At 37.0% G+C, this 57671-nt stretch carries 51 protein-coding genes and 1 tRNA gene (2 of these 52 cut by a window edge); 16 read left to right on the forward strand and 36 right to left on the reverse strand.

The annotated features are described in order from the left end of the window. From B0169_RS19560 to wecB, 4 genes are all read right to left on the reverse strand, one after another. Nucleotides 1-782, reverse strand: the 5' portion of a protein-coding gene (locus tag B0169_RS19560) for a PEP-CTERM sorting domain-containing protein (protein WP_077287389.1). The gene continues 79 nt to the left of window position 1, outside the view; only the first 782 of its 861 coding nucleotides appear in the window; its start codon is at nucleotides 780-782; the stop codon falls past the left edge of the window. Nucleotides 783-943: 161 nt separating this feature from the next. After that, nucleotides 944-3658: an XrtA/PEP-CTERM system TPR-repeat protein PrsT gene (prsT, locus tag B0169_RS15345; protein ID WP_077287391.1), complete on the reverse strand. Its 2715-nt coding sequence runs from the start codon at nucleotides 3656-3658 to the stop codon at nucleotides 944-946. A 135-nt stretch (nucleotides 3659-3793) separates the two neighbouring features. Then, nucleotides 3794-6559, reverse strand: a complete 2766-nt coding sequence (prsT, locus tag B0169_RS15350) for an XrtA/PEP-CTERM system TPR-repeat protein PrsT (protein WP_077287393.1) — start codon at nucleotides 6557-6559, stop codon at nucleotides 3794-3796. Nucleotides 6560-6635: 76 nt separating this feature from the next. Beyond that, entirely contained in the window at nucleotides 6636-8900 is a 2265-nt protein-coding gene (wecB, locus tag B0169_RS15355; protein WP_077287394.1) for a non-hydrolyzing UDP-N-acetylglucosamine 2-epimerase, read from the reverse strand. Nucleotides 8901-9235: 335 nt separating this feature from the next. On the opposite strand from wecB, the gene xrt reads away from it, so the two are divergent. The 9 genes from xrt to B0169_RS15400 all read left to right on the forward strand — a co-directional run bounded on the left by xrt (nucleotide 9236) and on the right by B0169_RS15400 (nucleotide 20787). Beyond that, a complete protein-coding gene (xrt, locus tag B0169_RS15360; RefSeq protein ID WP_158077106.1) occupies nucleotides 9236-10561 on the forward strand; it encodes an exosortase in 1326 nt (441 codons plus the stop codon). A gap of 44 nt (nucleotides 10562-10605) precedes the next feature. Beyond that, nucleotides 10606-12552 carry an acyltransferase family protein gene (locus B0169_RS15365; RefSeq protein ID WP_158077107.1) on the forward strand — a complete coding sequence of 649 codons (1947 nt, stop codon included), beginning with the start codon at nucleotides 10606-10608 and terminating at the stop codon, nucleotides 12550-12552. Between the two features lie 25 nt (nucleotides 12553-12577). Further along, complete coding sequence (locus B0169_RS15370) at nucleotides 12578-13573, forward strand: endonuclease/exonuclease/phosphatase family protein (protein WP_158077108.1); 996 nt, start codon at nucleotides 12578-12580, stop codon at nucleotides 13571-13573. Beyond that, a complete protein-coding gene (locus tag B0169_RS15375) occupies nucleotides 13573-15087 on the forward strand; it encodes a hypothetical protein (RefSeq protein WP_077287402.1) in 1515 nt (504 codons plus the stop codon). Before B0169_RS15370 ends, B0169_RS15375 begins: the two co-directional genes overlap by 1 nt. Continuing rightward, entirely contained in the window at nucleotides 15084-16172 is a 1089-nt protein-coding gene (locus B0169_RS15380) for a GNAT family N-acetyltransferase (RefSeq protein WP_158077109.1), read from the forward strand. The genes B0169_RS15375 and B0169_RS15380 overlap by 4 nt, the downstream gene beginning before the upstream one ends. A gap of 144 nt (nucleotides 16173-16316) precedes the next feature. Further along, nucleotides 16317-17666 carry an O-antigen ligase family protein gene (locus B0169_RS15385; protein ID WP_077287406.1) on the forward strand — a complete coding sequence of 450 codons (1350 nt, stop codon included), beginning with the start codon at nucleotides 16317-16319 and terminating at the stop codon, nucleotides 17664-17666. 65 nt (nucleotides 17667-17731) lie between these two features. Next, nucleotides 17732-18919 (forward strand): CDP-glycerol glycerophosphotransferase family protein, encoded by a 1188-nt coding sequence (locus B0169_RS15390; RefSeq protein WP_077287408.1) that lies wholly within the window; start codon nucleotides 17732-17734, stop codon nucleotides 18917-18919. Between the two features lie 16 nt (nucleotides 18920-18935). Then, complete coding sequence (locus tag B0169_RS15395; protein WP_077287410.1) at nucleotides 18936-19328, forward strand: adenylyltransferase/cytidyltransferase family protein; 393 nt, start codon at nucleotides 18936-18938, stop codon at nucleotides 19326-19328. Nucleotides 19329-19590: 262 nt separating this feature from the next. After that, nucleotides 19591-20787 (forward strand): polysaccharide pyruvyl transferase family protein, encoded by a 1197-nt coding sequence (locus B0169_RS15400; protein WP_077287412.1) that lies wholly within the window; start codon nucleotides 19591-19593, stop codon nucleotides 20785-20787. A 589-nt stretch (nucleotides 20788-21376) separates the two neighbouring features. Here the strand turns inward: B0169_RS15400 and B0169_RS15405 are convergent. From B0169_RS15405 to B0169_RS15455, 11 genes are all read right to left on the reverse strand, one after another. Next, nucleotides 21377-22882, reverse strand: coding sequence for an oligosaccharide flippase family protein (locus B0169_RS15405; protein WP_077287414.1), 1506 nt, complete (start codon nucleotides 22880-22882; stop codon nucleotides 21377-21379). 78 nt (nucleotides 22883-22960) lie between these two features. Continuing rightward, entirely contained in the window at nucleotides 22961-23884 is a 924-nt protein-coding gene (locus B0169_RS15410; RefSeq protein ID WP_077287416.1) for a glycosyltransferase family 2 protein, read from the reverse strand. A 23-nt stretch (nucleotides 23885-23907) separates the two neighbouring features. Then, on the reverse strand, nucleotides 23908-24990 hold the full coding sequence (locus B0169_RS15415; protein ID WP_158077110.1) for a glycosyltransferase family 4 protein: 1083 nt from the start codon (nucleotides 24988-24990) through the stop codon (nucleotides 23908-23910). A 20-nt stretch (nucleotides 24991-25010) separates the two neighbouring features. Next, a complete protein-coding gene (locus tag B0169_RS15420; RefSeq protein WP_077287420.1) occupies nucleotides 25011-26357 on the reverse strand; it encodes a phenylacetate--CoA ligase family protein in 1347 nt (448 codons plus the stop codon). A gap of 2 nt (nucleotides 26358-26359) precedes the next feature. Next, the gene (locus B0169_RS15425; RefSeq protein ID WP_077287422.1) at nucleotides 26360-27358 is read right to left on the reverse strand and encodes a polysaccharide deacetylase family protein; all 999 of its coding nucleotides are present in this window, start codon (nucleotides 27356-27358) and stop codon (nucleotides 26360-26362) included. Between the two features lie 16 nt (nucleotides 27359-27374). Next, complete coding sequence (locus B0169_RS15430) at nucleotides 27375-28532, reverse strand: hypothetical protein (RefSeq protein WP_077287424.1); 1158 nt, start codon at nucleotides 28530-28532, stop codon at nucleotides 27375-27377. Next, nucleotides 28532-29674 (reverse strand): glycosyltransferase family 2 protein, encoded by a 1143-nt coding sequence (locus tag B0169_RS15435; RefSeq protein WP_077287426.1) that lies wholly within the window; start codon nucleotides 29672-29674, stop codon nucleotides 28532-28534. The genes B0169_RS15430 and B0169_RS15435 overlap by 1 nt, the downstream gene beginning before the upstream one ends. Next, complete coding sequence (locus B0169_RS15440; protein WP_235838597.1) at nucleotides 29668-30186, reverse strand: serine O-acetyltransferase; 519 nt, start codon at nucleotides 30184-30186, stop codon at nucleotides 29668-29670. Before B0169_RS15440 ends, B0169_RS15435 begins: the two co-directional genes overlap by 7 nt. Further along, nucleotides 30186-31298, reverse strand: a complete 1113-nt coding sequence (locus B0169_RS15445; protein ID WP_077287428.1) for a glycosyltransferase — start codon at nucleotides 31296-31298, stop codon at nucleotides 30186-30188. Before B0169_RS15445 ends, B0169_RS15440 begins: the two co-directional genes overlap by 1 nt. Further along, nucleotides 31299-32501 carry a TIGR04063 family PEP-CTERM/XrtA system glycosyltransferase gene (locus B0169_RS15450; protein ID WP_077287430.1) on the reverse strand — a complete coding sequence of 401 codons (1203 nt, stop codon included), beginning with the start codon at nucleotides 32499-32501 and terminating at the stop codon, nucleotides 31299-31301. It lies immediately after the preceding gene. Nucleotides 32502-32564: 63 nt separating this feature from the next. Next, nucleotides 32565-33974 carry a TIGR03013 family XrtA/PEP-CTERM system glycosyltransferase gene (locus tag B0169_RS15455; protein ID WP_077287432.1) on the reverse strand — a complete coding sequence of 470 codons (1410 nt, stop codon included), beginning with the start codon at nucleotides 33972-33974 and terminating at the stop codon, nucleotides 32565-32567. A gap of 239 nt (nucleotides 33975-34213) precedes the next feature. On the opposite strand from B0169_RS15455, the gene B0169_RS15460 reads away from it, so the two are divergent. The 5 genes from B0169_RS15460 to B0169_RS15480 are packed head-to-tail and all read left to right on the forward strand — an operon-like array spanning nucleotide 34214 to nucleotide 39947. Continuing rightward, nucleotides 34214-34837, forward strand: coding sequence for an XrtA/PEP-CTERM system exopolysaccharide export protein (locus B0169_RS15460; RefSeq protein ID WP_143323569.1), 624 nt, complete (start codon nucleotides 34214-34216; stop codon nucleotides 34835-34837). Nucleotides 34838-34875: 38 nt separating this feature from the next. After that, nucleotides 34876-36465: an XrtA system polysaccharide chain length determinant gene (locus B0169_RS15465; RefSeq protein ID WP_077287434.1), complete on the forward strand. Its 1590-nt coding sequence runs from the start codon at nucleotides 34876-34878 to the stop codon at nucleotides 36463-36465. A gap of 3 nt (nucleotides 36466-36468) precedes the next feature. Next, nucleotides 36469-37323 carry an XrtA-associated tyrosine autokinase gene (locus tag B0169_RS15470; RefSeq protein WP_077287436.1) on the forward strand — a complete coding sequence of 285 codons (855 nt, stop codon included), beginning with the start codon at nucleotides 36469-36471 and terminating at the stop codon, nucleotides 37321-37323. Continuing rightward, on the forward strand, nucleotides 37286-38908 hold the full coding sequence (locus B0169_RS15475) for a TIGR03016 family PEP-CTERM system-associated outer membrane protein (RefSeq protein WP_077287438.1): 1623 nt from the start codon (nucleotides 37286-37288) through the stop codon (nucleotides 38906-38908). The genes B0169_RS15470 and B0169_RS15475 overlap by 38 nt, the downstream gene beginning before the upstream one ends. A gap of 4 nt (nucleotides 38909-38912) precedes the next feature. Then, nucleotides 38913-39947, forward strand: a complete 1035-nt coding sequence (locus tag B0169_RS15480; RefSeq protein WP_077287440.1) for an XrtA/PEP-CTERM system-associated ATPase — start codon at nucleotides 38913-38915, stop codon at nucleotides 39945-39947. Between the two features lie 94 nt (nucleotides 39948-40041). On the opposite strand, the gene prsR is transcribed toward B0169_RS15480, so the two are convergent. Genes prsR through B0169_RS15500 form a run of 4 tightly spaced genes read right to left on the reverse strand, consistent with a single transcriptional unit; the run spans nucleotide 40042 to nucleotide 47451 of the window. Beyond that, nucleotides 40042-41391: a PEP-CTERM-box response regulator transcription factor gene (gene prsR / locus B0169_RS15485; protein WP_077287442.1), complete on the reverse strand. Its 1350-nt coding sequence runs from the start codon at nucleotides 41389-41391 to the stop codon at nucleotides 40042-40044. A gap of 13 nt (nucleotides 41392-41404) precedes the next feature. Further along, on the reverse strand, nucleotides 41405-43462 hold the full coding sequence (gene prsK / locus B0169_RS15490; RefSeq protein WP_077287444.1) for an XrtA/PEP-CTERM system histidine kinase PrsK: 2058 nt from the start codon (nucleotides 43460-43462) through the stop codon (nucleotides 41405-41407). 3 nt (nucleotides 43463-43465) lie between these two features. Beyond that, entirely contained in the window at nucleotides 43466-46501 is a 3036-nt protein-coding gene (locus B0169_RS15495; protein ID WP_077287446.1) for an efflux RND transporter permease subunit, read from the reverse strand. Between the two features lie 5 nt (nucleotides 46502-46506). Next, nucleotides 46507-47451 (reverse strand): efflux RND transporter periplasmic adaptor subunit, encoded by a 945-nt coding sequence (locus B0169_RS15500; protein ID WP_235838598.1) that lies wholly within the window; start codon nucleotides 47449-47451, stop codon nucleotides 46507-46509. Nucleotides 47452-47768: 317 nt separating this feature from the next. On the opposite strand from B0169_RS15500, the gene B0169_RS15505 reads away from it, so the two are divergent. After that, a tRNA-Arg gene (locus B0169_RS15505) sits at nucleotides 47769-47845 on the forward strand. A 119-nt stretch (nucleotides 47846-47964) separates the two neighbouring features. Further along, complete coding sequence (locus tag B0169_RS15510) at nucleotides 47965-48375, forward strand: OsmC family protein (protein ID WP_077287450.1); 411 nt, start codon at nucleotides 47965-47967, stop codon at nucleotides 48373-48375. A gap of 116 nt (nucleotides 48376-48491) precedes the next feature. Here the strand turns inward: B0169_RS15510 and B0169_RS15515 are convergent, their stop codons facing one another. The 17 genes from B0169_RS15515 to rplX all read right to left on the reverse strand — a co-directional run. Further along, nucleotides 48492-49391 (reverse strand): phosphoribulokinase, encoded by a 900-nt coding sequence (locus B0169_RS15515; RefSeq protein ID WP_077287452.1) that lies wholly within the window; start codon nucleotides 49389-49391, stop codon nucleotides 48492-48494. Between the two features lie 156 nt (nucleotides 49392-49547). Continuing rightward, a complete protein-coding gene (gene rplQ / locus B0169_RS15520) occupies nucleotides 49548-49955 on the reverse strand; it encodes a 50S ribosomal protein L17 (RefSeq protein ID WP_077287454.1) in 408 nt (135 codons plus the stop codon). A gap of 41 nt (nucleotides 49956-49996) precedes the next feature. Further along, nucleotides 49997-50986 (reverse strand): DNA-directed RNA polymerase subunit alpha, encoded by a 990-nt coding sequence (locus B0169_RS15525; protein WP_077287456.1) that lies wholly within the window; start codon nucleotides 50984-50986, stop codon nucleotides 49997-49999. Between the two features lie 24 nt (nucleotides 50987-51010). After that, a complete protein-coding gene (rpsD, locus tag B0169_RS15530) occupies nucleotides 51011-51631 on the reverse strand; it encodes a 30S ribosomal protein S4 (RefSeq protein ID WP_077287458.1) in 621 nt (206 codons plus the stop codon). Nucleotides 51632-51664: 33 nt separating this feature from the next. Then, entirely contained in the window at nucleotides 51665-52054 is a 390-nt protein-coding gene (gene rpsK, locus B0169_RS15535; RefSeq protein ID WP_076420861.1) for a 30S ribosomal protein S11, read from the reverse strand. A 13-nt stretch (nucleotides 52055-52067) separates the two neighbouring features. Beyond that, complete coding sequence (gene rpsM, locus B0169_RS15540) at nucleotides 52068-52424, reverse strand: 30S ribosomal protein S13 (RefSeq protein WP_077287460.1); 357 nt, start codon at nucleotides 52422-52424, stop codon at nucleotides 52068-52070. Nucleotides 52425-52577: 153 nt separating this feature from the next. After that, a complete protein-coding gene (rpmJ, locus tag B0169_RS15545) occupies nucleotides 52578-52691 on the reverse strand; it encodes a 50S ribosomal protein L36 (RefSeq protein WP_077287462.1) in 114 nt (37 codons plus the stop codon). Between the two features lie 28 nt (nucleotides 52692-52719). Continuing rightward, a complete protein-coding gene (gene secY / locus B0169_RS15550; RefSeq protein ID WP_077287464.1) occupies nucleotides 52720-54045 on the reverse strand; it encodes a preprotein translocase subunit SecY in 1326 nt (441 codons plus the stop codon). Nucleotides 54046-54051: 6 nt separating this feature from the next. Further along, the gene (gene rplO / locus B0169_RS15555) at nucleotides 54052-54486 is read right to left on the reverse strand and encodes a 50S ribosomal protein L15 (protein WP_077287467.1); all 435 of its coding nucleotides are present in this window, start codon (nucleotides 54484-54486) and stop codon (nucleotides 54052-54054) included. A 2-nt stretch (nucleotides 54487-54488) separates the two neighbouring features. Beyond that, nucleotides 54489-54668, reverse strand: a complete 180-nt coding sequence (gene rpmD / locus B0169_RS15560) for a 50S ribosomal protein L30 (RefSeq protein ID WP_077287469.1) — start codon at nucleotides 54666-54668, stop codon at nucleotides 54489-54491. Between the two features lie 6 nt (nucleotides 54669-54674). Further along, the gene (gene rpsE, locus B0169_RS15565; protein WP_077287471.1) at nucleotides 54675-55184 is read right to left on the reverse strand and encodes a 30S ribosomal protein S5; all 510 of its coding nucleotides are present in this window, start codon (nucleotides 55182-55184) and stop codon (nucleotides 54675-54677) included. Nucleotides 55185-55193: 9 nt separating this feature from the next. Next, nucleotides 55194-55547 (reverse strand): 50S ribosomal protein L18, encoded by a 354-nt coding sequence (gene rplR / locus B0169_RS15570; RefSeq protein WP_077287473.1) that lies wholly within the window; start codon nucleotides 55545-55547, stop codon nucleotides 55194-55196. A gap of 9 nt (nucleotides 55548-55556) precedes the next feature. Next, complete coding sequence (gene rplF / locus B0169_RS15575; RefSeq protein ID WP_077287475.1) at nucleotides 55557-56090, reverse strand: 50S ribosomal protein L6; 534 nt, start codon at nucleotides 56088-56090, stop codon at nucleotides 55557-55559. A gap of 12 nt (nucleotides 56091-56102) precedes the next feature. After that, nucleotides 56103-56492 (reverse strand): 30S ribosomal protein S8, encoded by a 390-nt coding sequence (gene rpsH, locus B0169_RS15580; RefSeq protein WP_143323570.1) that lies wholly within the window; start codon nucleotides 56490-56492, stop codon nucleotides 56103-56105. 19 nt (nucleotides 56493-56511) lie between these two features. Continuing rightward, complete coding sequence (gene rpsN / locus B0169_RS15585; protein ID WP_077287479.1) at nucleotides 56512-56817, reverse strand: 30S ribosomal protein S14; 306 nt, start codon at nucleotides 56815-56817, stop codon at nucleotides 56512-56514. A gap of 4 nt (nucleotides 56818-56821) precedes the next feature. Beyond that, nucleotides 56822-57367: a 50S ribosomal protein L5 gene (gene rplE / locus B0169_RS15590; RefSeq protein WP_077287481.1), complete on the reverse strand. Its 546-nt coding sequence runs from the start codon at nucleotides 57365-57367 to the stop codon at nucleotides 56822-56824. Nucleotides 57368-57379: 12 nt separating this feature from the next. Beyond that, nucleotides 57380-57671, reverse strand: partial view of a 50S ribosomal protein L24 gene (gene rplX, locus B0169_RS15595; RefSeq protein ID WP_077287483.1) — the 3' portion only. Its footprint extends 23 nt past the window's final position; 292 of the gene's 315 nt are visible here — the last part of the coding sequence; its start codon lies off the right edge, out of view; it ends in the stop codon at nucleotides 57380-57382.

A 57671-nucleotide genomic window follows, 5' to 3' on the forward strand; every position in this document is an offset into this window, starting at 1 on the left:
ACGTTTATATTAAGCGATGCACTGTGATTTGCACTTACATATACATTACCAGCACCGTCTGTACCTTTAAAACCAGCAGCAACATCACCACCAATAGCCGCTAATAGAGTCGACGCACCACCTTGAACGTTTTGATCGATAAGTAAGCGAATATCGGCCATAGGATAAGCTAGCAAGTAATCTTCAAATGAAATTGGAGTACCATTTTGGCTAAAAAACATTACGTCATCTTTTAATATGTCACCAGGGCCAGATAGAGATAAAACATCTTGGTTACCCGCAGTAACACCACCAGTAGCAAAATTAGCCGTTAAAATTTGTTCCGCTGGATTTCCATTAGTGAAACCCTGCCATAGGTTTAAAGTACCAGAAGTATATGTAATTCCAGTTGTAGGATTTAGCGTGCCAATTAAATCTACACCAAATGTTATATAAGAACCAGCAGCCGAACTTTCATTGAAAAGATCAAAAAAGTTACCCGCAGAAGCCAAGGTGTTAGAACCGCCGCTTAAACCACCGACCATATCAGTGAAATCTGTGTATATTGGGCCTGTTGCTATACCGTTCATATTGTTACCAATAAGATCATAACCAGCATATGTGCGAACTGTATTATTATTTAAATCTACTAAGGTATGTGAGTCGTAATTAACTGTGAACTGTTCAAAAGCAACAGATAATGCACTGTCACCATTTAAGTCAACCTGAATAGAATCAGCGTAAGCTGTGTTAAAAACTAAAGCACTAGCAACTGCTGCTGCTTTTAATAGAGTAAGTTTCATTTTTTCTTCCCTTTAGTTGTATTATAAAATCGATTAACTTGCTTGTAGTTACTTAATGCATAGACTAAGCCAACAATTCAATACCATGTTTTAAAAGGTTTTTTATGTATAGAGCATTTCTTAAAATTAAAAATGTAAAAAATACTGACATCTAACTTACCTTAATGAGAAGAAATCTCATTAAATAGCATTTTCATTCTAGGTTTCAACGTATTTATATCTATAGAGCGAAGTAATTTTTGTGCTGAGTCAACATCGTCATTTAATTTAAAACTCTTAGCTAACCAAACTTTGTAATTAGCATTCGATTTATCTAAATCTACTGAAGTTGTTAAGTGAGAATGTGCTTTGGGTAACTCACCAAGCTCTAACAAAATAACACCGAGCGTATTATGAATTGCTGCCAGATTTGGTGACTTCTCCAAGGCTTGCATTGCAAATTTTTTCCCCTCTTCGTATCGCTGTTGAGTATAATATAGCCAAGCGATATTATTTAATGTAACAACACTTTCATCTGTATCTGATAACAGTTGTTTATAGTACATTTCAGCTTTTAAAGGATATTGCTTTTCGTTTAAAGCGGCTAACTTGTATTTGACCAGAATCAAACTGCTATCTTCTGATTTAAGAAGGTAGCTTTCTAATAACTGAATTGCTTCATCAACCTGGTTTTCGTTTTCAAATGCTTGTGCGAGCTCTAACGTTACGAGCTGGGATGCATTTCTTTTCTGTGCTCTGCTTAAAAGCTTTATGGCTAAGGCACTATCACCTTTTATTAAGGCTATTTTTCCCGCTACTCGATCATAGCTAGTACCTTGTTGGTTTTTGACTAAATTTAAAACATCTTCTGCTTCCGATATTTTTTTACTTTCGATATAAAGTGTACTAAGCATTATTAATAAGTCGTCATTTAACGCGTTGTTATCCATAGTACGAAGTTTTTCAATAACCTTGATAGCTTCAGCTTTTTTACCAGTAACATTTAAAATAAATGCTTTGTTTTTAATAATTTCAGGGTTGTTAGGAGCCTTATTTTCAATAGAGTTTAGGGCTTTTTCAGCTTCTTTTATTCTATTTAATGATAAAAGTGCCCTTGTTTTTATTAATGTCATTTCCAACTGTGCAGGCGACTTCAATAAATAGCGAGACGTAACAACTAGCGCTTGCTCAAATTCATTATGCAATAAATAAAATTCCGCTAAGACAATCTGCCTATTGACATTGTTTTGATCTGATTCAAACTCTTTTATGAAGAATTGTTCCAATGCTTTCTTTTTGGCTGGCTCTAATGATAATTTAAACAAATACCTCACAGCGTAAAAATTCGAAGCTGAATATGTATATATTTTTTGTAAATATTCTTGAGATTTCTGTGTATTCCCTGCTTTATAGTAAGCTTCGCTCAACTTAAACATTGCGCCTTGATGCTGGGGTTCAGCAGAGAGTATCTTTTCGTAGACAGCAATAGCTGAATCTAGCTCTTGCTTTTCAAGGAAGACACCACCTCTAAGTAAGTTCGCCGTAACTTGACTACTGGGCGATAACGAATTCGCTATTTCTAAAACCTTGGAGTACTCTTTCTTTTGTAAATATTCTTGTGCAAGTAATATTTTCGGTTCGATTCCTTCAAATCCATTTGAAATAGCTCGTTTAAAATCATCTACAAACGAGGTATCACCTTCCATTACTTTCAAGAGACCAAGTCTGAAGTCTGTAACCCCCTCATCTGATGTAAAAGATTTTGACGCCTCTTGAAGCACTGCTCGAGTTTGCTGATAATTACCACTCTGAATTAAAGAAGTTACAAGTTCGGGTAGTTGTTCATTTCCGTTTACACTACGATATGTTAATTGGTTAGTTAACGATTTCACTATAGTATTTACGGGGTGTTTTTCTGGGAAGTAATCCTTTACAGTGCTCAAATAACTGTATGATGATTCATATTGCCCTAATTGATAAGCGCTCATTCCAGCAATAACTTTAGCTAAAACATCCTCACTAGTACGCAGAGCTATTTCTGCAAATTCTTTTGCTAAAACGTAATCCCTAGCATTAAATTTTATTTCCGCTTTAATCCTATTTAAAAGCGCATGGTTTTCATAAAAAGTTAATAGCAGATCAGTGTTTTTTTCAGCTTCAGAATAGTTTCTGGCTTTAGCATAGTTACTAGCTAATTGCAGTCGATGTGTATGAGAGTCAGGGTGAATTGATAAAAATAATTCTAGTTGTTCGCTTGCCGCTTTATATTTGTTTTGCGCGACTAAATTCGCCACTCGTAACTCTATAATATCTTCCTGAATGATTGATGCTTTAGTTATAGAGTCCATTATTGTTAAAGAGGCTTGATACTTTTTATTTAGAAAAGAGTCCCATGCCATAGCTAATTGGCCTACAGTATCGTTCTCATTAACTAAAACTATTTCATCAAGAATTGCTTGCCCTTCTTCTAAGTAATTCTCTTTAAGTTCAATAATTGCTAAATATAGCTTTGCTAAGTTACTGTATTTCTCTTCACTATTGATTGAATTCAAGTACTCTTTATTATCAAGCCGATAATTAACCTTGATTAATAATAGCTTAATTTCATCATCTGTTCGTCCCGCTTTTTCAGCCCTTCTAAATTCTTTTTCAGCTTTTAGCCATAACCCTTGTTGCATGTATATTGAACCAAGTAAGAACCTTGCTTGTATATTATTTTTATCTACTTTTAAAACATTTTTTAAACTAATAATAGCAGCATTACGCTCGTCTTTATCAAGCGCAACTTTTGCTTCAGCCAAGTACTCTGTAGGGGTTTTATTATCTCCACACCCTAAAAGCATTGTCGTTATCAGAACACCAGTACAAGCTAGTTTAGACTTATAATTAATATACATATAAATTCCTTAATTTTATAATTACACAAACATCCATTTTTAAATGATAAACAATAATTACATAAACTAGCTCACATATTGTTCACACTTCAACAAGCTGAGTTTCCGCTTACAGAAGTGCACTGAAGCAGTACTTTAACTATTTTTGTTATTAGTTAAGCTTATCAAAAGGTTCCTTCTTTTTTCCCTTTTTAAATCTTTGATCTGTAATCGTTTTAAAATAGAAAGTGCATCTTTATTGTTTTTATTTGAAATTAAAACTTCAGCATAGTTCATTGATATATCAAGATCTTTGCCTTCAGAAATCTTATAAGCACTTGCCAGTGCTTTTGATGCTAACACAATTTTACCTGCTTTAAATAACACCATACCTCGCGTATCAAGGACATTAGGATGCTTTGGCGCAAGCTTTACAGCTTCAGCAGAATATTTTAATGCTTGTTCCAAGTTATTAAGATCGAGGTTCAACCAAGCTAGATTATTCAACACTATAATATTATTACTTTGTGTCTTAATTAATCGCTCGTATTCAGCAATCGCTTTTACAGGTTCAGTTACAGTATAATCATTCGCTAGCATCATACGTATGCGATCATCTTGATCATTGTTCGCTAAATACTCACGTAAAATGTTCTGCGCTTCTTTTATGCGATTATCGCCCTTGTACGCCATCGAAAGTAGCACGGCATTTTTACTTGATGGATAAGCTTGATAAAAGGCAGTTAACTTATTAACAGCTTCAACAAAATCTTTTTCAAGTAACGCAATACGGCCTGTTAACCCTAACTGAAGTTCAGGTTGAATTTCCTTAAACTGTTGGTCCTGATATAACTTTTTAGCAAGGTACAGCTGATTCGTGTCTAATAGCAATTGTATTTTAACAATCTTCAAAACCAAATTTTCTTGGTGATGATCCAACAAGGCCTTATCTAAATATTGTAATGCTTTATTAGTTTGGCGTTGTTTAACATAATAATCAGAGATCATTAACACGGGCTCAATATGATAAGGATTAGCCTGTAACCATTTTTCAATAGTGCTGACTAGTAGCAGCTCATTTTTTTGTTTCTTATAGATTGCTATCCGCTGTAACCAGGCCTTTTTTGGCGTTTTAACACTAGCATCCATAGTATTTGAAACAGCTAACGCATTTATCAAGTCATCTGAACTAATTAATGCGTCAACATACAACAACGCTAACGCTATATTATTAGGTTTGCTTTCATGTGCTTGCTTAATTTTTAGCAATGATTCTTCATCAGACTTAATCGCATAAAAATATCGTAAAGCTTTAGGATTCTTGGGATCTTTATCAACCGCACGTTGAGCAAAACGCTCTGCTTCTTCTCTATTACCTTCATTAAGCGCTATTTTTGCCAACTCTGTTAACGCAAATATATTATCTTCACCTTTTGTTAAACTGGTCTGTAATGCTTGCTTCGCCAAATCAACTTTCTGCTGGGCAATATAGACCGCTGCGAGCATATTATAACTAGCAGCTACCTCAGAGTTCTGTTCTTGCCATTTTTTAGCAACAGCAAACGCCTTATCAAAATCACCCGACTGTAAGGCAGCATAAGCAATAGCAAGCTCTGCACCTTTTAAGTTCGGGTTTTCCTCTAATGCGGCCTCTAAGTTATCGACACCTGAAGGGTCATTCATCAGTAATTTTAATACCCCTTGTCGAGCATTATCTGTCGGTTCAGATTTACTTATACTCGCTGATTTTTCTGCAAATTTTATCGCCTCTTTTTCAGCACCTACTGAATACAAGTTAAAACTGAGCGTCGAAAGGAACTTTTCGTCATCTTTATTTTGTGGTGAAAAGGCATCTAGAGAATCAGTAACATCATCAATCAAGCCTAATTGAAATTGACTAACAATTAGCATTTTCTTTGCTGGATGCTCTGGCACTAAAACATCAGTAATGACAGACAAGTGATTATGCGCTTTTTCGAAGTTACCTAAATGAAAAGAGCTTGCGCCTGCAATTAAGCGTAACTGTGGTAACTGCAAGTTTCCTTGAATAGCCTTTTCAGCAAACTCGACAGCAGAAGCGTAGTCTTTTTTTACATATAAAGTGGCTGATTTAACATAGTTCGCGACAGGTTGATTCGGCAGCGAAGCTAAAATTATATCAGCATATTTTTCAGCTTCGTCGTATTGATTAGCTTTTAACAAACTATCAGCAAGCAATAAATATACGATACGGGCATTTGGCTGCAAACTGCTATATCGCTTATATCGTTCGCTCGCTTTAACATGATCCTGTTGAGCTGTTGCAATTTGCGCTTCTAGCATAACAACTTCAGGGTTGTTACTTGCATTGCTGCTAATGGCATTAACTAATGCATCAGCTTTTTCAATATTACTTTGATTTAATTCAACATAAGCTTGAGAAAGAATAGCAAACACATTGGCTGGTAAAATTGAGACTGCTTGACGTGATGATTCTATCGCTAATTCAGCTTGCTGAGATTTAATCGCCGCGAGTGTTTTATAAGCGAGGTATTCCACCTTACTTTCGTCGGGTAAAGATTCTACGCCCTCAAGCGTCAGAATACTATTATCGTCATTCGCAATTAAATAGGCTCTTGCAAGCGATGGTAATAACTTGCCACTTTGATAGTTTAACGACTGCGCTCGTTCTAATTCTTTCACTGCATCCAATGCATTACCTAAAGATAAGTAGGCTTGCCCCAACAAAAACCTTATTTCACTATCATCTGGCGCTAATCTAGCCGCATTTTTTAAAGCGACAACTGATTCTTTATACTGGTTTTCTTTTGAATAGCTTTTTGCTTGCATAAGGTAAGTATCAGCACTTTCCTGCTCTCCACAAGCAGATAGGGCTAAGGCAACTGACAAACATAACGTCAGTGTTTTAGTTCTTGTATTCATTTTCTTACATCCAATTTGTATCGAGCGTTATTTTATTCATTAAATGACGGCCCATCTATTAATGAGCCGTTACTTATTACTTGCGGGTATTAAAAAGCGGAATATTTATTTGTAAATCATCATAGCAACTATGATCTGTTACAAGGATGGCAACATCAGCCCACGCTTGCATTTCTGATAGCGAACCAACATTGGCACAATCCCATGCATTCACAAATGGGTCGTGATACTTAACTTCAATGCCATGTGCTTTAAAGTAAGACAATATACCGTCAGCGGGGGTTTCTCGGCAATCATCAACATTAGCCTTATAAGCCACTCCTAAAATACAAATTTTAGTGCCATTTACAGATTTGAGTAATTCCAACGCTTGTGCGGCAACAAGAGCAGGGCGTTCATCATTAATTTTACGTGCTAATCGGATAAACTCACCGGCTTTAGTGTTTTCTACTAAGAACCACGGATCAATTGGAATACAGTGTCCACCAACCCCAGGGCCTGGGCTTAATACATTAACTCGAGGATGGCGATTTGCTAGACGAATAACTTCATGCACATCAACCTCAAGCTCTTCACAAACTTGTGATAATTCATTCGCAAAAGCAATACCGACATCACGCGAGGTGTTTTCAACCAGTTTTATACATTCTGCTGTTGTTAAGTCAGTTAAAAATACTTCACCGTTAACAAAGCTTTGATAAATATCTTTCACTTTCTGTTGTGCTACTTTACTAGAGGCGCCAATAATTCGGTCATTATTAACTAATTCATTCAAGGTTTCGCCTGGAATGGCACGCTCAGGACAATGCACTACCTCAATATTGAGACCAGCATCAGAAAAACGCTGCGCTACGGCTAAGCTCGTTTGTGGAGAAATTGTTGATTCAACAATCACAATTTGTCCATCTTTAGCGACCTTAGCAATAGCGTCTGCAGCTGCGAAAACATAACTGCGATCACATCGGCTATCTTTATGCGGTGTTGGTACAGCAACTAAATAGGTATCACTTGACGGAATAACAGTCGAGGCTTTTAAAAAGCCTTGGCTAACAACTTTTTTAATCAGCTCTGGCATACCAAGCTCATCAAATGGGCACTCACCACGGTTAATGGAATCAACCTTATCTTGGTTCAAATCAACACCTGTAACCGCGTAACCTGCTTGTGCAATTAAGCTTGAAATAGGCAAGCCCATATAACCCATACCAATAACAGCTAACGTTTCATTTTTAGCAACAATGGTAGCGGTATCAGTTTGGGTAAAGTCTTTAACAATTACATCAATAATATATTGAGCAACATGTCCGTCACCAAAAGGGTTATCCCACGAGTAGTCATCACGGCTTAACCATTGCTTAGCGGCTTTAATCGCTTTAACTGCATCTCGGCCTACTAATTCACTCGCACCAACTTCTACCGCTTCAGGTCGTTCAGTGTTTTCACGTAATGTCAGGCTAGGCACACCTAACAAGCAGGCTTCTTCTTGAATACCACCAGAATCCGTTAAAATTAACTTCGCGTGCTTTTGTAATTGAATAAAATCTAAATAACCAACAGGTGCAATTAACTGCAAGTAACTTGGCAGCTCAATATTAAATTCTTTCAGCTTAGATTGAGTTCTAGGGTGAATAGGCCAAACAATAGTACCGGTGTAGTTTTTATGCATTTCATCAAATAAATGCAGCAACTCTAAAAGATTTGACGATACATCGACATTAGAAGCACGATGAGCAGTAACAAGGAAATATTCACCCGCTGTTAATTTTAGGTCAGATAAAATATTACTGGTATTGGCGGAAATTTCTAAATGTTGAAACAATGAGTCTGACACAGTATTGCCAACCGTATGTATTTTCTTGGTTGCTATGCCTTCTGACTTAAGAATTTTCTCTTGGTTAGCGCCAACTGCAAATAAGTACTCACTAATGTGATCAGTCATTATACGGTTAGTTTCTTCAGGCATAGTGCGGTCATAACTTCTTAAGCCCGCTTCAATATGACCTACTTTAATATTTAATTTAGAAGCTGCTAACGCCCCTGCTAATACCGTATTAGTATCCCCCTGCACAAGTACAACATCAGGTTTTTCTTCTAATAAAATGGGCTCCATTTTTATTAGAATATTACCGGTTTGATTACTGTGTAATCCTGAGCCTACACCTAAATTATAATGTGGAGCGGGAAGGTGTAACTCATCAAAAAAGATACTATCCATCTCTTTTGAGTAATGCTGATTTGAATGAATTATAAAGAATGGAATATTTCTTTTTTCACACTCTCTGATCACTGGCGCCATTTTTATAATTTCTGGCCGTGTACCAACGATGATGCCAATTTTCATTTAAATTTCCCTACATGATAATAATATTAATTCAATTCAATATACCCAGTTTACCTGTTAAAAAAACTTTTAAAAGTACTAAGGCGAAAAGCAAGTCAATAATATTCGACTTCGTTCTTTACATCTTGATAGGTGGCATTTCAGTATTAACCGTTTCATAAAGCAATAGCGTGACAATCAAAGTGTTGATACAGTAATAAGACTATAAATGGAATGATGTTAATTTAATACTAGCCAAATCTTTTCACTAACAATAAATCAATTAGCTAATAATGACGCATAATACTAATACAAGCCCTTTAAAGAAGAACAAATTTAAGCCTGCTTTGGGACTCATGCTTATTTTTGTGTTGTTTGCCTTTTTGAACATCCCAATTTTAAAAACAATATGGGAAAACAGTTTCGACGACGGCACCTATTCACACGCATACCTTATCCCGATTATCTCAATATATTTATATTATAATTTAGCTAAAATTGGTCAACTAAGATATCGAGAGCAGGTATCTGTGCTACCCGTATTGCTTGTTATTGCGAGTGCTGCCTTGCTCTTTGTTATGTCGTCTGCACAAATTAGTCTCGGTTATTGGGCGGCAACATTAGCTATTTTATTATCAAGTATCATGCTGATATACCGCACAAATTGGCAGCTAATATTTCCGACGCTGTTCCTTGCCTTCTTAATGCCAGGCTGGGGGCTGCTAACCGCCACTTTACAAAAAGTTTCAACAAGTGCAGTAACTTTTTTAATGAGCTATAGCGGCATACCCACTTTTGTAGAAGATAACTTTGTTACTATTCCTGCAGGCGTTTTTGAAATTGCCGGAGGCTGCAGTGGCCTAAGGTACTTAATAGTTTCGCTCGCCATTAGCTCATTATTCAGTTTTCTTTATATTAAGAACACCAAAAAAGCATTGTTGTTTTTTACTGTTGCTATATTAGGCGCTTTAATTACCAATTGGATCAGAATTACCGCATTGATTCTTATTGGTGAATATACCAACATGCAAAGTGATTTAATGACTGATCATAATGTTTTCGGATGGTATTTATATATTCCCTTTATGTTTTTATTGTTTATGTGGGGTAATAAATTAGCTGATCACGACTTGTTGTCAGACACGGCTATTAATGCAGCATCGCCAAGCAGTGTTTATCCTGCACGAGTGAATACTTTAATCTTATTCGTCGCTATTATCATTTCATCAACAGCACTAAAATCATTATTTCTAAACGACTTATCATTGAGCACTAAAATATCAGAGATTAAACCGATGATTAAACGCTATACCACTGTAGAACAAATATCATCGAGCACCGGTAACACGCCTGACATTTACTTAAAGTACTTTTTCAATGGCACGTTAGGTAATGGTAAACCAATGGCTCATGACAATATTTATATACCACTCGGCTGGCATGAGATTGGTGAAGAAATTATAGGTGATTGGAACTACATCACTATTGCAAAACAAAATAAAGTTGCATTAATACGCTACAGTTTTGATATTAATAATCAAAAAACCGCTTATGCTGGGGTCTTTAAAAAACAACGTATTAAAGCAGCATTATCTGGTCAGAGTGAAACATATTTACACTGGCAATATAGTCATTGTTTAAGTGATTGTGTCGAAGAAAAAAAGCTAAATAAAACTAAATAAAACTAAATAAATATGCCATCTACATACATCACAGGGTTATACATTTGAGTACAAATAATTTTTATAGGGCTGACATTGATGGTCTAAGAGCAATAGCAGTAGTAAGTGTAATTATATATCATATTGAATCGAGTCTGCTACCTGGTGGTTTTCTAGGTGTAGATATTTTCTTTGTAATTTCAGGCTTTTTGATAACGGGTCTACTTTTAAAAGAATTACAAAAAACAGAAAAACTTAACCTCCAAGCATTTTATGTGAGGAGGGTTAAGCGTATATTACCAGCTCTATTAACTGTAATATTATCAACATTGATTGTTGGGTTCTTAATATTCACGCCTGCTGATTATTTTTCACTATTAAAGTCAGCAATAGCATCGCTCCTATCACTTGCGAATGTATTTTTCTACTTTAATTTAGATCAAGGGTATTTTGCAAAAGACACTGCAGAAGTTCCACTTCTCCATATGTGGTCATTAGCTGTTGAAGAACAGTTTTATTTAATTTGGCCATTATTAATGACTTTTATTTATAAGAAAAAAGGCTTTACTTTCTTATTTTATACTTTATTAGTAATACTTATCTTCTCTTTAACTCTTGCCCAAACATCACTTAAATTTGACCAACCCTTTGCCTATTATTCACTTCCAACAAGAGCATGGGAGCTCGCCGCAGGTGCAGCTCTTTCTATATATCTACAGAATAAAAAGGAAACTTCCAAAAATATATCTAATCTTCTTTCTCTAATTGGAGTACTCCTTATTTCTGCAAGCTTTTTGGTCGTATCTAAGCAGAGTGATATTCCAGGCCTTGATAATATTCCTTTAATTTTAGGAACGCTTTTGATTATTGTTGCAGGAAAAAACTCTGACAACATTTCACGGCGAATACTTTCAAATAAAATAATTGTATTTGTTGGACTTGTTTCTTACTCCGCATATTTATGGCATTGGCCGATGATTGCCTTTACAAAATACGCGACTATAGAAATCGACTTTTTCATTGGCTCAATGATATTTGTTTTAACCTTTCTATTAGCAACACTTACTTATTACTTGATAGAAAACCCTCTAAGAAAGCTAAAGATCACTACTTTCAAAGCATGGTCAAATTATTATATTTTACCAGTCACTTTTTTAGGTATCACTTCTGTGATATTAGCCTACAACATAAAAGTTCATTCACCTACATTGTATGACTGGGATCAGTATTCAAAAGTCGTAGATATAACTCCTAATTGGAAATACAAATACAACTGCCAATACACTACTTTTGGAACTCAAGTACTGGATGAAAGTGAGTGTGTTTTTCCAAAAAAACAACTATATAAAACCTTGTTAATCGGGGATTCGAATGGTGCTCACTTTATAGGAATGATCCAAGCATTTGCATTAGAATACAATTTCACTTTCAAAAACCTAACACAAAGTTCATGCCCTCCTTTATTGCAAGCGAAAGCATTAGATTGGGTTGACTCTAAATATCAAAAGGGATGCTTTGCATACAGAGAGTTCTTATCTAATAATTTAAATAAATATGAACACATAATTATAGGTGGAGACTGGTCAGATTATGATAGGTTTAAAGACTTTAGACCTTTATTTATCGAAACAATAAAGGAGCTAGCAAAAACAACTAAAAAAGTAACTATTTTGGCTAAAATACCTACATTTCAAAACTACAATGTTGAATGTGAAATACGCCAAGTGAAAATAAATAATTTAGATTGCTCTTTGACGAGATATGACAAAGTGTATGACGACTTATCTAGCGTTGCTACGATTAATAATTTTATTGAAAATATTTCAGAAAAATATAATAACGTAAATTTCTTTAGTATCAGTGATGTCCTTTGCCCTAATGATATATGTTCTCCAACTCTTGAGGGCCAGTTTATATATGCAGATGGTGGTCACCTCCATATGAAGGGCTCCCTTCAAATGGGTGAATATATATTAAAATTACATCATGAAAAAACTCAATTATTTCAATAATTAATTACGAATGTATGGTATTAAAATGTTAAAAATAAAAGAATCATATTTAAATATTTTTACCCAAACGTTGTATTGGTTTTTATTTCTAACCACATTAGCTCTTATCTCGTCGAGAGTTTTCCCGCATAGTGATGCATTGATTACCTTAAAGTACATTGGATTTTCTTTGCCTCGTTATTGGTTCATCTTTTTCTGCTTACTTTTAACTACCCAATGGAAACGACTAAGTACTTTTAAGAAATACTCTCTTCCTTTTATAATCGCCACCAGTTTTTATTATTTAGACTTTCAACTAAACATTATTACTAAGACCTTAAATACTAAGGATTTTCCCTCATATACTTTAGTCTCCGCAAACCTTGGCGAAGGTGTAGAACTTGAACGATTAGAGTATATAATTAGGCTTTACAATCCTGACACTTTTGTATTTCAAGAGTCACAAAATCTAAGTGGTTTTAAAACCTTCAAAAACTATCCATTTAAAGACTGCAAAGGTCATTTATGCTTTATCAGTAAACATGAATTTAAAATGGTTAATTTTTTAGGAAACTCCATGTTTGACGGCTATGGTAATTGGGCAGCCTTTTATGAAGTTAATATCAATAACATTAAGGTAAATATTGCTAATGTTCACTTGCCAACAGTCAGAAGGGCCTTTAGCAACTTTCATAATTTTGATGCCGTGCATTCCAATAGAGTTATTGCCGCAGGTATCTTGAATCAATGGGCTTCCTTGAAAGAAAACGTCATAATTGCTGGCGACTTCAACATGACCGTAACTGACAATTTGTATCAACGAAACTTTACTAATTACCAAAATGCTATTACGGATTATGGTATAGGTTTTAATAATACTTTTGACTACATCTATAGAGGTTTTTCGATACCAGGTGTAAGGGTTGATCATATTTTATTTTCAGGTGATTACAACATTGAGAAAGCAAGTGTTTTAGTAAACTTAGGTGGCGATCACCGCCCTGTTTTATCAAAATTTACAATAGATAACGGTGAAGAATAATGCGAAATATTAATCTAATGAGATTTTTAACAGCCATATTTATTTTTATATTATCTTCACCGGGACACTCAAAAGAATCTTCAATTCAATTTTCAGCTCCTGAGCAAGAGACTATATTTATATTACCCGTACCTAACAATGAATTAGCGCTTACATCTGAACTAAGCCTTCTCCGTGAAGGTAAAATATTGGAATGTGATTTTTCTGTTCTGACTATATGGAATAGTGATAAGCAAAAAAAATTCATTAGGCTATTATCAATAAAAATAAATAATAGTGATAACGCACAACAAAATAAAGCAGCAACATTCACTTTGAGATGGTCGAGAAAAACTAAACAGTTACCCATAAAAAGCAATAGCTTTAATACTAAAGCCCATTTAGTTTATCCAACTCAATCGTGGTTAACGAGAAGTATTTTATTGCAACCACAAATGGGTGAAATTGACACCTCTTGGTATACTGAGCCACAATCCCTATACGCAAATTTTGTTACTAATAAGTCACTACTCACCGAAAAAGGCTACCCTCCGCAAAAATACTCACAGTGGTTATTTGATAGACCTAGGGCAGTTTATCAGCTATATATCCAAACTGAAGATCCTAAGTGGCTTAAAGAAGGCACAAAGTTAGCACAATTTTACTTAGCAAACATAGATGATACAGGCCAATTTAAATTAAAAGACAGCTACGACTTAAAGTACTTAATGCCTAACGGATTACTTTATTACTACTTGCTAACCGGTGATAAAGAAGTAGTAAATATATTAAAAACTTTTTATGACAGAGCATTAAGTTGGAATCCCACATACGATGGTGGGCATAGGTTCTGGACTGAACGTCATCAGGCAGCGGCATTAAATATTGCGATTGCCTACTGGGAAGTAACCGGTAGCATCGAAGCTAAAAATCGAATAGATGAAATTATTGAAGCTACGGTACAAATGGTTTTCAATCCCAGAGAGAATTGGCCGTTAAGAGGTTGTCCTCAGCATACTTATAAATCACATGAAGGTAAGGCTGGTGATTCTCCCGTCTGCTCGCCATGGATGATGGCTTTATTAAGTGACGGTTTATGGCGCTACTATCGCCTTAGCGATGATAAAAAGTCGGCCGCATTACTTAATGCTTTTGGTGATTTCATGCCGCATTATGGTATTCATTTCGCTGACAAAAGATTAAAAAGTATGGTACTGCCTATTTATCTATCTTCAATGGATAATAAGCTTCTAGAAGTAAAGAACCAATGGTCTGACGGTCAACATGCATGCGATGTAGCCAGCCTCATTGGAAAGTCTTTATATATAAAGAAAAAAACAACTGAAGATACTTATATACTACAAGAGCTTTTTAACGTGTTTGTTCAGCAATGCAAAGACATTAACAAAAGATATCGAAATAAAAAGCATGACTATTTGCCCATATTACCGCCAAGACGTTTTGGTTGGACATACTCAACCACCAGCGACTTGCCTTGGTTAGAATCATGGTTGAACTCACACGGCACACAATGACTTTGATAAAAGAAAATGAACAAGTGGCTAACAATATTCAGTGGCAATTAATTACGACTTTTGATGACTTAAGTGCCATTACGCAGCAGTGGCAAACATTAGCGCAGCAGTCTTCAACCGCGACTCCATTCTCTTCTCCTCAATGGCTGTTAACTTGGTACCGTACTTATTGGCAAAGTAATTGGAATTTAATGACCCTCGCGGGTTACATTGATAACAACTTAGTCGCTATATTGCCTTGTTACGTCCAAAACACATTGCAGTGGCCACACATAAAAGTGTTGTACCCTTTAGGGCAAGGGGAAATAGAAGAAGCTGAGATTTCATCGGAATACTGTGACGCTGTAATAGCAAAAAGATTTGAAGCGACAGTTTTACCCGAACTGCAAAAGAAATTAGCAGCACTCGATATAGATAAAATTCTTTGGGGTGCTGCTTTACAAAGCAGTCACATTAAAGGGCTATTAGAAACAGTTTTCAAATATACCGCAGTAACAACCCATAGCCGATATTGTATTGAACGCTCAAAGTGGACACTACAAGACTTAAGCAAGAATACCCGTGCTCGATATAAACGATCAAATAATCAATTAAAAAAAATTAATGCAACTTATCATTGGGTTGATGAGAAAGAGCACGAACGTTATACCAATTTACTTATTGAATATCATCAAAGCCTGTGGAAAAGCAGAGGTGACAAAGGCGCCTTCGCGCACGAAGACTTTAAGCGTTTTCATGAGACATACAGAGCTAAAAACACCATAAGAATAAGCGCTATAATAGTTGCTAATAAGCCTATCGCGATTAACTATTATTTTTTCGATGATACTACGCTATATTTCTATCAATGTGGTTGGGACAGTGAAAGTTATGCCAATTTTTCATTAGGGTTATCTTTACATCTATGGAGTATCGAAAATTGCCCTTACCAGTATTATGACTTTATGATGGGAGAGCTCAAAGGTAGCTATAAAGAAAAGTTTGCGGCTCTGCGAGAACCTATGACTAATATCGATATTAAGGTTAATCCTAAAAAAGTATTTCTAGATAAATTAGTACAAAAAATTGTTTCTTTTAAAGTATAACAGTTGGGTGATATAGCATACCTATTGAAGACTTATCAAAAAACATGATAGACATTTAATCTGTTTAATAGATAATAACCTCGATTACTTTAGTCTCCGTCATAACAATACGATAATGAAAATATCGAAAGGACTCTCATTCCAATGACACGTCAGTTTCCTACTACTGAAGAAAAAGACTCTACAGCAGCGTTTTTCTTTTTATTTCTTTATACGGCATCATCATTAATTCGTCCCCATGAGATGTTTCAAGTAAGTGTTGAATGGATACTTATCAAAGTATTTGCCATTATTTCATTTTTTATAGTCTTACTCGCACAAAGGCCATTAAAGTTATACCCACAGCACTGGATGTTATTAGCTTTAATCCCCTTAATTATAATGTCAGGCTTTTTAAATGGCTCAGGTATGTTTGGGATTGAAGAAGCAAAAAAACTATTTATTAGCGCTATAATTCCAATATTTTTAATGAGCTCTTGCATTACAACAGTCAAACGACAACATATTTTAATGGTCGTTTGCTTAATAGCTGCATTATTAATGGTACATAATGGCCATACTCAACAAACAGCTTATCAAGGGTTTGGTTGGGCATTAAACTCCCACTCTGTTGGTTATATTGATCTAGGTGAAAGAAGAATCACGTATTTAGGTTTTTTTAATGACCCTAACGATCTAGGAATGTTTTTGGTTATGAATATCCCTTTTGCAATATATTTTTATAAGATAAAATCAGGAATTTTAAAGTTAGCGATGCTCTGTGTACTCTGTGCTTTGGGCTATGGTATTTACTTAACTGGCTCTAGAGGTAGTATGCTTGGTGCAGGAGGATTGCTCGGTATATACATTCTAGTTGTGAATGCAGGACCTAAATTATTTATTTCATCTGTATTATTAGCACCTATTGCTGCAACAGTTGTAGCATCATTACAAAGCAGTATTGATGCCTCTGCTAGTGGACGATTAGAAGCTTGGTATGCAGGTATTCAAATGATGCTGTCTAATCCACTATTTGGTGTTGGGAAAGGACAGTTCTTTGATCATCATGGTTTAGTTGCCCATAACTCATATATACATGTTGCAGGTGAGTTAGGTGTACCTGGCTATTCCTTATGGGGGGGAGCTTTAATATTTACTGTATTAACGAGTTATTTATTTATTAAAGCCAGTAAGCTAAAAAAAGAGACAGAAATAGCTGCTAGTAAAACAGTAAACGATGATGATTCAAATAAAGCATTTGAGAATGAACGATTACTTAATAAAACATTATTTTTCTCTATGATTGGTTTTATGATCACAGGCTTCTTCATTAGTCGCATGTTTACGCTTACACTCTTCATTTTTATGGGGATGACTATTGCTTCACATATTCGTATGATTAAATTGAGTCCAGAGTATAAAGAATACTTTAGTTATGCTCTTGCTTTCAGGTCAATGGGGTATTGTTGGGTGGTTATTGTCGCTGTGTATATTTCATTAAAACTAGGTCTTTAGAAGATTTAATTACCTTAGCCAATTAATACTATTTGATCGTTATCAACAAATTATGAGCCAATTAAATGAATAAAATAACACTTATCATTACGTTACTAATTAACTTTTTATTCTATGTTTTGGGAAACATCATCCCAAAAAGTAAGACAACATGGATATTTGGTGCATGGTATGGTCAAAAATATAATGATAATCCAAAAGCTTTTTTTAAATACGTGAATGAACATCACAAACAAAACATTAAGACGGTTTGGATCACTAAAAGCAGCGATGTTATTAACGAGGTCCAAAAAGCAGGATGTATTGCCTATCATGAAAAAAGCTTATTAGGTATTTGGCATCAATTAAGAGCGACTAAAGTCATTATTTGCCAATCGCTACATGACGATGTTTTTTCTCCTTGTATAGGGAAAAAAACTCAAGTGATCCAACTCTGGCATGGTATACCTTTAAAAAAGATAATGTTTGATGCTTTTAGTGAGAAAACAGAACAAAAAAATATATTTGGTCGCTTCGTTGATTATTTATCGCCTTACAATGAACATAGAAATGATATAGTCATTTCCACAAGTACATTAACTCAAACAACATTAGCCCAAGCCTTTAGAGTAGAAAAAGAACAAGTATTAACCTGTGGTTTCCCTCGCAATGATGTTTTTTTCGAGAAAGCAAACAAAGCAGAAAAGGGTCCGTTTAAATGTATTTATATGCCAACATTTCGAGGAGGGATTGCCTCAGAGTGTGATCTATTTGAGGCTTATGGTTTTGATTTAAAAACAATAGAAAGCCAACTAATTAAGAACAATATAGAATTAACCCTTAGAATGCATCCCGTAAATAAACCTCCTGTTCAAATAGTCGAAGAAATTAAAAATTCTGCTGTAATTAAACTAGATGCTGGAAATGATATTTACCAATCAATCAATCAATATGACTGTTTAATTACCGATTACTCAAGCATTTACTTTGATTTTTTATTATCAAACAAGCCGATTGTTTTCGCCCCTTTTGATCTAGACGAGTACAAAACACGTGAACGTTCTCTTTATTTTGAATTTGAAGATGTAACATTAAAGCCTTATTGTTATTCTTGGAATGAGATAGTGGAGCGATTAATATCGTTAAAAGAAGCATCCATTGATGATGAATATAAAAACGAATACAGAGCTTTAAGAGATAAATTCCATGAGAAGCCTAACGGTGGTACATCTCCATTCTCAGCCAAGTTATTTGGCTATTTAAACAGCCAATAAATAAGGATATTAACTTATGAAAAGAGTACTCACATTCGGTACATTTGATTTATTTCATATTGGTCATTTACAAATATTAAAAAGAGCAAAGGTTTTAGGGAAATACTTAATTGTAGGTATATCTACAGATGCTTTAAATTACTCTAAAAAACAACGCAATCCTATCTGTAACCAAGCTCATAGAAGAGAAATAATTCAAGAGTTGAAGTGTGTTGATGAAGTTTTTTTTGAGGAGTCTCTAGAGCTTAAACGTCAATATATTATTGATACTAGGGCAGATGTACTCGTGATGGGAGACGATTGGAAGGGACGTTTTGATGAGTTCAAAGATATTTGCGAAGTTATCTACTTACCAAGAACACCATCAATCTCTACGACTGAACTTATAGAAATCGTAAGAGAGATTTAGTAAGAATAAACGGTTAAAACAAGTTGATAGCTTATCGACTTGTTTTAACAAAAAATGGCTAATGAGCTACTACTGTACAAATCTTCCAGTAACTTTCTGAAGTTCTCGTTTGAGCAACAACTCAACATTAAAGCATAACCGATTATTCAAAGCGATCATGCTTCCTAAAACAATAATTAAAATGATATTCTTTTCAATTTGTCATATTTTGTTCATATACACTTGGTAGTTTAACTGGAAATATCCTTATCAGGTTGACTATATGAATGACATTATTTTATATGGCGCTTTTGACCGACACAATTATGGCGACCTATTATTCCCTTTGATCATGGAACGCGTCATTAATGATCTTCATCCTAACAAGAAAGTACTCATTGCTGGTTTGATAAATAGTGATTTATCAAAATACGGGGCAAAAAAAACAATAACAATAAAAAGAGCGCTCAAAAAAAGCAAACATGACGCTACATTAATACTTGCTGGTGGCGATGTTGTGGCTTGCGATTGGCAATCAGCTTATGGATACCTATTGCCAAAATCTATCTTTCCTCTATATGAACGAATAGCTTGTTATTATTTCCCTAAATTAACTCAATATTTAACATCACGCCTTATGGGATTAACGTCTGATCTTCCTTTTAATTTAAGCCGTAATGATGTGGGAGAATCTAGGAAGGTTATTTATAATTCAGTTGGAGCTACAGGCGTTTCTAATGTTACCAATGAGCAAGATGTTTCAGCATTAGGCGAGCTAATGAATGAAACTAACTTTGTTTCTGTTAGAGACTTATTTTCACAATCTCAGCTAGAAAGAATTGGTTGCAACTCTTCACAATTAGCACCTGACTCAGCAACAGTTATGTCGTCATATATATCAATCGAAGAACTTGAACAAAAATCTTTATATTCAACAAGAAAGCTCATAGAAACTTATATGAATGGCTACATTGTTTTTCAAATATCTCAAGGTCATGTGAAAGGTAAGGAAGAAGCCTTCGCGAAGGCTCTTTCAGACACTAGCAGAGCTTTTAACTTACCTATAGTATTTATAGCAATAGGTAATGCGGCAGGCCATAACGACGCAGCAGGAGTTCATAAAGTTGCTTCCTTACTGACTAAAGGTACCACTTACAGCACCTACTTAGATGGAAATATTTTCGACTTAATGAATATCATCCGTAACGCCTCTTGCTATTGTGGTAGTAGCCTACATGGTTTAATTACATCAATGTCTTTTAGTGTCCCAAGAGTTGCTCTATTACCAACATTAAGAAAGCAAATTAATTACATGAATACATGGGATCTACCACACATGCCTAAAGGTATTATACCTGAAAATTTATCAGACGCTGTTGGTATTGCTATGGCGACTCCAAGTAAGGATTTGAAATCATTAGGGCGAAAATTAACGGATATTTACATGAATAGCTTTAAAAGCATGAGTTCAAGTTTTTAGAGTTTATGTTTGAAAAGTCGTAGATATGTCGTCAGGAACTCGTAGGCTGTCCATATAGGTAATATGCTAAACATGGCTAAAATTAGTATCATCAATCTGGAGAAACTTAACTTTCTTAGCGAGTAATGAGGATGCAATGCTTTCACCATTATTAATACCACTTTCAACAAAACAGAAATGCCAACCTTTAAAAATCACCTCAGCCTTTAACCTTTTATTATTTGAATAAAAGTAACGGTTTTCAATAACGTTAGGTGCCTAAGGAATACTCAAGACCATTTAATACTCTAAACGGCAGGAGGTTTTTATATTTGCATAGAGCTATTGCTTAAAGGTGATAAGTGAATCTATTTTCGGCGGTTTATTTAATTTGTAGCTAAACCAGCAGGATGATACTACGACGTTTTTCATTTGGTTTTCCTTAATCATTCTATAACTTGCGTGCATGATGTCGAGATAAATTCTCGACATCTATACCTACAAATAATAAATCTGTGTAAACCAACAGATTAACAACTCATTATTTAAATAGCTCGAGTAAATTTATCCATATTGTTATAAATAAGAAAAGTAACATTCAACACTTAACTTACCTATTTAATAATTTCTTACTAATAGAAATAAAATAATCTCCTGATATCTTTCTTAAATTTGTATCGAGTACTAATAGCCAGCTAAGTATCAAGAATATGCTAAAGCTCACTGCGCCATAAATAACAAGTTCAAACCAATTGATTTTTGTCATTACCACAAGAGCAAGCCATAAACCGACACCGAAAACTAAAAAGTTAGCCCAGAACAATTTACGAATGATCAGCCAGAGCTTTAATTCATTATAAAAACTGTACAACCATAAGCTTAGCACAACGTTAGCAATAAAAGAGCCGATTGAAGTGCCTATAGCGACACCAATAAGTCCGTACTTTAACCCTAGTACTATTGATAATGAGATATTAGTAATTGCCCCAAAAAGGCTGACTAATGAAATGTATTTATGTTGAGCCTGCGCCAGCAACACTTGATTAACTGAAGTATAAATTGCTTGGCAAAAGAAGGTAAAAATTAAAAAATAAAGAATATTTGCTGCTGATGCAAATTCTTCGCCAACCCAAAGTACGATAAAGGCTTTGCCTAAAATAATTAAAGGCGCGGAAAAAAGCGTCGCAAAAAATAAGTTAATCATTATCGCATTATGAAATAACTCATCTAAATTTTCATTTCTTGACATTTTTTTCATAAAAACAGGTGATAGGAAGCCATTAACTGTAAAAACAAATGACTTAATATGCTCAGCTAAGCGGTTAGCTACACCATAAACAGCAACAGATGAAAGACCGATAAGCTTGGTAACAATAAATGGATCCGCTTTCGAATTTAATGTGTTGGCAACACCATTGGCAACAACATGCTTGGAGAACGCAAAAAGCGAATTCAACTCTTCTTTAGACACCAACTTGAAGCTAAATCTCATCGCAGGGTAAAGTTTCTTTATGTAATAAATTTTAACCCCGTTAGTTAATACATCAGCAAATAGAGTAGCTATTATTGCTCCCCAAATATTCATGGTGGGTATCAATAAAAAAATCAAAACAGACTTTATCAACACATTAACCATGACCAGGTTAGAGTCAATATCGAGCCTTAAGAAGGCCGTAATGAAACCATGAAAAGGGTTCATTAAAAAATCCATTAATATTTTTGCTGAGAGCACGAATAACGCCATTTTCAATGCATCAGCATCAACCGTAGCCCCAAAAAAGTCAGCGGAAAACAATGCGACACAAGCTAGTAAAGCAACTGCTGCAAGACCAAGGCAACCAAAAAGTACAATACTTGTAGAAAATACAGTATTCACTTCTACAGGATCATCCCTCTCTAACGCTAGTATGGTATGGCGCTGAACTGCTGATGGAAAACCCAGTTCGATAACATTAAACCAACCTATTATCGAAAGAATAAGCAACCAAAAACCATAGCCATTAGCGCCAAGGACATTTATAAAATAGGGAGTAAGTAATAATGAAGATACAACTAATACAATTCTTTCTATAAATCGAAAAACTGAACTCTTAAAAAATAGCTTTTTAGTACTCATTGTTCAGTACTCGTAGAAAAACAATCATAATTAACTCTTTGTAGGTAATAAACTTTATCTTTTTCTTTATTGAACAGATTAGATAGCGCGTTTTGTTTTTTGCATGAATTGCCAAATAAAGTTAGGCACTACTTTCAATAACCGACCTTTTAATGATAACTTTCCATTATTTTTCAATCGAGATGCCTCTAAAAGCGTGTCACCCGCTAAATTGAACATGCCATTATAAATATAGGTATTGGCGTATCTAACATGTAAATTTTGTTTTATTTCATCCCAATCAACCGATTTGTTATGTTTCTCAGCCTTTGGTTGAATTTTATTTAAACAGACTAACTCAGCAGCATGCATTTTTTCTTCATTTGATGAATAGTTATCACCATGGAATACATGAATGGCTAAATGCTCTGGTACAAAGTCAAGCTCACACACTAGCGAGAGTTTTAACCAGGCCAACCAATCATCGACGCCCATTAAGCTTCGTTCGTCATCAAATGCTTGTGTTTCTTGCAGTAAACTCTTACGTGCAATAGCTGTACAACATGTGAACATGTTCACTTGTATAAGTTTGTCGAATACATCGCCACGATATTTACGTTCGAAGCTCGGCTTATCTTGCTTATTAAGATGGGCATAATCAGCAATAGCCCCACAATAAACTAGGCCTACTTTAGGATTTTCAAAAAGTGGTACTTGTTTTGATAACTTAGTAGGTAGCCAAAAGTCGTCCTGATCACAAAAAGCGACCAATTCTCCGTTTGCTCTTTCAATGCCATAGTTTCGAGCAGCAGCCACACCACCATTTTGTTTGTGGAAGCCTACAATATTGCTGTTGTTTTCAGCCAAGGTATTGATGAGTTGTTCAGAGCCATCTTTACTACCGTCGTTAACCAGTAATATTTCAATGTTATCGTAGTCTTGGGCTAAAATCGTTTCAACCGTTGCTTCTAAGTATTCAGCCCCGTTATAAACAGGTATGACAACAGAAACTAATGCGTTCATGCAAAGTCCTTAATAATTAATGTTTAGTCAGCTAAATAAAGCTTCATATATTTTTGTGCGACTGTTTCTAATGAATAGTTTTGAACCACCAATTGATAGGCTTCATTGCCCCATTTTTCAATTAATTGAGGTGCTTCTGCTATCTCGGTTAACAGTCTTGAAAGCTTTGTATCGTCGTCATAATTAAATAACTGACCTGTCACATCACTTTGTACTAGTCTGGGGTTTCCACCGACATTAGTTGCTAATACCGGAATGTGCCGAGCCATAGCCTCTAAAATGGCAATAGATAATCCTTCCATTTCTGAAGTTACCACCATGACATCGATATGCTTATATATATTTTCTCGGTCAACTAACATGCCATGAAAGTGTACGTTTTTAGATAGGCTACTTTCAGCTGCCGCTGATTTTAATAATTCTTCACAAGGACCATCACCAAAAAAGTGAATCTCGAATTTATTTGCTAGAGCCTCTGGCATTAACGCTACAGCTCTTAACAAACAAATTTGATTTTTTAAGGGAACCATTCTAGCAACAGAGCCTAGTTTAATTTTAGCCTGTTGTTCATTCAGTGGTTTCTGATGATTTTCTTGCGGTATTAAAATGCCATTATCAACAACAGATTGTGGTTTGTTCTGCCAATTATTAACTTTGCCAAAAACAGCTTGCCCTTCATTTGAAACGAAGGTGATTTGGTTGACGATAAATTGCGTTATTTTATGCATAACACGCCACTTAAGCTGATTAAATGGTTCAGCTCCATGTCGGGTATAAACAACAGTTTTTCGTCTGCATAGTATTGGGCTATAACAAGTAAATAATAGTGTGAAAGGCGAATGAAAGTGTAAGATATCAAATTCGTTAATCACACGCTTAAACGTTTGTATTTTTTCTGATCGGCTGCCTTCAACAAAATGAACCGGAATATTGTTTTTTATGCATTCAGCAACTAAAACATCATCCTGCTCACCGAAAGATAAAATAGCACTATTAAGTTTTAGTGACTGCCGCTGTTCTATGGCTAAGTCGATAACAAAACGCTCTGCGCCGCCTATATTTAGGCTAGATAATATATGCAGAACACTTTTAGGTTTAATATCCACGCTTTCTCCTAAGGCACTTTCTATACTTTGCACACTGTTACTCGTCTTTTACCTGAAGGCGTCAGAGGTATGTCATCTACAATATCAAATTTAATGGCTAAGCTGGCTTCTGAATACTTATTGATTATTTTCTCTATCGGTTCAAAGTCAGGCGATGTACTTTGTGCATTTAGCACTATTTTTACATTAATGGCTTCTAGCTCAGTTTGCACCACTTGAAACTTTGCAATCCAAGTGAAGTCTTTGAACATATGCGGGAATAGTTCTCCAGGAAGTAACTGACCATTCGGACATTTTATAATATCTAGTTTACGTCCGTCGACTGAGTTCATCATAGGCAGCGGATTACCACAGTCACAAGTGTCGTTTGATAACGTGGCACAATCACCGTTGAGATATCGAATGAGTGGCATACCGTAATTGGTTAAATCAGTTATGGCTATATCGCCGCTTTGTTCAACAACACTTTTACCGTCAACAAGCGTTTCAACCACTAATTGATCAATATTAATGTGTAAGCCATGCTGCTTTTTACATTCTGAAGAAATAAGCATAACTTCACGACAACCATAAGTATTATGAACTGGGCAATTAAATGCTTTTTCAATTAACTCCCTTTGATGTTCATAAAGCGCTTCAGCTCCGGTAACAATGGTATTGGGCTGATGCATTTTAATCTCATTAGCAATAATGTATTTTGCTAATTCAACTAAAGGGTTTACGTAACTAACTATTGCATCCGGCTTTATTTTATTGATACGTTTTACATACTCATCAATATTGCTGTTATTCATTTCAAAAGAGTTCAGCATGTAGTTATTAAAAAATCGATGGTAAAGGCTTTCTTTAAGCTGACGAAAAGCGGATACATTGCCTAAGCTAGTACCCCACAAATATACCGCTTTAGTACCTAAGTCAGCACCAACTTCACCATATCCGCGCCATGCTATCGCTAACCTTTCTTCATGGCTTTCCATGTTTAATTCAAAGTGAAATGGCTGTCCGGTTGAGCCTCCGGTAGATTTTTTTATATTTGTCGCTTTATTACAAGCAGGCACAAGTTCGTCATAGTAGGTCATCACGTCTTGTTTGGTTAATACAGGTAATGTTGAGAACTTTTCCAGGCTGTCAATTTGCTCAACAGATTCAATACCAACACTTTGCCAAACTCGTTTATAGTAAGGTACGTTGTGCCAACAAAAATGGAGTAACTTTTTAAGTTGCTGCCACTGATATGATTTAAGTTCTTCTTGTGTCCACGATAAACGTTGGTTAGCTTGAGTAACCTTTTCTACAACGTTACTTTTTTTCAAGGTGGTGTAATAGAAAGGAAACAATACTTTAATAAAAAATTTTCTATAATTCATTTTTACTTCCATACACTTTTATGCAGCTTTTTTAAGTATAGTTTTAATAACTTATGGGATAATTGTGTGGCGTTACAATTACTGTCGACAGATATTCTCTCTATGCTAAATTCATTTAACTGCTTAGAGGTATTAATGCCTGAAATAAAAGAAAATGACACTTGATAATATTTCTTGATGATTTTGACTGTCTCTGCAGTAAAGCTGTCTTTGCCACCGACGGGATACGCAAAAGCCTTAATACTTGTATTGAGCTCTTTTTCTATAAGTTCTTTGGACGTTTTTGCTTCATAATCTTGTTCTTCAATACTTAAGTGAGACAGTATTCTATGGCTACAAGTTTGTGAACCGAACTCCATACCTGCGGCGCTCATTTCCCTTGCCATATCCCAAGTCATAAAGAGAGGCTCTTGATCACAAAAGTTAGAGTTAGGTGTTTGTAATTTCTGGTGTAACTCTATGAGTATTTCCTCAATAGTTGAACCGTTGTTTATTTTTACAACATCTAGCACTTTTCTTATACTTGTTGGTACATCCTCTTTAGACAGAGTGATGCGATCAGGCCAATTATTAAGTTTAATCTCATCAACTTGAGCATGTCGAACCAAATAAGCAATTCTATCCCACCACGGAATTTCAGCATTATTAATAAAGTTGGTTGCTAAGAAAAAAGTCGCAGATATTTTATTTTCTAACAGTATAGGAAATGCTTTACTGTAGTTATCAATGTAGCCGTCATCAAACGTAATTAATGCGTATCTTTTGTCCGTAATTTTACCTTTAAGTATCTCATCGAGATCATCAAGGGTAACGACGGTAAAATGCTTTTTAATATATTGCATGTGTTCAGCAAAGTTAGCTTCATCGCAACTAAAAACGTTAGGATCGTATTCAGTTAGGCTAGCTTCGCCGATTCTATGGTAATTAAAGCAATACAGTCCATTGGGTAAGACTGCATTCGCGATAAGTTTACCCAGCTTATATTTAACATTTGTTAGCATCCTAGCTCCTATACAGCTACAGCTGTTTAAATGTCGGTTTAGCTAGAATAAAGTCTCTGTACTCATTAGGATTACCGTTTTTTCCAGCTTCAGCGGCTTTGGCAATATTGTACATTTCTCTTGCTGATACATAATGCAGTATATAATTTTCACCATCATTATATTTTGTTTCTAAATAGCTATGCATGTCATGACGTGGTTGGCCTAACAAGGTGTCCATATCACTTTCTTGTGTACCATGGGTATGTACCTTGATAAAGGTCCACTCTGGACGCCCTTTAACGTGTATATGTGAACTAACCCACTGATCAATTCTGCTTTTAAGTGGTGGACAGGCTTTTCTGACATCCGCATTTTCAACGTGAGGTAAACCTTTTGGTGTTCTCCACTTGAAGTTTATGCCTATAGGCCCTTGAATAAGCATGACATCACCAGATTCAGCTTTGCCTACTTCTACATCAATACCTGTATCGTGGCTTTTACACTTACCCGGTCGCCCTTCGGCATAATAAATGGCATTAACTTTACTAGTTTGCGCGGGACTAGGCGTTGCAGGTAATGTCATATCAACATAACAGCCGGTTTTATTTAGTAGCGCTAGTTCATTATCGATACCGCACATGTAGCCATCAGGCAATGAGTTATCTAATGACCAGTTGCCATGGATAAAAGCATACATTATTTGCCCTGTTTCTGGGTGAACAGGTAAAGCATTATGATCATGGTGTAAGATATTGGCAAAATCTGTCATGACCTTAGTAAAGTTTTCTGGCGTATCTTTATCATGATGCAAGTGAATTTCTATTTCACCAAAACCGCGATAGCACATATCTGATAGCTTAGCTAAATGCTCATGTCTGTACTCTTCTTGTGGATAGAAGAAAGAGTGTTGAGGCATGTGGCCATCCGCATCTTTATGTTGCTCAGCCATTAATGGGTAATCTTTAAACCAACGATCGACACGTGCACGCTCTAACTCAATATTGTCTCGATTTTTCCACTGCGGCTCAAAGTGATCAACAAAACAAAATAAAACATGTACTGGACCATCAACTTTAGGTCGGTTTATTACGTTTTTAAGGTAAGAAATAAACCAAATGTCCATATTTTTCTTTTTGAGTACAAACCAAAAAGCTACTAAACCTAAAACGAGTAATACTAAAAAAAAGTACATTATTTTTTATCTCCTGAGCGAGCTGTTCTTTGCCAGCCACCGCTTTGATGTCCTTTCAAAAACTTTAAGAAACCTTGTCCTAAGGCTATATTCATCGATAAGAAAAAACTGACTATAGCAATAATACCGCTGACCTTTTCACCGTTATCTATTTTTTTCTGACCATACAGGCCGAGTGCGTAAAACAGCACTTGTCCAACAAACAGTAGGTTATAGAATGATGTACCTAGCAATGCTAAGTTTGTTAGAAATATAACCAGCATTAAATGAGGAGCGAACCAACGTAGCACTTTATGTGACCAATAACATAAGCTGAACCAACCATTTAAAGGCGATAACGCCCATAAGTTAACCATAAAGGCTTTATAGTTACCGACACCTATTCTTACTCTACGACCATATTCTTCTTTGAGTGATGGTGCGACTTCTTCTGTTGCAATAGCAAGATCATTGTACAGAACTTGGTAGCCCTGCTTTTTAACATTCATAACTATACAAAAATCATCAACGACGGTGTCTTTCGATAACGGCACATAAAGTTCGCGTTTGATCGCATAAATAGCACCGTTAGCGCCTAACAAACCACCTAATGCTGACTCGTACTTTTTCAGGAGTTGCTCGTATTGCCAATAAAGTCCGTCTTGGTTTTGATTACCGTCATCGGTTTCTAGAATTAATTCACCTGAAACAGCGCCAACTTGATCAGTAAAGCTTCTAATGAGTATATCAACTGCATCGGCCTTAAAGTCAGTATTAGCGTCTGTTAACACTAAATAGTCAGCATTTGATTGCGCAATTAGATCATTTAGAACAGATATTTTTCCTCTATTTTCAGGAAAATTAAAGGCTTTAACTCGTGGATCAGTAAAACTAGTGATGATTTCACCGGTAGTATCTTTACTACCGTCTGATGCAACAAGTATATTTAATTCGCCAGCATAATCCTGCGCTAAAGCGTTTTCTATTCGTGCTTTAATGCAGGACTCTTCGTTGTAAGCGGCAATTATAATGTCGACACTTGGATAGTGGTTTATGTCTTGTAAAGCAATGCTTTTAGGCTTAATAAGTAGCTTTAATAACAAAGGGTAAAGAAAATATGAATAAATTAATAAGCTTAAAGACAGCCAAAAAATAGTTAACATGTTTTTTCGCCTTTATTGATTATTTTAGCTGGTACACCAACCGCCGTTACGTTACTAGGTAAGTCTTTTACAACGACGGCATTAGCACCAATTTTCACATTATCTCCGATGGTGACTCCACCAATAATCTTTGCGCCTGCACCAATAAAAATATTACTACCTAATACTGGTGCTTGACCTTTTTCATCACCAATAACAACACCACTTTCAACAATGATATTTTTACCGCCAATAACTTTTGAATTTATTACTACACCTACGGGGTGCATAATCACGAAACCTTTATCAAACTTTGCAGCTGCACCAATAACACAACCATTAATCACTCGATTTAACCACAATGATATAAGCGCTAAGGGTGCCAGTTTATAGTTCACTAACCAACTCGTCAGGCGATACAAAGCATTGGCAGAAGTACCATCGCTCACTAATGTTCTGAGCATCGAAACTTGATAGCCTTCGTCTGTTAGTACTTGTTGTTTTTGCTTAATATCGCTTTTTAGATATTTCACTATTTATCCATTTTGTCTAAAACATGCTGAACATTGGTTTGCCAACTAAATTTACTCGCGTGTTGAAGAATAGCTTCAGTTGACCACGTTTGATTCATCGCTTTTTCCATTGCCTTTGCCAAGGCTAATTCACTTTTTGCTTCAACCAATAAGCCAACGTCATCATTAACAACTTCCGGAATACCGCCTACGTTGGTGGCAATAACAGGGGTTGCACTTGCAAAAGATTCTAACAACACATTAGGCACACCTTCACGGTAACTCGGTAATACCAAAAAGTTAGCCTGGCGGGTATATTGGGCAACTTGCGCTAAAGGAACTGAGCCAAGTAAACGAATACTATCGCTAAGCCCATGCTGCACGATTTTATCTGCCAGTATAGCTTTCATCGGGCCTTCACCTAAAATATCTAACTTCATTTTAGGGAACTTTTCTTTTAATTGAATAAAAGCGCCTAATAACTCGTTACAGCCTTTGGTTTTAATTAAGCTGCCAACAAAAACAAAGTGCTGACAATGTGGCTTTTGTGCTATTGGATAAAAAACTTCTGGGTTTACACCATTATAGTTAACCGATAATTTATGTTTCTCGATTCCTTTGTCCTGTAACACAGTTGCTAACGCCTTGCTTGCACAAAAAATAGTATTGGCCTTATTCAACCATTTCTTCATTAAATTGCTACGAGCTGGGAATTGACTATTTTCATTTACATCGGTGCCATGTACTTTGACAAATAAAGGTAAGTTAATAAACCTATTGAGCATTGACACTGCAACAGCATCGGGAAAGCCCCACGAGGCTAAAATTGCAGAACTCTGTTGTTTTTTGATCCAAGGCAAAAGCCATAACAAAGAGAAAAATTGAAAAGCGGGTACGAAGCGGCGACCAAATTTAGGAATATAAAAATACGGACAATATTTTATGTTTTTTGAGCCTTGGCATTGTGTACGGTGGTTTAACCATTCTTTCCAAGGCAATAGCAGCACTATCTTAACATCTCGAGATTGTGCGATTAAGTCAAACTGCTGTTTATTAAAGCTAGCCCTATTTACTCCCCAAGGTACAGGGTATAAATTAGTGATTATAAGTAAGGGCTTTTTTGTTACCGGCATTTATTGAGTAAGCCTTTCATACACAGGCAAGTATTGTTTTGCGGTATTTAACCAATTACGCTCTTCACGAACAAATACTAACCCTTGCTCACTGACTTTTTCGAGTAAAGCTTTATCATCAATAACATCAATAATTTTAGATGCTAGTGCAGAGGCGTTATCTGCTTCGAATAAAAAGCCGGTTTTACCGTCAGCTATCAATTCACGATGACCACCAATATCAGAAGCTATCACAGGTTTAAACTGCGCCATCGATTCTAGAGGCTTTAGGGGCGTAACTAACTCGGTTAAACGAATACTTTCGCGCGGGAAAACCATCACATCAGCCAGGCTGTAATAACGGCTTACTTGCTCAAAAGGCACTCGTCCAACAAAAGTAACTGACTGTTCTAAATTGGCTTGGTTAACTTGTTGCTTTAGGTTATCTAACTCGTTACCAGCACCAACGAGCAGTAGGTGAATATCGTCACGCGTTTTAGCAATTATTTCCATCGCTTCTATCGCGTAAGACAGGCCTTCATATTTAAAAAAAGTACCTACGAAAGCAATAACTTTCTTACCTGATAAATTAAAAGCTTGCTCAAGTTCAGTATCACGTTGGTGAGAAGGTAAAAAATTACTAATATCAACCGCATTTGGCGTGACAAATATTTTACTTTCAGGAATATTTCTTTTGATGATGTCTGCTTTAAGGCCTTCACAAATACAACTAACGGCATCAACTTTTTCAAAAGCACTTTGCTCTATCGCTTTAATCATACGATATTTAAAGCTGCCTTCTGTTGTTTTTCCGGTATCGACAGCGGCATCCTCCCACAAAGCTCGAACTTCATAAGTAACAGGAATATTGTATTTTTTACCCACTTTAACCGCTGCTAAGGCATTAAACATAGGAGAATGGGTTTGAATGACATCAGGCTTATCAGCTAACACTGCCTTTTCAATACGTTTAGCTAGATGATTTATGTGCAATAAATAATTTATAAAAGGAATTTTAGTAAGCACGGAAGTAGATTCTTCAGTACGCAGATAAACAACACCGTCAACATCTTCTTCCATTGCTTTAAAGTCTTGATATCTTTGGCTAGTCAGTTGATTAGTCGTTATACCTATTTTACGTTGGTGGCGAATAATTGCATCAGAACGCAAAGAGTAACCACTTATGTTTGGCCTTGAATATTCCAATACATGCAAAACTTTCAACTGAACTTCCTTCTACTAAAATGAATACTACGACATCAAAATGTCTAAACAGACAATCAAAAACTATCTACCTTTACCAAACAAAACGATTTCTACTGTTCTAATTAAAATAAGTAAATCAAGTAAAAAACTACGATGCTTAATATAGTACAGATCGTATTTCAATTTTTCTAAAGAGTCTTCTTCAGTAGCGCCGTAAGGGTACTTAAGTTGTGCCCAACCAGTTAAGCCTGGCTTCACGTTATGACGCTCGTTATAGTAAGGTATATTCTTAATAAGTTGCTGTACAAACTCTGGACGTTCTGGACGTGGACCAACAAAACCCATGTCACCACGCATTACATTATATATTTGCGGAAGTTCATCAACGCGATATTTACGGATGAACTTACCAATTTTAGTGGTTCGATCATCATTTTCAGATGCCATTTGGGCACCATTTTTTTCTGCATCGATACGCATACTTCTAAATTTAAGAATACTAAATGCTTGACCATCTAAGCCAACTCGCTCTTGGGAATAAAAGATTGGTGCTTTTATACCTTCATCAAGCTTAATCAACACAGCCGTAATAAGCATTACTGGCCATGTTAGCAAAAATAAGAAAAAGCCCATAGTGGCGTTAAAAATCCAATCCAATGTATTGCGAAGGTGATTAGCTGAGGCAAAGCCATTTGAATAAATTACCCAGCTTGGGTAAATTAGATTCACCGCTATTTGGCCGGTTTCACGCTCTATGAAATCAAGAATTTCAGTAACTTCTACCCCTCTAATCTTACAAGCAAAGAGTTCATCAACAGGTAGGTTTCCACGTCGTTCATCATTGGCAACAACGATTTCATCAATTTGATGCTCTAAAGCGTAATTTACTAACGAGCTGGTTAAAGTAATTCTATTTTCATTAACAATACCGTTTTCAGTATCACCATTCATGATAACGAAACCGTGCATAAAGAAACCTTGGCGATCAACATCACGACGCATACGCTTTTCAATGATTGATGCACGTTCGCCAGCACCTAACACAAGAACATTACGTTTGTTGAAGCCAAAAAAATCAATTTGAAGCGTTAAGTACCTTACTCCACTAGCGATAATCAAGCTAATTAGAGATGATATTGCAAGTAGTTCAATGGCAAGTGAACCCGAGCCGTAAAATGGATTAATTAAGGAAACAATAAAGAAACCTATTGCAACAGAAACTAATAACCTTCTCACCACACCTCTAAAGTTTTCTCTTAATTTAGAGTTATATAGCCCCATTGCTAACGACGACAATTGCACAACTAGAGCAAAAACTATGGCATGAATAAATAAAATATTAAGGGCAATGCTTTCGATATCAAAAGTAACGAAATTTAATAAGTTATTAAGATATAAGCTCAACAGTAGCGCGCTTGCAAAGCAGACAAATTCAATTAAAACTAAAGATTTGCTACCCGCAGATAAATCACGGAAATTAGGGCTAGACATATGGTTAGAAAGTTCCTTTCTAGTGAGAAAAATAAACCAGCATTAGACACTTTTACTTTTTAAGTTGTATATTAGAATTGATTACTAGGTAAATGTAAACATTGCATACTTAAAATACAGCGATGACACATTATTTACAAAAATTAATAATGTGCATCAAATGTAAAAATCAAATACAATCGGTAAGCTTACATATAAAAACAGTTGTAAATAAAAAGGTTAATACCATGGAAAAAAGCATGACTAATACATTAAAAGCGCTTCTATTTCTTACACTGGCTTACATAGTAGCTGGGTGTAGTTCAGCCACTCTGCCACCAGCAAAAATTCATCAATCTACCACCACTGACGTTGATTCATACAAATACCTTATCGGTGCTGGTGATGTTGTTAATATTTTTGTTTGGCGCAACCCTGAAGTTTCTGGCACATTCATCGTTAGACCTGACGGTATGATAACTACATCATTGGTCGAAGATATTCCAGTGTCAGGAAAAACACCTACAGAATTGGCTCGTTCAATTGAACAAATCCTTGCCACCTATTTACGAGATCCTGTTGTGACAGTCACCGTAAATGATTTTGTTGGACCATTCAGTGAGCAAATACGTGTTATTGGTGAAGCAACTGAACCCCAAGCCGTTAATTATATTCAGCATATGACATTACTAGACGTAATGATCCGTGTTGGTGGTTTAACAGAGTTTGCCAATGGTAACGGTGCCGTATTGGTACGAGTAGAAAATGGCAAACAAAAGCAATACGATATTTTTATAGAAGATTTAATTAAAAATGGTGAGATATCTGCAAATGTTGATGTTTTACCTGGTGATATTATTGTAATACCTGAGACATGGTTTTAAGCGCAATAGAGTTATTTACCCTGTTTTAGAGGTCGGGAATGCAAGAAATTATAGAGCAAATTGTAGATTATCTTAAAGGTATCTGGCTTAAGCGCCGATTTATCATTATTTCAACTTGGTTGATATGCCCATTAGCATGGGTATTTATTTCACAGCTTGATAATGTTTATGAATCTGAAGCTAGAATCTACGCTGATACACAGTCGATTTTAGGCCCGTTATTAAAAGGTCTAACAGTTAAAACTGATCCCGAAGTACAAATTCGCTTAATGATTAAGACGCTGTTAAGCCGTCCTAATCTTGAGCGTATTACCCGTATGACAGATTTAGACGTTCAAGCTAATACGCCTGAAGCTTATGAATCACTCATTGAAGATTTAAAAACAGATATTATTATTAGAAAAACGGGTGGGCGAAATGAGAACATCTTTACTATTACCTATAAAAATAAAAACCCTGAAACAGCAAAAAATGTTGTTAACTCAGCATTAACGGTATTTATTGAAAATACTTTAGGTGAGAATCGTAGTGACTCAACCTCAGCACAGAAATTTTTAGATACTCAGATTAAAGAGTATGAAAACCGCCTTTTAGCTGCCGAATCACGACTAACTAGCTTTAAACAAAAATATAGCGATGTATTGCCTGACCAATACGGCGGTTATTACCAAAAACTCAATATTGTTAAAGAGCAATTAAAGATAATTGAGCTAAATTTATTGGAACAAGAGACGCAGCTAAAATCTGCTAAAGCACAATTAAGTACGTCTCCAGCTGATACGACTAATTCGCAAAATAACATCATGAATTCTAATAGTATTCAAACGACTTATGATGATCGTATATCTGAGTTAGAAGCATCGCTAGATTCATTGCAATTGCGTTATACCGAAATGCACCCCGATGTGAAAGAAGTTAAACGCAGACTAGAGCACCTAACGCAACAACGCAGCAAAGAAATTGAAGAGTATTTAAGTACGACTAAAGATGGAAGTAATAAACTTGCTACCAGTCAAAATCCTGTTATTCAACAATTACAAATTCAAGTCAATCAATTAGAAAATCAAATTGCATCCACTAATGTCAGAGCAAATGATTACCGAGAGCAAGTAAAAGACTTGGAAAGTAAAATTCATATACTGCCAGAAATTGAAGCTGAATTAACCTCACTTAACCGCGGCTATGAAATTACTAAAGATAAATATGAAGAGTTGCTTAACCGTAAAGAAACAGCTCAATTAGCTCAACAAGCAGACGAAACGACTAACCCTATTCAATTTAGAGTGATTGACCCTCCAAGAGCCCCAACTGAACCTGCAGGTCCGAAACGTATTTTATTCTTAATCGGCTCAACTATCTTTGCTTTTGGTGTGGGTGTAGGGTTATCGCTATTGTTTAGCCAAATTAACCCTGTGGTAACGTCTAGCATGCAAGCTTCTAAAGCTACTGGGATACCTGTATTTGGAATTGTTTCAGCGTCTGAGAACCTTGGTTTGCAAAAGTGGCACAGAAAGAAAACATTGATATTTATACTTTCCAATAGTGTTTTACTAATAATGTTGGCGTTTTTTATACTATATGCCATAGCACCTAATGTCATATTAGCGCCGATCAGAGGAATTTTATAAGTTATGAGTATCATAGAAAAGGCGCTAGCCAAGCAACAAAAAACTGCTGAAAATACACCTTTAGTTGAACCTGAAACTCAGGAGTTAAGCAACAATGAAACAGCAGGAAAAGTAGATCAAAAAGCAGCCTTATCCCTTGATAAAAACGGCTTGGCCGAGCGTGGTTATTTAATTGATAACGGAACACGGAAAAGTATTAAGGATGAATTTCGCCAGATTAAGCGCAAACTGTTAAATAACGCCTTTGGTAACGCTTCTAAAACCCTTGAACATAGCAACTTAATTATGGTGAGTAGCGCTAAACCGAACGAAGGAAAAACCTTTGTTGCTATCAATTTAGCCTTAAGTATTGCCTTAGAGCAGGATAAAACCGTGCTACTAGTTGATGCTGATGTTTTACGACCTAGCGTGATTCGCGAGTTAGGCATAGAGGAGCAACCTGGGATTATCGACTATTTGCTTGGTAAGTCGAAACAGGTCAGTGACATACTTTACAACACAGATATAGATAAACTTAAACTTATACCTGCTGGCAAACCCCATCATCTATCTAATGAATTATTAGCCAGTGAAAAAATGGCGACATTAGCGAATGAATTAGCTAATCGTTATCCCGATCGAATTGTTATTTTTGATTGTCCACCATTGATTGGGGTTACAGAAACACTGGTATTAGCTAATTTAATGGGGCAAGCAGTAATTGTTGTTGAAGAATCGAAAACCTCTATTGCAGATATAAAATTCGCGACAGAACACCTCAATGAAGATTTGGCATTAGGGCTAGTACTCAATAAAGCAATAAGATCTCATAAGGACTTGTATGGCTATTACGGTTACGGATATGGCGCAAAAGACTAAATTTAGTGCGGTTTTCCTCTCATTAGTTTGTTCCAACATTGCCTTTGCTGGTGAGTGGCAATTTGAGCCAAGCATTTTAATCGATGAAACTTATACAGATAATGTTGGCTTAGTTACCAATAACGAAAAATCTAGTTTGGTTAGTCAGGCAGGTATCAATCTAGATTCTACGTATAAAGCACGTAATGCTATTTTTAATTTTTCATCAAAAAGCACCTATGCATCATATAGCCATAACCATGATCTTGATGATGACTTCCACACCATTGCCAGTGACCTTAGGTTACAGCTTTGGCCTAACGGTATTATATTAGTTGGCTCTGCTGACATCAGTAATCAGTCAAGAAATGGCAGTAGAAATGCCTTAGCCGACATAGTATCCGCAGATACTATTCAAGTAGGCACTTACCGAGGCGGCCTTGAATATAATGTCAATAACAGTACCTTTATTATCAACTCTGCATTGGGCTATAACCAAACAGACTCAGAAGACGATATAGGAGACAGGCAAGGTGTAATAGCAAATCTAGAAAGTACAAATGGTAAAGGTGCTCGGCACTTTTTTTGGGACTTGCAGCATAACTACCAAGAGCTAAAAAATGATAGCCAAGAAGGTAAGTTGAGCGAAAGTGAAGTAAAATTTGGCTTGATTACCGATTATAAAATCAATCCTTTTCTGCGTTATTATAATGAAGACAATAGTGGTAATTTAAGTAACCCAAATCAAACCATTGAATCAAATTCATATGGGTTAGGCCTTCGTTGGTTAATTTCACCAAGGCTTTATTTAGATACTTCATACAATAAGCCTATTGGTAATAAACTAGACTTAGACGGTGATGAACAAAAAGAATATATAAACGCATCAATCACATGGCAACCCTCAGCTCGTACAAGGTTAGAAGCAAGTTTTTCTGAACGATTTTATGGCGACAGCTATGGTCTTAATTTTATCCACCGTAATAAGCGATTAACAAATACTGTGAGTTATGTTGAAGATGTTCAAACCTTAACTAGAAATAACTTTGCCGTAAACATTATCGGCTATTACTTTTGTCCCAGTAGTAATATTAACTCGTTCGAAGAGTGTACTTTAGAAAATGGCAGTAATATATTTCCTGGTGACCCTAATGATCCTGATAACCCAGGCTTTCAAATATTTCCGCTGCAAGATTTTACCTTAGTGGAGGACAATGTTTTCTCACTCAATAAAACATTAACTTGGAACTCGACATTAGCATTGGCGCGCACAACCATTACTTTAAATGCCAATAAACAAAAAAGAGACAACCTAGAAACGCGTATTGAAGATGAAAACAGTGCCGCTAGCTTAAATATTAGACGTGATATTAGTAGTCGCTCTAACCTAAGTTTAGATATTTCATACACAGAAACCAACTTACAAATTGATACTGCATCAGAGCGTGTCGATCGTTATAGGCGCTACCAAATCGCCTACGAAAAATCATTAAATAGTGCCTTATCGTTTGATTTTACTGTCAGTTATTTAAATAGAAACTCTAATAGTGCGGTACTAAATTACCAAGAAGGTCGTATCAGCGCTAAAATTACCAAAGGCTTTTAGCAGTATGTATGAAAATTACTATGGTTTTAAAGAAAGACCATTTCAACTGAGCCCAGATCCTAGATTCTTTTTTGCATCCAGCCATCATCAGAGAGCTCTATCATATCTCCAATACGGTTTAGATCAAGGCGAAGGCTTTATCGTAGTAACGGGACCAATAGGAACCGGAAAAACCACTATCGCCCGTAACTTATTAAATAACCTCGGTGATTCAAGTATTGTTGCCGCACAACTTGTGACGACTAAACTTAACCCACAAGAGTTACTTGAATTAGTGGTTTCAGAATTTAATATAACTGTGATCGGTGATAGTAAAGCAGATCTGTTACAAGGCATTGAAAAGTTTTTAATACAATTGCACCAACAAGGTAAACGAGCTCTATTAATTGTCGATGAGGCACAAAACTTACCTAGTGAAACTGTTGAAGAATTACGCATGTTGTCAAACTTTCAGTTAGACAATAAGCCTTTAATTCAAAGTTTCTTGCTCGGACAGGAAGAATTAAAAGCTATCATTCAAGCACCAAATATGGAGCAATTTCGGCAACGTATTATCGCTTCAGCTCACTTGAAGCCTTTATCAAAAGAAGAAGTAAAAGAATATATTAATCATAGATTGCATCAAGCTGGCTGTAATAAAAACGCACTATTTTCAGATGCTGCTTTTGAGCTTATCCACGAAAAAACGCTTGGCGTGCCACGAAAAATTAACATTTTTGTCGATAGACTACTTTTATTTGGCTTCCTAGAAGAGCTTGACAGTATTACTACTGAAGCAATCAATGAAGTAGCACAAGAAATGGAGGTTGAGCTAACCGGTTCACTTAATGCTGCGGATCTCGCCAGTAATGAGCCGAACCAAGTTGTAGTCAATTCTTCAGGAAAAGTTGAGAACATCAAAGAAATATTACGAGAAGTGGAAGATATTTTAGAAAGCAATATCAAAGAAAAAATAAAAATGGCTCGCTACGTAGATAAAATGCTCAAACATAAAAGTCGCCTGTATACTGAAGCTACTGAGGCAGCACCAAAAGATTAAAATTGGTCACCTCTTGTTATCGATAAATAATATATAAAAAGCCGCTTTAAAGCGGCTTTTTATATATCAGAGTATACATTTATATCTGTAGCACTTAATCATTAATAGTTAACTCATATTTCTCAATCAAAGAATATAACGTTGGACGAGTAACCCCTAATAGCTCTGCTGTTTTAGACATATTACCATCGGCTAATGCGTAAGCCTTTTGTATTGCAATAGACTCTGCTTGTTCACGTACAACTCTTAAATTTAAGGACAACTCAAAGCTAGTATCTTGCTGATCAAAAAATCCTAAATCTATTGCCGTGACCTGTGTACCTGTGGTCATAATGACCGAGCTTTTAACTTTATTCTGAAGTTCACGAATATTACCTGGCCACCTATGACCTTTTATTGCGCTTAAAGCATCAGCAGAGAAACTTTTAACGTTACGCTTATATTCTTTAGCATAATGTTGAAGAAAGTACTGCGCCAAGATAATAACGTCTTCATCTCTATCTCTCAAAGGAGGAATATTTAAAGTAATTTCACTGACTCGATAAAATAGATCTTCTCGAAAGGTTTTATCTGCAACCATTTGCTCAAGGTTCTGATTAGTAGCACAAACAACCCTAACATCTACTGCTATTTCTTGACGGCCACCAAGGCGTTCAATACATTTTTCTTGCAAAAACCGCAGCAATTTAGCTTGAAGGCTATATGGCATATCACCTATTTCATCAAGAAACAGCGTGCCACCTTCGGCACATTCTATTTTTCCTTTTGTCGTGCGATGCGCGCCAGTAAAAGCCCCCTTTTCGAAGCCAAATAACTCACTTTCCAATAATGTTTCAGGAATTGAGGCACAATTGATAGCAATAAAGGGTTTATCTTTACGATCACTGGCTAAGTGAACGGCATTTGCTGTTACTTCCTTACCTGTGCCACTTTCACCTAACAGCAAAGCCGTAATGGCTGTTGGAGCAATACGTTTAACCATCATACGTAAGCGGTCAATACTTTCGCTGTTACCAATGATACCTATATCACTGCCTGCAACAGCGCGCATTTTACGGTTCTCTTCTTCAATAGCCGCAACACTGAACGCACGAGCAACAATAACATTGATCACTTCTGTATCGACTGGTTTTTGATAAAAATCATATGCGCCTGCAGCAATAGCCGCCAGCGCATTCGTGCGATCATCATTACCGGTAATAACAATAACTTTACTATGTGGTGCAATAGTCAGAATTTCTTGTAGTGCGGCTAAGCCTTCAGACGCATTAGCTTCATCAGGTGGTAACCCCAAATCTAAAGTAATAACTTTTGGTTCGTGGCGTCGTACAGCTGCAATGGCACTTTGACGATCATCTGCTAGTACAACATCATAGTCCGATAAGCTCCACTTCAATTGTTTCTGGATACCTTTATCGTCATCTACGATTAGCAATTTTTCCATTTCAATAAAATCCTTATGGTAAATCTTGACTACTTACGGAGCCTGTTAATCTTAATGGTAAATCAATAGTAAAAGTTGTGCCTTGCTCGGGCATACTTTCCACTTTAATAATACCCGCCATGCTTTCGAAGAATTGTTTGGCTTCAAAGACACCAATCCCCATACCAGCATTACCTTTAGTTGTATCAAAAGGTCGAAATAGACGTGAATTAATGAACTCTTCACTCATACCACAGCCGTTATCTTCGATAATGATTCTAATGGTGCGCTTCTTCTTAATGAGCGATACTTTTACCCAACCGTCACTCGCGGTTGCTTCTTGCGCATTTTGGATTAAATGCTGAATTACTGACTGAAACGATTCGCTATCAATAAAAGTTTCACATGGCCCCAGCTGATCAAATACAACCTTCGGTTGTCTGATATTACACTGTGATACCGCCTTTGTAACGATTGTCGCTAAATCGACCTGACTATGCGAAGACTGCTCAACCTGTTTTTTCCTCAGTTGTGATAATACTTTTTCTAGTCGTTGTGTTGCTGACTCAACCGTTTCAAAGACATCATCGATAAATTCTGGATTATCACGGTGCTTTTGCCCATTGGCCGTAATGAGCGCCAATTGTGCTTGAACATTTTTCAGATCATGAACTAGAAATGCTGACATGCGATTAAAGGCATCAAATTGCTTAGATTCACTTAGTTTATCAGTCGCTTCATACAGAGAAATAAAGTTTCCTAATTGTTTAGAGACAGCAAATAACAAATCTCTATCTTCCCAGTTCAGTTGTTTGATTTTGTTCTCATCAGCCAATAAAAATAAACCATAGAATGCTTTACCAATAAAAATAGGCACGATAATTTGAATATTTTTACTTCTACATAAAGAAACATCTAACTGTAAATTAGGATATATAAGAGGTGCATCTTCATATTCATTTACATCAACAATCCAGCCTTGTTGTTGACAAAATTTACCAACCTCTAATAAATGCTCTTCAACATTCTCATCAATATCAAGTCCATCGCTATATTGCACTTGATAATGCTGATGCGAGACTTTTTTTATTATTGCGCCTTTTAAAGCATCAACCTTCGACATCATAATATGTGTTGCCATTTCATAGTGACTTTCACCACTCGAGGTTTCTATTTTTTCAATAAGATTTAGCCATTCATCTCGATATTCATATTTATTAGCAAAAAAGTTTTTAGCAATGAAAACTTTAACAGTTCTACGTAAGGATTCTGTAATCAAAAGTGCAACTAATACAATACTGCTAAGCATTAAAAAGCCGATACTAACTAGGCTGCCCCACTCGCCTCCCATATAATTAATCACGTAGCCTGCAAGGGCCATAAGTAACAAATATCCACCAGCGATCATCAACATTGAGCTATAAAAAACCACATTGCGGGAGACAAAAATACGTACTTCGCCATTTTTTACTCGTCGTGTGCTAATGAGCAATAATGGCACAATAAATAATGCTAAATAGCCACGGCTATACCAAAAATCAAAATCAATACCATCAACCATGGTTGCTTGTGCATAAAGCACAAAGTCAAAAATACTGACACTAGCTAAAGCAATAACCAAAGGCCAAATAGCCCAGCGTACTTGTAGATCAGCATTCCGATATAACTGCTCTAGTAGTACCAACATCCAAAGGTTAAGAACAATAAAAAGCAAAAATATATATTCATAAGAATAATTTAACCAATAACTTGCTAGCCAACACCCAGACATCAGAAGGAACCAAACCGCAAAATATTGTCGAACATAATAATTACCGATCAGTGCTCGTAAATTACGATGTTCAGTATTAAACAATATAATTAATAAAGACCAACAGGCAATTTCAAAACCATCTGATAGCATGGCCCACTGCAAGCTAAACCCAAGCTTAATTTGCAATGCTGCCACTAAATTACTTGCTAGAGTAATCAAAGTACAAAAGAGCACCCAACGCGCGAGTAAACTACTATTACGGGCCGCTATGACTAACAAGGCAAATAACGCATAAGCAGCACTGGCCAAAGAAAAACCTATTAAGCCAATAAAATCCATAATTTATAGCTCACTATCCGTCGTTTTTGTAAATAATTCGGTCAAAATTGGCACAATAATAAAGCTAGCTACAGCTGAAATACATAAACCTGAAATAATGACTACACCCAGCGGTTGCCACAAACTACCACCAAATAATGTTAATGGTAATAAACCACCGATAGTGGTAATGGTTGTTAATAGTATCGGTGTAAAGCGTGTTGAACTGGCTGATAAAATGGCCTGCTTCTTGGTCATTTTATCAGCCAAGTTTTTATTCGTGGTATCTACTAGAATAATTGCATTATTGACCACAATACCAAACAAACTGATCAGGCCAATAAATGCCATCATAGAGAATGATAAGCCCGTCAAGTATAAACCAAGTACAGCACCGGTCATGGCAAATGGAATTGATGTAAAAATAACTAACGGTTGTAAAAATGATTTAAATTGCAGAACTAAAATAGCGAAAATACCAATAGCCGTTATCAGCATTATTTGCGACAAGCCTGCAAAAGATTCTTGTCGTGATTCTTCTTCTCCACCCAAGAGGTAATACATACCGGCGGGTAATTGATAATTATCAAGATAACTAACTACTTCAGTGGTTATTTCTTGTACGGAATACCCTTGCGCTGCATCAGCAGATACCCGGGCCATGCGTAGTTTTTGATAATGGAAAAAGTCAGTACGCCCTTTTTGCAACTTCATTTCAACAAATTGTCCTAGAGGCACGTTTTTACCTTGCTGGTTGACAATTGTTATGTCGGATAATCCGGCTAAATCACTCTTAGGACGACGAACCAGAATGGGATAGTTTTCACCGTTGCTGTCATTAAACTGGCCGATAAAAGTTCCAGAAAGTGCAGTCTGGATACTATTATCTAATTGATTAATATCAACCCCCGAAAGCGCAGCTTTATCATAGTCAATTACTAACGCTAATTCAGTATTGGCAATACCAATAGGGTTATCGAGATTGATCGCACCAGGTATTGAAGCAATTTTATTTTGCAAGTCTGCAGCTACACGCTCAAGATCTGACAATGACTCACTAATTAACCTTACTGTAATAGGTTGGTCGGTAACCGGACCTTGAGTGAACTCTTTTACAGTAATTTTTGCTTGATGCCATTTAGAGAACTCTGCTCGTAATGCGGACACTAATACATTAACTTCTTTTTCATCATAAGCTTTTAATACTAAGAGTAGTTGCCCATAACTGGCTACGCCACGCTTAGGGATTTCATTGTAATAAATTCGAGGGTTAGAGTTACCAACATTAAGTGCTATTTTATCGACATAAGATTGAGTTTCAATAAATTCAGTCATCGAATGCATAACTTTATTGGTATAATCTAACGATGAATTAGCTGGTGTTTCAACATCGATAAGTAACATTGACTTTTCAGCTTTCGGAAACAAACTAACGCCAACTTGCCCAAACAGCGAAGCCATAGCAAATAGCGCAATGAAAGCTCCTATTAGCATCAACAATTTAGCGTTCATTAAGCGACTCAGCCATGTTGTGTAATATTGTTCAGCAAAACTATTGACATAAAACTGTAATGTTTTAATTTTACTTTCTTTACGACTGAAAAATTTACTGGCGAGTAATGGGGTAACAGTTAAAGCAACCAATAAAGAAGCCAATAAGACGAGCACTACGGTTACCGGCATAGAGCGCACAAAATCTCCAGTATCACTCGCTAACATCAGCATAGGTAAAAAAGCTAGCATAGTGGTGACAGTACCACTAGTGATCGCCCAGCCAACCTTGCTGGTGCCTGACGTAGAGGCTTCAACCAAATCAGCTGTCTTTTTCTTTTCTCGATGAATGCTTTCGGTTACTACAATAGCGTTATCAACGAGGAGGCCTAACGCGATAATAAGACCAACAATTGACATTTGCTGTAAGCCAAAGCCTGCAAAGTCTAACCATCCAATGGCGATTAAAAATGACAACGGGATAGCAATAATAACAACCACCGCTTCTCGAACGCCTAAAAAAATCAAGGACATCAACCCAACTAACACAAGACCTTGCCATAAATTATCAAAGAAGCCATTAACACGATTTTCAACCCCTTCAGATTGCTTAAAAAGTGTCGCTATTTTTATGGTGTCAGGTAAGGTTTGCCTAAATGCAGCAATTTCTTCATCAATGGCTTTAGTGAGAGCGAATATATTGGTATTCATTCTTTGTTCTGCTGTTAAAAAGATGACTGGCTTACCGTCATAGTAAGCTAAGTAACTAGCCTCACGACTCGAGAACTGAACGTTAGCAACATCTTTTAAACGAATAACTGCACTCTCATTGGAAAATACAACTGTATTATTTAGTTCATCAAGATGTTGAAAATTACCACTGGTTTTTACATTAAATCTGCGTGTGTTAGCATCAACAAAACCAGGCGTAATATTTATTGCTCGCTTTTGTAGCAAGGCATTAATAGTTGCCACACTGATACCGTAATGCTTTAACATAGCAAGGTTAAGATCTACTGCTACAACTTGTGTAGGATAGCCCCAAATATCAGCTTTTTTTACTGCCTCAATCGCCTCTAAACGTTTCTCAAGCTGCTTAGCATGAAATTCCATTTTTTTATAATCAGTTGAATCACTCCAAAGCGCTAATTGAATAATAGCGACACTGGTCGGCGTAGCCTTCAATACTAAAACATCTTGCACACCCTCAGGTAATGTTGGCTTTACGGTTGATACGGCTTGTTTTACTTCATTGTATGCTGCATTGGGATCACTACCGTATAAAAAAGTGACCTCGATTCTAGCACCACCATTTTTAATTTGAGACTCTATCTTTTTGATCCCCTCAATTTCAGCGAACTCCTCCTCTAAAGGGTCAACAACTAAGGTTTCTATGTCCGTTGGTGAAGCGCCTGGGTAGATAATTTCAAGTAAGGTAATGGGGATATCAAATTGAGGGTCTTCAGAACGAGGCATATGAAAATATGACACAATGCCGACAAGTACCAAAAGGATAACAATAGTAAAGGTAAACTGAGCATTCTTTATAGCAACACGAGGAAGAAACATAATGACTACTGCCCACCCAGTGAATAGTTTTGCCAACCTTGCGTAACTACCGTTAACGGTTCATCGTTACGATTAGCACGTAGGTAAACATAATCATTATCTAACTCAAATACCTCGAAGCTCTGCTGCGTAAACTCTGTGCTTGCCATAGATTTTGCAACAATAATGGCTTTGCCATCATCGTCAACAGCAACCAGTGCGGCTATAGGTAATCGATAGATAAAATAATCATTTTCAAAAGCGATACTCACACTAGCAAGTTGTCCTGCTATCATTCGATTGTTTGTTTTTGGTAATAAAACTTCAGTAGTAAATAAATTGTCTTCGCTATTGGCAATTGCTGGTATTTTGCTAATTACACCTTCGATGATACCGCGTTGACGTATTGATACTTTTACAGACTGCCCTAACTGCACTTGACTAATTTCTTGCCCTGTTAAAGCGACTTTAACTACCCAATCAAGTTTTGCAACTTGTAGAGCGGCTTGCCCTGGGCTTTGCAACTCACCCAACTCGGTATTTCTAGCTAAAACAACACCTGAAAAAGGTGCAAAGATTTGTGCTTGTTCTAAATTGTAATAAGCAACTTGATATGCAGCTCGTATTGTTTCAACTTCTGTCATCGCCATATCTAAATCACGTTCAGACGCCAACTTTTCATCCATTAAACGATTAATACGCTTAACATCACGCTTTGCTTGCGTTAATTGTGCATAATATGAATTCTTTTCTTCTTGCAGCTCGGTTATGTTTAGCGATGCAAGTAATTGCCCCTGCTCGAACGTTTCTCCTTCATCAACATTAAGCACAGCTAAATAACCTGCGCTTTTGAATGAGAGACTTAATGTTCGCCTATAGTCCAACTTACCGGTTCGTTGTACCGTACTATTATAAAGTTCGGCTTTAATAACCTCGGTATCATAAGATTGAGCTAGTAATGGTTGTGTCATTATGAACAACCATAGAGTAAGTGCAATAAGGAGTAATTTCATAGCCAAGTTTTTGCTTATAGGATATTGAGATAAAAGATATTATAGCCTTTACTTTAGGCATCTTCATGGTGAAAGTACATCTTTTTCAATGTTAGGATCGGCAATAACCATAGAAAGGCAACTCATTGCAAAGTGCAATAAGCATAATCGCCAATTATTAAGATTAATAATTTTAAATAAATCCTATTTGAGTACTTAACTAATAAATACATATTCATGCTAGACATAAACGACGATACTCTATACTATTTGCCGCGCTAAAATCATTTCAATGTGCACCCATAGCTCAGCTGGATAGAGCGCTGCCCTCCGGAGGCAGAGGTCGCAGGTTCGACTCCTGCTGGGTGCGCCATCTTTATGTTTGCTTAAGAGCCAATAAATTTAATTTCACGATTAATTCCACTATACAATCTAGCTAATCATTAATGAATTCCATACAATATTATCACTAAAAACACTTTGGACAACATAATGAAAGCAGAAGTTAAATGGATTAGTGATGAGCTATTTTTAGCGACATCGGAAAGTGGTCACTCATTGGTATTAGATGCAAATGCGGGTTCTTTAGCACCGAGTCCATTGGAGAATGTGCTTTTATCTTTAGGTGCATGTTCATCAGTTGATGTGGTAAGCATTCTCAAAAAAGTACGACAACTCATTCTAAATTGTAAAGTCGAGATAACAGCCAAACGCGTCGACTCTGTGCCTAGGTTGTTTTCAGATATCCATTTACATTTTGTTATTGAGGGTACTGAAGTTAGTGAGAAACATGTTGAACGAGCGGTTAATTTATCTGCAGATAAATATTGCTCTGTCGCTCTTATGCTAAATAAAACTGTCAACATCACACATGACTTTAAGATCATATCTCCACAACAATAATGTAAATAATTGCACGCTGTTGATTACGTTATTAGAGCTACTATAAAGGTCTAGCTACCACTGAGGTGTGTTTAGAAAGTTGACACACCTATCAGTTAACACTTTTGAATGCTATGTTATAAATCACTCATCCAGTCTAGTTGTTTATTTGCTTCAGTTTTCTTATCCATTAATTCTTTAATCAACGGTGTTAATATCAACTCCATCGCCAAGCCCATCTTTCCACCCGGGACCACAAGTGTATTCATCCGCGACATAAACGAACCATCAATCATGCTTAAATAATACGGAAAATCAACATTAGTCGAATCTCTAAATCTAATGACAACAAAGCTCTCATCTAATGTTGGAATTGCTTTGGCACTAAAAGGATTTGAAGTATCAACAGTAGGAACTCGTTGAAAGTTAACATGAGTTCGTGAAAATTGAGGAGTAATAAAAGAAATATAGTCTTCCATACTTCGAACAATACTTGCTGTTACAGCTTCACGACTATGGCCGCGTTTATTGGTATCACGTATTATTTTTTGGATCCATTCAAGGTTAACAATCGGCACCATACCAATAAGTAAATCAACATGTTTAGCCACATCATTTTTCTCGGTCACGACACCGCCATGTAAACCTTCATAGAACAGCAAATCGGTACCATCACCCAACTCCTCCCACGGGGTAAAAGTTCCTGGCATTTGATTATATGGTACGGCTTCATCAAACGTATGTAAGTATCTACGTATCTTTCCCTTACCTGTTTCAGAATAATCTTTAAACAGTTTTTCTAACGCTCCAAAATCATTAGCTGCATCACCAAAATAGCTGATATTACGTTGGTCTTCTCTTGCCTTACGTTTCTCTAAGTCCATTTCCGGACGCGAATATCGATGAAAGCTATCACCTTCAACTGTTGCCGATATGATACCTAATGTGCGAAATATATGTTCAAACGATTCAATCGTCGTAGAGGTACCAGCCCCTGAAGAACCTGTAACGGCAATAATCGGGTTACGTGATGACATAAAGTGTATAGACCTATTTTTGCGTGGGTAATTGTTATACGAGGTATTAAGTAGTGGGTCAAGTTTTTAGCACTTATTGGTGTTTTTTAGACACAAAAAAGCGGAGCCTAAGCTCCGCTTTCAATTCCGACAGAAATAAATTTAGTAAATACTAAATTACGCTTCTGCGCTAACCTCTTCAACTACTTCAGCGGCTTCTTCAGCTGCTGGGCGGTCTACAAGTTCAACGTAAGCCATAGGTGCTTTATCACCAGTACGGAAACCACATTTTAAAATGCGAGTGTAACCACCTGGACGTTCTTGGTAACGAGCACCAAGTTCGTTAAATAAAATACCAACTACTTCTTTATCTTGTGTGCGAGCAAATGCTAAACGACGATTTGCTACGCTGTCGGTTTTGGCCAATGTAATTAGTGGCTCAACAACGCGACGTAGTTCTTTAGCTTTAGCAACAGTAGTTTTAATCAAACCGTGCTTAACTAATGAACTTGCCATATTGCGGAACATCGCCTGGCGATGACTGCTATTACGGTTTAACTGGCGACCGCTTTTACGATGGCGCATAAGTTAATCCTTATCTCAACTATTAAAAAACGATGATCGACTTAGTCGTTATCAGCTATGCTTTCTGGTGGCCAGTTTTCTAGGCGCATGCCCAGAGACAAACCACGAGACGCCAAAACGTCTTTGATTTCAGTTAAAGACTTCTTACCTAAATTAGGTGTTTTAAGAAGCTCAACCTCAGCACGCTGTACTAAATCGCCAATATATTGTATTGCTTCTGCTTTTAAGCAGTTTGCTGAACGAACAGTAAGTTCAAGGTCATCAACAGGACGAAGCAAAATAGGATCAAACAGTGGTTTTTCCTCTTTTGGCTCTACTTCAGTCACATCACGAAGCTCAACAAACGCATCTAGCTGTTCCGCTAAAATTGTTGAAGCGCGACGAATTGCTTCTTCAGGATCTAACGTTCCGTTAGTTTCCATGTCTAAGACCAATTTGTCCAAATCTGTACGCTGTTCAACACGTGCAGAATCAACATCATAGGCAATTCTTACAACGGGACTGAATGAAGCATCAACTAACAAACGTCCGATTGCACGATCTTCTTCCTCGGCATCGCGTCGAGCTGAAGCTGGAACATAACCACGTCCCATTTCAACCTTTATACGCATACTGATAGAGCCATCACCTGTCAAATGACAGATTACATGTGTTGGGTTTGCAATTTCTACATCACCATCATGTTGGATATCGGCAGCCGTTACAGGGCCTTCACCGGACTTAGTTAAGGTAAGAACAGCTTCATCTTTGCCTTCTAAACTTATAGCTAGTCCCTTAAGGTTAAGCAATATTTCGATGATGTCTTCTTGCACACCTTCTTTACTGCTGTACTCATGAAGTACACCGTCAATTTCAACTTCAGTTACAGCACAACCTGGCATTGAAGATAAAAGAATGCGGCGTAACGCATTACCTAAAGTGTGACCAAAACCACGCTCTAATGGCTCTAAAGTTACTTTAGCGCGAGTAGCACTAACAGTTTCGATATCAACCAATCGTGGTCTAAGGAATTCGGTTACAGAACCCTGCATTATGTCCTCTCTTAAAGTGCAACTTTACTTAGAGTAAAGTTCAACAATCAACTGTTCATTAATTTCGGCAGACAAGTCAGAACGATCAGGAACACGTTTAAAAACGCCTTCAAGTTTCTTGTTATCTACTTCAACCCAAACTGGCTTCTCACGTTGCTCAGCTAATTCTAAAGCAGCGATAATACGCGCTTGAGTTTTAGACTTTTCACGTACAGAAACTACATCTTCGGCTTTAACAGTGAAAGATGGAATATTAACAACAACACCGTTAACTACGATAGCTTTATGGCTAACTAGTTGACGAGCTTCAGCACGAGTGCTTGCATAGCCCATACGGTATACTACGTTATCAAGACGTTTCTCTAAAAGTTGTAACAAGTTTTCACCTGTATTGCCTTTTAGACGAGCCGCTTCTTTATAGTAGTTGCGGAATTGTTTTTCTAGTACGCCATATATACGACGAACTTTTTGTTTTTCACGAAGCTGAATACCGTAGTCAGATAAACGACCGCGACGGGCGCCGTGTTGACCTGGTATTGTTTCGATTTTACATTTAGTGTCAATTGCTCGAACACCGCTTTTAAGGAACAAATCTGTACCTTCGCGGCGACTAAGCTTTAACTTAGGACCTAAATATCTAGCCATTTTCTTTCTCCAACTATCCTAAAAAAAGTACGATTAAACGCGACGTTTCTTAGGAGGACGACAACCATTATGAGGAATAGGTGTAACGTCAGTAATGTTGGTGATTTTAAAACCAGCAGCATTTAAAGCACGGATAGCAGATTCACGACCTGGACCCGGACCTTTAACGAACACTTCAATATTCTTCAAGCCAAACTCTTGTGCAGCTTTACCAGCACGATCTGCAGCTACTTGCGCAGCAAATGGAGTAGATTTACGTGAACCACGGAAACCTGAACCACCAGCAGTCGCCCATGATAAGGCGTTACCTTGACGATCTGTAAGAGTTACGATTGTGTTGTTGAAAGAAGCATGGATATGAGCCATGCCATCAGCAACTTGTTTTTTTACGCGTTTACGCGTACGTACAGGTGTTTTAGCCATTGTCTAGTTCCTCTTACTTCTTAATTGGCTTACGAGGACCTTTACGGGTACGCGCATTAGTTTTAGTGCGTTGACCACGTAGAGGAAGACTGCGACGGTGGCGAATGCCACGGAAACAACCTAAATCCATAAGACGTTTAATGTTCATTGAAACTTCACGGCGTAAATCACCTTCTACGGTGTATTTATCCACTTCTGCACGAAGCAAATCAATTTGAGCTTCGTCCAATTCACTGATCTTAGTTGACTCTGCAATACCAGTTGCTACACAAATTGCTTTCGCACGTGTTGCACCGATACCGAAGATCGCAGTAATGGCGATTACTGCATGCTTACGATCAGGGATGTTAATGCCAGCGATACGGGCCACTAACACATCTCCTATTTTAAATTTAAAATTTACCGGTTGAAAAGCCCGTTAGGATACTCAACCAGCGCGTTTTTTTGCAAATCGAAGCGGCATTATACAGAGTTATCTACATAATGCCACTTCTAAAAGATTAAGCTTTCGCTCAGGTCAATATTAACCTTGACGTTGCTTATGCTTTGGCTCTTCGCAAATTACACGAACAACACCAGCACGTTTAACAACTTTACAGTTACGACAAATCTTTTTTACGGATGCACGTACTTTCATTTTATACTCCGTTACCTAATGACTCAGCCTAACGGCCATAGCCCTTAAGGTTTGCTTTTTTAAGTACATTATCATATTGATGAGACATCAAATGCGTCTGTACTTGTGCCATAAAGTCCATTATCACAACTACAATAATAAGTAGTGATGTGCCGCCAAAGTAAAAATTGACGTCCCATGCCATGATAATAAACTGAGGTACTAAACAGATAAAGGTTATATACATCGCACCAGCTAGGGTTAAGCGAGTCATAACTTTATCGATATATTTAGACGTTTGCTCACCAGGACGAATCCCAGGAATAAACGCACCAGATTTTTTCAGGTTATCTGCAGTTTCACGCGGGTTGAAAACAAGAGCCGTGTAAAAGAAACAGAAAAATATTATCGCTGCAGCAAGTAACATTACATATAGCGGCTGTCCTGGAGAAATAGCAATTGATACTTCTTGTAGGAAATCAGCAACCATACCGTCACCTTGTCCAAACCAGCTCGCAAGCGTGCCAGGGAACAAGATAATACTTGAAGCGAAGATTGGTGGAATAACACCTGCCATATTCACTTTTAAAGGTAAATGTGTGCTCTGCGCGGCAAAAACCTTACGGCCTTGCTGACGCTTAGCGTAATTAACAACAATACGTCGTTGACCACGTTCCACAAATACTACAAAGAAAGTCGTAGCAAATATAATTACGCCAATTAGCAACAATACTAATAAGTGCAATTCACCTTGACGCGCCGCCTCTGCTGTTTGACCAACAGCTGACGGCATACCAGCAACAATACCTGCAAATATCAAGATAGAAATACCGTTACCAATACCGCGTTCTGTAATTTGCTCACCTAACCACATTAAAAACATGGTACCAGTAACCAAACTTACTACCGCAGCAAAGTAGAATCCGAAACCTGCGTCCATTACTAGACCTGGCATCATTCCCGGTAAACTTCTTGCTATTGCAATTGATTGTACAGTTGCTAGAACTAAAGTGCCGTAGCGGGTGTATTGACTAATCTTACGTCGTCCAGCTTCACCTTCTTTTTTCAATTCTGCCATTGCTGGGTGCATCACCGTTAGCAATTGCATTATGATAGAAGCTGAAATGTACGGCATAATACCAAGTGCCAATACAGAGGCTCGCTCAAGAGCACCACCAGAGAACATGTTAAACATTTCTACAATGGTGCCCTTTTGTTGTTCAAACAACTGAGCTAATACAGCGGCGTCAATACCAGGGATTGGCACAAATGTTCCTAAACGAAGCACAACTAAGGCTCCGAATACAAACCATAACCTTTGTTTAAGCTCAGACAATCCGCCTTGCGCTTTATTATCCATTCCTGGTTTAGCCATTCTGTACTATTCCTCGATTTTTCCGCCAGCAGCTTCAATAGCTGCACGAGCGCCTTTAGTAACACCTAAACCACGTACAGTAATTGGACGAGTGATTTCACCAGAAAGCATGATTTTCACTGACACAATGTTACGTGTGATTAAGTTAGCATCTTTAAGGGCAAAGATATCGACAACATCACCTGTGATGTTATTTAGCTCATGTAAACGTACTTCAGCGCGAACTAAAGATTTACGTGACGTGAAACCAAATTTAGGTAAACGTTGTTTCAATGGCATTTGACCACCTTCGAAACCAGGACGTACACTACCGCCAGAACGAGACTTCTGACCTTTGTGACCACGACCACCTGTTTTACCTATGCCAGAACCAATACCACGACCACAGCGTTTCTTGGCTTTCTTAGCACCTGGTGCAGGAGATAAAGTATTTAAATGCATTATTAATCCTCCACCTTAATCATATAAGATACTTGATTGATCATACCGCGTACAGATGGAGTATCTTCTAACTCTACTGTATGACGGATACGACGTAAACCAAGACCCTTTAATGTAGCTCTATGCTTCGGTAAACGACCGATAGAACTTTTTAACTGAGTTATTCTAACTGTTTTAGCCATGCTCAATTACCCCAAAATGTCTGAAACGCTTTTGCCACGCTTAGCTGCAACAGCTTCAGGCGAATGCATATTCGCAAGAGCAGAAACAGTAGCACGAACTACGTTAATTGGGTTGGTAGAACCGTATGCTTTTGACAATACGTTCTGTACGCCTGCAACTTCAAGTACTGCACGCATCGCGCCACCGGCGATGATACCTGTACCTTCAGAAGCTGGTTGCATGTAAACTTTAGAACCAGAGTGCTTGCCTTTAATAGCATGCTGAAGAGTAGTACCCTTCAAATCAACGGTTACTAAGTTACGACGTGCTTTTTCCATTGCTTTTTGGATTGCAGCAGGCACTTCACGTGCTTTACCGTAACCAAAACCAACGCGACCAGCGCCATCACCAACTACGGTTAGTGCTGTGAAACTAAAAATACGACCACCTTTAACCACTTTTGAAACGCGGTTAACTGCGATTAACTTTTCAGCCATATCACTTTGTTGTGAGTTTTCTTGATTATGATTAGCCATTATCAACCCCTAAAACTGAAGACCAGCTTCACGAGCTGCATCTGCTAACGCTTTCACGCGACCATGGTAACGGAAACCTGAACGGTCAAAAGCAACACTAGTGATGCCTTTAGCTACTGCACGTTCTGCAATTGCTTTACCTACAGCCGTAGCTGCTTCAACGTTACCTGTTTTTTCTAACTGAGCACTAACTTCTTTGTCTAAAGTAGACGCTGCTGCGATTACTTCAGAACCCGTTGGTGCGATCAATTGCGCGTAAATATGACGAGGAGTACGGAATACAACTAAACGATTCGCACCCAACTCGCTAATTTTTGCACGAGCGCGTTTAGCGCGGCGCAAACGAGATGTTTTCTTATCCATAGTATTATCCTACTTCTTCTTAGCTTCTTTACGACGTACATTCTCATCGCTATAACGAATACCTTTACCTTTGTAAGGCTCAGGTTTACGGTATGCACGAATGTTCGCTGCAGTTTGACCGACCAACTGTTTATCAGCACCTTTCAGTATGATTTCAGTTTGGCTAGGAGTTTCAACGGTAATTCCTTCAGGAATTGCATGGCTGATTGGGTGTGAAAAACCTAAAGATAAATCTAAAGACTTACCAGCAGCTTTTGCACGGTAACCAACACCGTTTAACAATAATTTTTTCTCAAAACCTTTACCAGTACCTTCAATCATATTATTGATTAAAGCACGTACTGTTCCGGCTTGAGCCCAAGCGCCTTTAACATCTGCAACTATGTTAGTAACAAGGTTGTTTTCTTCTTGAGAAACAACAACGTCACTATGGATAGTATGAGATAACTCGCCGATTGGACCTTTAACTTTAATGTCTTGACCTGATAACGTAACAGTAACGTTTGCAGGGATTGCGACAGGTGCTTTTGCAACACGAGACATAATTCTGCTCCTTTACTCTACGAAACCAAGAACTTCACCGCCAAGACCCGCATTGCGAGCGGCGCGATCAGTCATTAGACCTTTAGAAGTAGAAATAATAGCGATACCCATGCCTGCTAATACTTTAGGAAGCTCTTGAGCACCTTTGTATACGCGAAGACCTGGACGTGAAACACGTTTGATCACTTCAATTACTTCTTTACCTTCAAAATATTTCAATTCAACAGTTAACTCAGGCTTAGCACCTTCAGCAACTGAAAACTCTGAAATGTAACCTTCTTCTTTAAGCAAGTTGGCAATTGCAACTTTAACCTTTGAAGATGGCATTGTAACTGCAGTCTTTGCTGCAGATTGACCGTTGCGAATGCGTGTAAACATATCCGCGATAGGATCAGTCATCATAACCATTTACTCCCGTGAATTACCAACTAGCTTTCTTAAGACCTGGAACTTCACCGCGCATCATAGTTTCACGCAATTTAATACGGCTTAGACCGAATTTACGTAAGTAACCATGTGGACGGCCAGTAATATTACAACGGTTACGTTGACGACTACTGCTCGAATCACGAGGTAATGCTTGAAGTTTCAATACAGCATCCCAGCGTTCTTCTTCAGAAGAATCAACACCAGAGATGATAGCTTTTAGTGCGCTACGCTTTTCAGCGTATTGTGCAACTAATTTGGTTCTTTTAGCTTCACGAGCTTTCATTGACGATTTAGCCATAACTCTACACCTTCTTCTTAAATGGGAAGTTGAAGGCAGTCAATAATGCATGACCTTCTTCATTGTTCTTCGCACTTGTAGTGATAGTGATATCCATTCCGCGAATTTTATCGATTTTATCGTAATCGATTTCAGGGAAAATGATTTGCTCACGTACGCCCATGCTGTAGTTACCACGACCATCGAATGACTTAGGATTCAAGCCACGGAAATCGCGGATACGAGGAATAGAAATAGAGATTAAACGCTCTAAAAATTCCCACATACGTTCGCCACGTAGAGTTACTTTTGTGCCAATAGGGTAGCCTTCACGAATTTTGAAGCCCGCAACTGATTTGCGTGCAACTGTCGTGACCGGCTTTTGACCTGAGATTGCAGTAAGATCATTTGTGGCGTGTTCTAGTACTTTTTTATCAGCAATAGCTTCACCAACACCCATGTTAAGGGTGATCTTTTCAATCCGAGGGACTTGCATGACACTTTTGTATTCAAACTTCTTTTGAAGCTCTGCAACAATTGTATCGTTGTAAAAATCATGCAGTTTCGCCATCGTTTACTCCAATTAAATTAATTCGTTATTAGATTTGAAAAAACGAACTTTTTTGCCGTTTTCATCTCTAAAACCAACACGATCTGCTTTGCCAGTAGCTGGGTTAACAATCGCAACGTTGGATACATTTAAAGGTGCTTCTTTTTCAACAATTCCACCAGGCTGCTGTAACTGAGGTACAGGCTTAGTGTGCTTCTTGATTAAGTTGATACCTTCAACAAATACTTTGCTTTCTTCAACAAGAACTTTGGTCACTTTACCAGTTTTGCCCTTGTCTTTACCTGCAAGTACGATTACTTCATCA

Origin of the sequence: Cognaticolwellia aestuarii, from assembly GCF_002000025.1 — a bacterium.
Classification (GTDB): domain Bacteria; phylum Pseudomonadota; class Gammaproteobacteria; order Enterobacterales; family Alteromonadaceae; genus Cognaticolwellia; species Cognaticolwellia aestuarii.

Excerpts from the sequence above, each read along its gene's own strand:
- prsT (WP_077287391.1), bottom strand. The coding sequence starts at position 3,658 with ATGTATATTAATTATAAGTCTAAACTAGCTTGTACTGGTGTTCTGATA.
- prsT (WP_077287393.1), bottom strand. The coding sequence starts at position 6,559 with ATGAATACAAGAACTAAAACACTGACGTTATGTTTGTCAGTTGCCTTA.
- wecB (WP_077287394.1), bottom strand. The coding sequence starts at position 8,900 with ATGAAAATTGGCATCATCGTTGGTACACGGCCAGAAATTATAAAAATG.
- xrt (WP_158077106.1), top strand. The coding sequence starts at position 9,236 with ATGCTTATTTTTGTGTTGTTTGCCTTTTTGAACATCCCAATTTTAAAA.
- B0169_RS15370 (WP_158077108.1), top strand. The coding sequence starts at position 12,578 with ATGTTAAAAATAAAAGAATCATATTTAAATATTTTTACCCAAACGTTG.
- B0169_RS15375 (WP_077287402.1), top strand. The coding sequence starts at position 13,573 with ATGCGAAATATTAATCTAATGAGATTTTTAACAGCCATATTTATTTTT.
- B0169_RS15380 (WP_158077109.1), top strand. The coding sequence starts at position 15,084 with ATGACTTTGATAAAAGAAAATGAACAAGTGGCTAACAATATTCAGTGG.
- B0169_RS15385 (WP_077287406.1), top strand. The coding sequence starts at position 16,317 with ATGACACGTCAGTTTCCTACTACTGAAGAAAAAGACTCTACAGCAGCG.
- B0169_RS15390 (WP_077287408.1), top strand. The coding sequence starts at position 17,732 with ATGAATAAAATAACACTTATCATTACGTTACTAATTAACTTTTTATTC.
- B0169_RS15395 (WP_077287410.1), top strand. The coding sequence starts at position 18,936 with ATGAAAAGAGTACTCACATTCGGTACATTTGATTTATTTCATATTGGT.
- B0169_RS15400 (WP_077287412.1), top strand. The coding sequence starts at position 19,591 with ATGAATGACATTATTTTATATGGCGCTTTTGACCGACACAATTATGGC.
- B0169_RS15405 (WP_077287414.1), bottom strand. The coding sequence starts at position 22,882 with ATGAGTACTAAAAAGCTATTTTTTAAGAGTTCAGTTTTTCGATTTATA.
- B0169_RS15410 (WP_077287416.1), bottom strand. The coding sequence starts at position 23,884 with ATGAACGCATTAGTTTCTGTTGTCATACCTGTTTATAACGGGGCTGAA.
- B0169_RS15420 (WP_077287420.1), bottom strand. The coding sequence starts at position 26,357 with ATGAATTATAGAAAATTTTTTATTAAAGTATTGTTTCCTTTCTATTAC.
- B0169_RS15425 (WP_077287422.1), bottom strand. The coding sequence starts at position 27,358 with ATGCTAACAAATGTTAAATATAAGCTGGGTAAACTTATCGCGAATGCA.
- B0169_RS15430 (WP_077287424.1), bottom strand. The coding sequence starts at position 28,532 with ATGTACTTTTTTTTAGTATTACTCGTTTTAGGTTTAGTAGCTTTTTGG.
- B0169_RS15435 (WP_077287426.1), bottom strand. The coding sequence starts at position 29,674 with ATGTTAACTATTTTTTGGCTGTCTTTAAGCTTATTAATTTATTCATAT.
- B0169_RS15445 (WP_077287428.1), bottom strand. The coding sequence starts at position 31,298 with ATGCCGGTAACAAAAAAGCCCTTACTTATAATCACTAATTTATACCCT.
- B0169_RS15455 (WP_077287432.1), bottom strand. The coding sequence starts at position 33,974 with ATGTCTAGCCCTAATTTCCGTGATTTATCTGCGGGTAGCAAATCTTTA.
- B0169_RS15460 (WP_143323569.1), top strand. The coding sequence starts at position 34,214 with ATGACTAATACATTAAAAGCGCTTCTATTTCTTACACTGGCTTACATA.
- B0169_RS15465 (WP_077287434.1), top strand. The coding sequence starts at position 34,876 with ATGCAAGAAATTATAGAGCAAATTGTAGATTATCTTAAAGGTATCTGG.
- B0169_RS15470 (WP_077287436.1), top strand. The coding sequence starts at position 36,469 with ATGAGTATCATAGAAAAGGCGCTAGCCAAGCAACAAAAAACTGCTGAA.
- B0169_RS15475 (WP_077287438.1), top strand. The coding sequence starts at position 37,286 with ATGGCTATTACGGTTACGGATATGGCGCAAAAGACTAAATTTAGTGCG.
- B0169_RS15480 (WP_077287440.1), top strand. The coding sequence starts at position 38,913 with ATGTATGAAAATTACTATGGTTTTAAAGAAAGACCATTTCAACTGAGC.
- prsR (WP_077287442.1), bottom strand. The coding sequence starts at position 41,391 with ATGGAAAAATTGCTAATCGTAGATGACGATAAAGGTATCCAGAAACAA.
- prsK (WP_077287444.1), bottom strand. The coding sequence starts at position 43,462 with ATGGATTTTATTGGCTTAATAGGTTTTTCTTTGGCCAGTGCTGCTTAT.
- B0169_RS15495 (WP_077287446.1), bottom strand. The coding sequence starts at position 46,501 with ATGTTTCTTCCTCGTGTTGCTATAAAGAATGCTCAGTTTACCTTTACT.
- B0169_RS15500 (WP_235838598.1), bottom strand. The coding sequence starts at position 47,451 with ATGACACAACCATTACTAGCTCAATCTTATGATACCGAGGTTATTAAA.
- B0169_RS15510 (WP_077287450.1), top strand. The coding sequence starts at position 47,965 with ATGAAAGCAGAAGTTAAATGGATTAGTGATGAGCTATTTTTAGCGACA.
- B0169_RS15515 (WP_077287452.1), bottom strand. The coding sequence starts at position 49,391 with ATGTCATCACGTAACCCGATTATTGCCGTTACAGGTTCTTCAGGGGCT.
- rplQ (WP_077287454.1), bottom strand. The coding sequence starts at position 49,955 with ATGCGCCATCGTAAAAGCGGTCGCCAGTTAAACCGTAATAGCAGTCAT.
- B0169_RS15525 (WP_077287456.1), bottom strand. The coding sequence starts at position 50,986 with ATGCAGGGTTCTGTAACCGAATTCCTTAGACCACGATTGGTTGATATC.
- rpsD (WP_077287458.1), bottom strand. The coding sequence starts at position 51,631 with ATGGCTAGATATTTAGGTCCTAAGTTAAAGCTTAGTCGCCGCGAAGGT.
- rpsK (WP_076420861.1), bottom strand. The coding sequence starts at position 52,054 with ATGGCTAAAACACCTGTACGTACGCGTAAACGCGTAAAAAAACAAGTT.
- rpmJ (WP_077287462.1), bottom strand. The coding sequence starts at position 52,691 with ATGAAAGTACGTGCATCCGTAAAAAAGATTTGTCGTAACTGTAAAGTT.
- secY (WP_077287464.1), bottom strand. The coding sequence starts at position 54,045 with ATGGCTAAACCAGGAATGGATAATAAAGCGCAAGGCGGATTGTCTGAG.
- rplO (WP_077287467.1), bottom strand. The coding sequence starts at position 54,486 with ATGCATTTAAATACTTTATCTCCTGCACCAGGTGCTAAGAAAGCCAAG.
- rpmD (WP_077287469.1), bottom strand. The coding sequence starts at position 54,668 with ATGGCTAAAACAGTTAGAATAACTCAGTTAAAAAGTTCTATCGGTCGT.
- rpsE (WP_077287471.1), bottom strand. The coding sequence starts at position 55,184 with ATGGCTAATCATAATCAAGAAAACTCACAACAAAGTGATATGGCTGAA.
- rplR (WP_077287473.1), bottom strand. The coding sequence starts at position 55,547 with ATGGATAAGAAAACATCTCGTTTGCGCCGCGCTAAACGCGCTCGTGCA.
- rplF (WP_077287475.1), bottom strand. The coding sequence starts at position 56,090 with ATGTCTCGTGTTGCAAAAGCACCTGTCGCAATCCCTGCAAACGTTACT.
- rpsH (WP_143323570.1), bottom strand. The coding sequence starts at position 56,492 with ATGATGACTGATCCTATCGCGGATATGTTTACACGCATTCGCAACGGT.
- rpsN (WP_077287479.1), bottom strand. The coding sequence starts at position 56,817 with ATGGCTAAATCGTCAATGAAAGCTCGTGAAGCTAAAAGAACCAAATTA.
- rplE (WP_077287481.1), bottom strand. The coding sequence starts at position 57,367 with ATGGCGAAACTGCATGATTTTTACAACGATACAATTGTTGCAGAGCTT.